Raw genomic sequence first — 56054 nt, forward strand, 5'->3', positions numbered from 1 at the left:
GCCGGCTTCGCCGGCACCTCCCCACTTCGTAGGGAGGAGGGAGCTTGGCACTCCTATATGCGATTGCCCCAATCGAGATGGTGAGACGTTACAAGCCCTCCGTGAACAAGCGCTGTCGCGTTATGGGTGACGGGTTCTTGGACCCTTCCCGCCGGAGGCCTATTGTACGCCGGCTTCCTTGAAGACTTCCGAGAGCTTCTGGAAGTCCATGTTCTGGTTAAGCCCGCCCATGCCCTGCAGTACTTCCGGCGCAGTGAATAGGCCTTGCGAAGCAACCTGCCCCAGCACGGTAAAGCTGACCTGCAGCGCCTGCTGGCCGTCATTCTTGACGGCAGCGACGGTTTGCGCGCGGCAGTCGACCGTCAGCAACCGCATGAACAATTGGGCGGCGTTCTTGTCGAAGGTGTCACGTTGCTGCGGGGTGATGTTGGAATAGGCCTTGATGTCCGGGTGCAGGGCCAAGGCCGAGAAAACCCAGAGCATAAGCTGTTTCTTGTCGTCGGCGCTGGTCGATTGGACCAGGCATTGGCTTAGCTTGTCGGTATCGGCGCCGGCGTGTGCCGGTGCAGATCCCAAAAGTCCGGCTGCGATGGCAAGCCCTGCAAGTTTCAGCCTCATGGTATACCCCTCCGTTGTTTCCCGCAGGCTATATCAACCTGACAGGTTCAGGCAATCCCCGGAGTAAGCGCTGTCGCGCAGTCGGAGGGGGATTTCTTGGCGTCAGCGTTGCAGAATATAGGCGGAGATGACGAAAGCACCTGCGGGCCAAATCCCCCACCGTCTCATTTGCTTTCAGCAAATGATCCACCTCCCCGTATAACGGGGAGGGATTAAGTTATTTATATTGTTTGATTTTTCAAAGCTCTGATCAAGATGAGGAGGAGGCGTTGCAAGCCGTAGCGGAATGGGCGCTGTCGGGTTATGGGTGAAGGGTCCTTGGACCCTTCCCGCCGGAGGCTCTTTTGTTTTGGCCTTTCCCTTGCGGGAAGGCCAAAACAAAAGATCATCAATGCCCCGGGGGCGGGCCGACCAGGATGTCGCGTTTGCCGACATGGTTGGCCGGGCTGACCACGCCTTCGCGTTCCATCTTTTCCATCAGCGACGCGGCGCGGTTGTAGCCGATCTGCAGCTTGCGCTGAATGTACGACGTCGAAGCCTTGCGGTCGAAGGTCACGAAATAGACCGCCTTGTCGTACAGGTCGTCGCCCGAGCCGCCACCCTCGCCGCCGTCCGAACCACCATCGGAGCCGCCGTCGTCCTCGCCGCCATAGGTGACGTCGTCGAGATAGTTGGGCTGGCCCTGTTCGCGCAGGAACTGGGCGACGGCTTCGACTTCCTGGTCGGAGACGAAGGGGCCGTGCAGACGGGTGATGCGCCCGCCACCGGCCATGTAGAGCATGTCGCCCTGGCCGAGAAGCTGTTCGGCGCCCTGTTCCCCCAGGATGGTGCGGCTGTCGATTTTCGACGTGACCTGGAAGGAGATCCGGGTCGGGAAGTTGGCCTTGATGGTGCCGGTGATGACGTCGACCGACGGGCGTTGGGTGGCCATGATCAGGTGGATACCGGCGGCGCGGGCCATCTGGGCCAGGCGCTGGACGGCGCCTTCGATGTCCTTGCCCGCGACCATCATCAGGTCGGCGACCTCGTCGACCACTACGACCAGGTAGGGCATGGGCTCGGGCACCATTTCGTCGAACTCGTAGACGGGCTGACCGGTTTCGTCGAAGCCGGTCTGGACCTTGCGGACGAAGTTCTTGCCCTCGGCGGCGGTGGCGCGGGCGCGTTCATTGAAGGAGGCGATGTTGCGCACGCCGATCTTGGACATGCGGCGGTAGCGATCCTCCATCTCCTTGACGGTCCACTTCAGCGCCACGACGGCCTTTTTCGGGTCGGTGACGACAGGGGCCAGCAGGTGCGGAATGCCGTCATAGACCGACAGTTCCAGCATCTTGGGGTCGATCATGATGAACTTGCACTGTTCCGGATCCAGCCGGTACAGGATGGACAGGATCATGGCGTTGACGCCGACCGACTTACCGGAACCGGTGGTACCGGCGATCAGGAGGTGGGGCATCTTGGCCAGGTCGGTGATGTAGGGCTCGCCGCCGATCGATTCGCCCAGCGCCATAGGCAGGGTATGGCTGGCGCGCTCGAACTCCGCCGAGGCCAGCAGGTCGCGGAGGTAGACGGTTTCGCGCACCTGGTTGGGCAGTTCGATACCGATGGCGTTGCGGCCCTGGACCACCGAAACGCGGCAGGAGCGGGCGGACATGTTGCGAGCGATGTCGTCGGCCAAGGCCACGACGCGCGCACCCTTGACGCCGGCGGCGGGGGCCAGTTCATACAGGGTGACGACGGGGCCCGGACGGATCTGGTCGATCACGCCGCGGACGCCGAATTCGGACAGGACACTTTCCAGCATCCGGGCATTCTGGCGCAGGCTGTCTTCGTCGAAAGCGTTGCTGCGTGGCTTGGGCTTGGACAGGATGCTCAGTTCGGGCAGGCGGAAATTGCCGGGACGCAGGAATTCGAAGACCGGTTGTTTCTCGGCCTCGACGCGGGGCGACGGCTTGACGGGTTTGGGGCCTTCGAAGTGGATGCCGGGCTCCAGAGGCAGGTCGTCGTCCATGTCATCATCATCGAGCGGAATTTCGCGCTCGATCGTCGGGCGGATAACGGGTTCGGGTGCCTTGCGTTCGGCGGGTTTGACGCGGGCGGGAACAGGGTTCAGCGAGTCGACGGTTTCGAAATCTTCTTCATCGACAAAAGTCTCGACCGGTTTGGCCTTCGGCGTCTTGATCTTGGCCGGGCGGACGGCCTTGGCGGCGACTTCGATGGCCTGTCGGTTGAGGCCCATGGCTTCCAGGGCGCGCCCGGTCACGCCGCTTAAGGCGCTGCCGATGCCGGCATAGTGGTTGATCTTCAGGGCAAAGGTCTGGTTGAAGGCGTAGACGGCGAGCCCGGCGAAAATCAGGCTGGCCATCACGGTGCCCAGGGTTTCGGGTATGCGCATGAAATCGAACAGAGATTGCAGCAGATCGCTGATTCCGGAGCCCCAGAAGCCTCCGAGGCTTTGTTGCAGGACCGGGTCGGCCGAGTTCATGACCGGGCCAATAGCGGCGCTGAGGCCCAGGACGAACAGCGTCGCCCACAGGGCGTGCAGGCGCAGTTTCATGCGCGTCTGATCGGGGTCGTGGTGGAAGGTGCGCTGCAGGCCGAACCACACCATCAGGGCGGCGGCCGGCCAGGCGGCCAGGCCGATCGACTGGACGCCCAGATCGGCAATCATCGCGCCGAAACCGCCCAGGGCGTTGTGGACCTCCTCGTGACCGACCGAGTTTAGGCTGGGGTCGGCGGGGTTGTAGGTGGCCAGGGCGACAAAGCCGGCCAGGCCGGTCAGGGCAACGAAAGCACCGCGCAGGCGCGCTATGATCGCCGAACGCCAGACGGCGCTCATGTGCGTTTCAAAGGCGTTCCACACGGTCATGGTAAGGCTGGACATAGGTAAGGCGTTTCTGCGTGGGGAGGTTTCTCGATCCAGATGCCACGAAAATGGTTAAGACCCTATTTACCAGGGTGCGAAGCACCCTGGACCCGGAATCGCGACAGCGCTGAATTATGGGCTTTGTGGTAAGGGACGGGTTGCGCTTACTTTCACCTCTCCCCGGCCTGCGGGGAGAGGACGAGAGCGGAACGAAGTGAACGCGACGGCGCGGGGCGGCGAGCCTGAGGGGCCTCCGGAAGAGGTTTGTGCACCGGACAGTTTAAGAGGCCCCTCACCCTAACCTCTCCCCGTAAAGAACGGGGAGAGGGGTTTTTAGGGCGCGTCCGTCCGCCGCATTGCGCTTTGAACGGCCAGGTTTATGATGGCGGCCATGGAAACCTATGACGTCATCATCGTCGGCGCCGGCATGGCCGGTTTGACCCTGGCCCTGGCTCTGGAAAAGGGCGGACTCGATGTCGCCCTCGTCGAGAAACAGCCTTTCGACCAGATGCTCGACGCCGGCTATGACGGCCGGGCGTCGGCCATCGCCTATGCCTGTTTCCGGCAATGGAAGGCGCTGGGGGTTGGCGACCAACTGGAACAGCATGCCTGCCGGATGGATGAAATCTTCGTGACCGATGGCCACCTGCCCGGCGCCGCTAGTCCGAAGCCCCTGCCGTTCTTCCTCCATTTCGCCGCCGATGAGATTTCCGACCGGACCGGCAATGAGCCTTTGGGCTATATGGTGGAAAACCGTATTACGCGTCAGGTCCTGCATAGCGCTGTGACGGAACGGGGCATTGCCTTGAAGGTGCCGGCGGCGGTGGTCGAACACCGTGAAACGGGATCGTTCGCCGAGGTTGAGTTGGATACCGGTGAGACGTTGCGTGCACCATTGGTGGTGTCGGCGGAGGGCCGCAAATCGTCCCTGCGCGACAAGGCCGGGATCGGTCATGTTTCGTGGGACTATCCGCAGAGCGCGGTGGTCTGCACCGTGAAGATGGAACGGCCGCACAATCACGTCGCCTATGAGCATTTCCTGCCGTCGGGGCCGTTCGCCATCCTGCCGCTGACCGAAAATCGCGCCTGCATCGTCTGGTCGGAGACCCATGCCAAGGCCAAGGCTTTGATGCAGGCGAGCGATGGTTTTTTCTATGACCATCTGCTGGCGCGGTTCGGGGAGTTCCTGGGCGAGATCGAACTGGTCGGGCCGCGGTTTATCTATCCCCTGGGTCTGGGTCTGGCTGAAGAGATGCACAAGGGACGGTTGGCCTTGTTGGGGGACGCCGCCCACGGCATTCATCCGATCGCCGGCCAGGGTTTGAACCTCGGCCTGAAGGACGTGGCTGCCCTGGCCGAGGTGCTGATCGAGGCGGCGCGGCTGGGCGAGGATATCGGTACCGAGCTGGTGCTGGAGCGCTACGCCAAGTGGCGGCGGTTCGACAATGTCTCGACCTCGGTGGTGATGGACGGTTTTGTCCATCTGTTTTCCAACGGCAATCCGCTGCTGCGGGCTGTACGTGATGTTGGGATTGGGATGTTCAACCGCGTGCCGGCTTTGCGCAAGTTCGTCATGGAAGATGCGGGTGCTGCGACGGGGGAATTGCCGAAGCTGCTGCGCGGCGAACTGGTTTAATTTCAGCGACCGTAAGGCCCCTCCCACCGCTTCGCGGTCCCCCCTCCCCGTAAACGGGGCGGGAGAAGAATGTCAAACCCTTCCGGTGGTTTAGCCCTTTAGAGGTTCGAATTTGCGGGCCTGGTCGACCAGCATGATCGGCACGCCCGAGCGGATCGGGAAGGCCAGGCCCGCGGTCGGGGAGACCAGTTCCTGGGCCGCTTTGTCATAGGTCAAAGGCCGGCGAGTCACCGGGCAGACCAAAGCTTCCAGCAGGCGCGGATCGACTTCGAGGATAGGCTTGGGGGCGGCGCTGATATCGTTCATGTGAGCGGCTCTTACGAAAACAGCATCGACGACAGGCGACGGCGGCCGGCCTTGGCCAGCTCCGACCCGTTGCCGACAGCCGCGAAAATCTTGAACAGGTACTGACGCGCCGCCTGATCGTTCCATTCCGGATCGTACTTGACGATTTCGAGCAGTTGATTAACGGCGTCGACCATCTCGCCCTGTCCCGCCAGGGCGCGACCCAGGTCGTACATGGCGTCGAAGTCACGCGGATCACCGGCCAGGCGGGCACGCAGTTCACCTACGTTGGTCGGTGCGCCCTCGGCCAGTTCCAGCGCGGCGCGCAGACCCTGGATGTCACCGTCCTTGGTATCGGCCGGGACCATGTCGAGGAACTGTTTGGCGCGATCGGGTTGCTGAACCTTCAGGTACAGGCGGGCGACGCCGGCAATCGCCTTGGTGTTTTCAGGTTCCTGCTCCAGGATGAAGCTGTAGGCTTCCAGGGCGCTGGTGACGTCGCCGTCATCGGCCGACTGTTGCGCCAGGGCCAGGGTTTCCTCGATGGTCGGACCGGATTCATTGATCCCCAGCTTTTCGACAAAGGTGCGGACTTCGGTTTCGGACTTGGCGCCCATGAAGCCGTCGACCGGCCGGCCGTTGACGAAGGCATAGACGGTCGGGATCGACTGAATGCGGAGCTGGCCGGCGATGCCCTGGTTCTTGTCGACATCGATCTTGACCAGCTTGACCTTGCCCTTGGCCTCGGCAACGACCTTTTCCAGCGCCGGACCCAGCTGACGGCACGGCCCGCACCACTCGGCCCAGAAATCGACAATCACCGGAGTCTGCATCGAGGTTTCGATGACGTCCTTCATGAAGTTCTGTTCGGTACCGTCGATGATGTTGGGGTCGGTGCTGGGCATGGGTCCCTCGTTCTGGGTTCGTTTGACCTGAGATGGCCCCGACCGTGTAAGGAGTCAAGCGGTTCCGCCAAACTGCGCCGTGGCGTTGTGAGCGCCCTTCAGGATTCATCCCCGGAGCGCCAGCGCCAGCCGCCCTGCGTCTTACGGGCGCAGATAACACCCAGAATCAGGGACGCAACGATGGTAACCGCAAAGATCGCGCTGGTGAAGATTTCCGGTCTGGGGAACAGGCGCGGCAGGACAAAAGCGGCGCCAACCGTGACGAGCAGATAGAGCGCCAGAACCACCCATCCTTGCCAGGCCATGGGAAGGCCAGAACCATAGCCGTAGCGCTTGGCGCGAAACCAGGGATTTGAAGGTTTTGCGGTCATGATGCACCTCCGCTGAGTCTTGCGATTATCGCAAACATGCCGATCCGCGGCAAGCTTAGAGCGCGTTTCGATCCGGAAGAATCGGATCGGCGCTCTAAGTTTTTGCTTTTACGCGCATCTTTGTCCGAAAAGTGCGTCACACTTTTCGGGACGCGCTCTAAGCGGCGCCCAGGGCGGCGAAATCCACCACCACCAAGTCACGTCCCAACCAGTCGATAAACCGGCGGAAATCGGTCTGGCTCAGGGCTGTGGTGGCCGTGTTGGTCAGCGGATGGAAGTTGACGATCTCGGCATCGTACAGTGCCTTGTCCAGGATGAACTTCACCTTGCGGTCCGGGTCGTTGACCAGACCCAGCGCCGTCACCGATCCCGGCCGCACGCCCAAGGCATTATAAAGACGTTCCTCGGAACCGAAGCTCAGGCGTCCCGATCCGATCGTCTTCGGCAGGGTCTTGAGCTGGATCTGGGTCGTCTGTTCGGCCGAGATCAGCCACAACTGGCCCTTGTCGTCCTTCAGGAACAGGTTCTTGGTATGGGCACCGGGCAGCGCGGCCTTGATCTCGTCGCCCTCGCCGACGCGGAATACCGCTTCGTGCCATAGCGTGCTTGTTTTCAGGCCCAAATCGTCTAAGGCTTTGAGCAGTTTATCAGGCGTGTACAGCGGTTCGGTCATGGAGCCGCCATAACGCAAAGACCAGGACAGATGCAATGGAATTAGAGTGCTTCGTCATGACCACCTATCCGCCGGAAATCGTGCCGGGACGGCCCGATCGCGATTGGATGGATGAGTTCCAGGCCCGCTTCCCCTATCGCTGCCTGCCGCTGGTCATGGCCAATACCACCGGATGGGAAATCCTGTGTCCGGTCGATTTCACCGCGGTGTGGAACGGCGGCCCGGCCAAGTCCGACCTGGTCATCACCTGCGACGAAAACCCTGGCTACAGTATGGAGCATGTCTGCACGTCGCACTTTACCCACGGCGTGCTGACCTTCCATACCGGCTACATGTTCCGCACCCCGCCAGGCTTTGCCGTGTGGGCCGGTGGCGCGCCCAACTTCATCAAGGACGGCGTCCAGCCCCTGACCGGCCTGGTTGAAACCGACTGGCTGCCGTTCCCCTTCACCATGAACTGGCGCATGACGCGTCCCGGCATGGTGACGTTCAAGCGGGGGGAGCCCTTCTGCTTCATCCAGGTGATCGAGCATAAGAAGATGGACGAGGTCCAGCCGGTCATCAAGTCGCTGGAAAGCGACCCCGACCTGAAGAAGCAGTACGAGACCTGGGCGCGGACGCGGGATGAGTTCAATGCCTCGCTGACCGCGCGCGATCCGGAAGCGATCAAGCAGGGTTGGCAGAAGTTCTACTTCAAGGGCGAAAAGCCGACGCCCAGGGGTGAGATGGTCCAGCACGACGGCGATCATATGAACCGCCGCCGGCTGAAGACGCCGCGGGTCCAGCGCAAAAAATAACGGGCGCCTCTCAGCGCCCGCTATAGCGTCGGAATTCGTGATCCTTACCGCCGGGTGTCGACCGGGCGAACGATGCGCGATTCCAGGTTGCTCTGGATTGAACGCGCGTCGTAGGCGTTGGGGTCGTCCGAAGGCTTGGCGCCCTTGTGCATGACGATTTCGGCGCGGGCTTCGTAACGGGTATATTCCTGAGCGTCCCAGGAATCGTAACCCATGCCCCAGCCGGTCCAGCGGCTGCGGCCGTAGTAGCGCCAGGACAGGCCGCCATAGAGGCCGGGGAACGGGTCGCTGTAGACCGTGCGCCTGCGGCTGTCGGTGTCGCGGTTGACGACCTCGAACCAGTCATAGCCTTCCTGCAGGGTCAGCTCGGCGGCGCGGTACAACAGATAGGTTTCGACCGTGTCACGCGGGGTCAGGTCGTTGCCGGCGAAGGTCAGGCGGAAACGGCCTTCCTCCAGCTTGGATTCTGTGAAGCCCGGGCGATAGCTGCGCGATGACGTCAGGTCCGCCGGGGCATAGGGCGTCGCGGTGGCGCAGGCCGACAAAAGGGTCAGGCCGGCCAGGGCTGCGGCGGTCAGAAGAAGTTTCTTGTTCATGATATGTGCTTCCCACCTGTGCGGATATGTAAAAGTTAATAGTCTTAGGAAAATAGTTAAACGTCAATGTGGTCAAAATAGGTCTTTGGCGGCGTGACCTAATATCATCACTGCAATCAGGACCAGGACCGAGCCGGCGGCGATATCGAAGGTCCGGCGGTGGCGGGGCTGTTGCAGCAGGTGGGACAGGGTCACCGCCAGCAGGCCATAGGTGGTCATGGAGATCACATCCATGCCGATGGCTGTGGCGGCGAAGACCGACATCTGGGCCGGCATCGGCCGGGCGATGTCGAGAAACGGCGGGAGCACGACCGAAAAGAACAGCAAAACCTTGGGGTTCAACATCTGGACCATGAAGCCTTCGCGCAGGGTGCGGGTCAGGGTTCCGGGTGTGGCAGGAGCGATGAACTGCAGGTCGATGCGTTCATTGTCGATTTTCAGGGCGTGGCGAACGGTGGAGACGCCCAGCCATATGAGATAGAGCCCGCCGGCGATGGTCATAGCCTTGAACAGCAGGGGCAGGGCGATCATCAGGGCCTGAAGGCCCAAGGCCGCGGCGACGAACCAGACCAGGGTGGCAGTGTTGACGCCGATGACGCCGGTGAAGACGTTGCGTTTCCTGCCCGACAGGCCGGTGCGGATGAAGAACAGGTTGGCCGGGCCCGGTGAAATGGCCATCAACGCCATGGCGGCCAGAAAGGCGGAGTATTTGGCGGGATCGACGGGGGACATGACCCGCTCATATCATGCCGGCTCAGATCTTGGCCAGATCAGACCTTGGCCAGATCAGACCTTAGTGTGCGTGACGGCTTCGATGATGCGAAAGGTTTCACCGTCCAGGTCCAGCCGGTCGATGCGCACCGCCTTGTCGGTAAAGGTCAGCATGTTGAAACCGTTGGGTTGGCGGCGGAGGCGCAGGCTGGTCGTGGTCGAGGCGTTGACGAAGATGGTGGTGTGACCGCCTGTCAGCCGGTTTTCGACATAGGCATGGTGTTGATGCCCCGCCAGGACGATGTCGACGCGGGTGTCGTCCAGGCACTTCAACAGGCGGCGGCGGTTGAACAGCGCGACCTGCAGCGGCATTTCCGACGCATTCATGACCGGATGGTGCATAACGAAGACCCGCCACGGCGCCGTCGCGTCGGCATAGGCGTGGCGGATGTCGCGGCACTGGCGCCGGCTGACCGAACCATTGGCCCAGTTCCAGTGGGCCAGAACGCGGCGGGCGGTGTTGATGCCTTTCAGGTGGACCAGGTCGGTCCTCAGTTCAGGTTCCAGGTCCTGGCTGATGAAGCGGCGGTAGCGGCCCCACGGATCGTAGAACCGCTCCAGGTCCATGCCGGGCAGGTCGTGATTGCCGGGAATGCAGAAGACCGGCATTGGCAGCAGATCGAAAAAGGCCTTGGCCTCCTCGAACTCGGAGCAGGTGGCGTCCTGGGTGATGTCGCCGCTGACCACGACCAGGTCGGGTTTGTCGTCATCGAAATGGCGCATCAGGATTTCTGTGACGGGTCGCGACAGCGAACCGAAATGCAGGTCGGAAATATGGGCGATCTTCACGACGACGGCTCCGGTGCGACGGCATAGCGCGTCATATCGGTGGCGTGATTGGCCGCGATATTCAAGCCGCCGGCGAGGATCAATGCGGATGCGACCACGATCAGGAGTTTTACCGGATCGACCTTGCCGGCCGGACGCCACATGTAGAACAGCCCCAGCAAGGCCAGCCAGGCGGAACCGAAGGCCAGGCCGCCGGCGACATCGGAAAACCAGTGGGCGCCGAGATAAAGGCGCGAAATGGCAATCACCCCGACCAGGCCGACGCAGGCGATGACGATGGGGATGCGCCACTTGAAAGGCACTTCGCGCGCCAGGATGATCAGCAGAAAGCCGTAGAGGACGGCATTGGTAGTGCTGTGGCCGCTGGGGAAGGAGAAGACGCTGACCCCGTCATAGTTCAGGTCGCCGGGACGTGCCCTTTGCATGGCCAGCTTGATGGCGGAGTTGATCAGCGATCCACCGCCGATCGCGATCAGCCAGTAGATAAGCACGCGCCACAGGTTCTGGTGAACAAGCCAGACGGCGACCGCGGCCGTTATGGCGACGATAACCCAGGTGTCGCCCAGTTCGGTGACGGCGACCATCAGGTTGTCGAGGGCGGGTGTGCGCAGGCTTTGCAGGCCGTGGAAGGTGGTGGTGTCGATCGCCAGGAAAGGGTCGCCTTCCCAGAAGACCTCTTCCATGACTTCGAAAAACACGCCGGCCATGATAATCAGGATGGCGCCGAAGAAGGCCAGGGCCCGCCATTCCTGTTTCAGGCGTTCGGGTAGGCGTTGCAGAAGATATGTCTTCATTTTGGCACCGAAGGTTCGGCCGGCACCAGCAGCTTGATGGATTTTGGTTTGATGACGAAATCGAGGGGGGTACGCATTTCCTCGACCTCGCCGTCGATGGAGACCAGGTCCTTCTTGTGTTTGCTCCACAAGGTCATGTGTTTGCCGGTCAGCTCTTCGAGGTCGGGGTCCTGCTTCCAGTTGCCGATCAGCAGGCGGGTGAGGAAGCGCAGATGGGCCAGGCGGGTCTTGGTGGTCTGGATGTAGGCCGCCAGTTTGCCGCCGGTCAGGGTGGCGCGCTTGAAGTTGCTTTCGGTGAGCTTGGTGGTGGTCTTGAAGCGGTTGTTGGAGACGACGACGGCGGGCGTGCGGAACTTGCGCATCTTGCCGTCGATCTGGAGGACGACGCGTTCCTGTTTGTGGCGGTCCAGGCTTTCGAAGACGAACCAGAACATGCGCGGCATCAGCAGCAGGCTGCCCTGTTCGCGGTTTTGCTCACGGAAGACCGAGGCTTCGGGCATGGTGCCGACCGAGGCGCAGCACAGGAACAGCTCGCCATTGACATAGCCGGCGTCGACATCCTCTTCGCGGACGCCGGCGGCATAGGCGGCCAGGGCGCTTTGCAGGGTGGTGATGTCGAGATCCTGGGCCAGCAGGTTCATGGTGCCGAAGGGCAGGACGCCGAACGGTTTCTTGCTGTGGGTGCTCAGGTATTTGGCGGTTTCGCGGATGGTGCCGTCACCGCCGCCGATCAGCAGGGGGTCTTTGGCCTTGCTGAACCGTTCGAGATGGGTCTGCATGTCTTCCGGATCGCTGAAACAGAGTTCGGCGACCGGGAGGTTGCTGGTTTCGATGGCGCTTTCGATCGCGGCCTGGCCCATGTTGAGGACCGTGCCCGATTTGGCGTTGATGAGGATGTTGAAGGGGTTTTCCGCCGGCATGATCTTTCGCTAGCCCGCGGCACCGTAAAGATTCAATGGGAGGTGGGCGGCGGATTGAGGCCTGCGGAAAGGGTGCACCATTGTTCTTCCGACAGTTCGTCGATATCGCGCAGGTCGTTTTGCGGAACGGTGAAGATGATCTGTGAATGGCGGGTTTCGAAAGCTGCCTTCAGGGCGGGATATTGGAAGAGCTTTTCGCAATATGCCGTCAGGTCTTCGTTCCAGGCGCGTTCGATGCTGCCCAAGAGGAGGTGGCCGTCACGTTGCAGACGGTTAAGGACATCCGCCTTTTTGCTGGAGTTTTCCAACCGCACAGGATCCACCTCCCGCAGCGAACGAGCGGAAGACAGCTTTATGGCGATAAAGGGTATGCCGGCCACGGATTTTTGCATGGCATTTCCGCTCGTCCCACGCAGCATGACGCCCGACAGGCTGAGGTTGAACTCGGTCTCACTAACGTAGAAGCTGACGCAACGGAACGATGAGAAACCTGCTGCTTCCTCGTGCTGACGCGACATCATGGAAAAATAGTATCGTATTGATCCTAAGCCGGCGCCTTCATACATGAACCGGCGTTCCGGCTGTCTATAGGAATAAAAGTAGGTTTTGAAGCCCGCTCCGTCCCGCGCGATTTCCATGGCTTCCAGAACGTATCGGCCATTTCGGGCACAGTGGGGGCGGATGACCTGATAAATCCCGACAAAGCTCTCGACGTTGCAACCTTTTGCCTGACCTGGAAGGTCCAGGGCGTCCCGAAATTGCTCCAGAGAACAGCGGGTGAGATAGCCGTCGAATTTCCGACCTAACTTGTCCAGAAAATAGGCGTAGAACTTGGTTGCGGTGTCGCCGCGTAGTCCAAGATCTTCCTTTTCCACCCAGTGAGCGACGACCCGGTATTCAATCCCTGCGTCTTGAGCCAGCTGACGCAGGTAGATTTCAATGTCACTGTCACCGAAGCCCAGCTTTTCGGCCATCGCTTTCAGTTTTCCCGGAAAGTTCTTGATCGACATGAACCGGCGTAACCCCGCATTAATGTAAGTTAATGCTATTTAACATTAACCTGTTATTAATGCGCATTTAGCCTGCATTTCGCCCTCACGCAACCGTTAATCATAATCTGTAACTATCCGGGCGCGGATGATCGCCATCCCTTCCCTTACGACCTCTGATCGCGCTTGGCCGCCACGCGAAGACGCAGCGCATTCAGCTTGATGAAACCGGCGGCATCGCGGTGATCGTAGGCCACCTTGCCTTCTTCGAACGTCACAAGGTCCTGGTCGTACAGCGAATAGGGGCTCTCGCGGCCGGTGATGGTCACATTGCCCTTGTACAGCTTCACCGTGACGCGGCCGGTGACCTTGTCCTGCGACCAGTCGATCGCTGCCTGCAGCATCTGACGCTCCGGCGAGAACCAGAAACCGTTATAGACCAGCGAGGCATATTTCGGCATCAGCTCGTCCTTCAGGTGCATGGCGCCGCGGTCCAGCGTGATCGACTCGATGCCGCGGTGCGCCGCCAGAAGGATGGTGCCGCCCGGAGTCTCGTAGACACCGCGCGACTTCATGCCGACGAAGCGGTTTTCGACCAGGTCGAGACGGCCGACGCCGTTGTCGTGACCCAGCTGGTTCAGCTTGGTCAGCAGTTCGGCCGGGGACAGGGCGACGCCGTCGATGGCGACAGGATCACCGCGTTCGAAGTCCATGGTGAAGACAGCCGGGGTGTCCGGCGCAGCTTCCGGCGAAATCGTGCGCTGATAGACAAACTCCGGCGCTTCGACGGCCGGATCTTCCAGCACCTTGCCCTCGGACGACGAGTGGAGCAGGTTGGCGTCGACGCTGAACGGCGCATCGCCGCGCTTGTCCTTGGCGATGGGGATTTGATGCTGTTCGGCGAAACTGATCAGGGCTTCACGCGAGGCGAAGTCCCACTCACGCCACGGCGCGATGACGCGGATGTCGGGCTCCAGGCCGTAATAGCCGAGCTCGAAACGGACCTGGTCGTTGCCCTTGCCGGTGGCGCCGTGGCAGACGGCATCGGCGCCGACCTTGCGGGCGATCTCGATCTGCTTCTTGGCGATCAGCGGACGGGCGATCGAGGTGCCCAGCAGGTACTGGCCTTCATAGACGGTGTTGGCGCGGAACATCGGGAAGACATAGTCGCGGACGAACTCTTCGCGCAGGTCTTCGATGAAGATGTTGTCCGGCTTGATGCCCAGCAGCTCGGCCTTCTTGCGGGCCGGCTCCAATTCCTCGCCCTGGCCCAGGTCGGCGGTGAAGGTGACAACCTCGGCCTGGTACTCGGTCTGCAGCCACTTCAGGATGATCGAGGTGTCGAGACCGCCGGAATAGGCGAGGACGACTTTCTTGACGGGCTTTTCAACGGGAGCGGACATGGGCGGCGTGACCTTAGGTTAAAACGGGCACGCGCGCTTTACGGTCTAAGGTCCGCCATGGCAACCTTAAATGTGACCTAAACGTCGTCACCGACGTCGCACCAGTTCAACCCATCGACCGGGATATTCATAGAGCTGCCGCGATAGGTCACGCGGATGTCGCCGATGAACTTCAGATAGCCGAGGTCGGGTACCCGGCCATCCCGCCGGAGGTGAGGTTCCAGGCGAACACCGGCCTGTTCGTTGATATATACGGGCCACCCGGACGATGTCTCTTCGTCCGTTTCTGTCAGTCGGATCGGTTGGCCGTCGATGCGAATCTCGGCGTGGCTTAAGATGACAACGATAGCTGGTTTGTAGCCACGAGAATCCGGTCTGGCGTTGGCACGATGAAGACTGATGTAACAGTCGCATTCGCAGTGCTGTTCATCCGAAACATCGTAAAGCCGAAACGGTGCCGCCTGGACCGACGACGCCGTCATCAGGAAAACCGCGATACCCGCAAATACCCGTTTCATGGCCACCCCTCCATTGTGTTAACGGAAGATTAGCCTGAAACGGGAATTTGGCAAGGCTCAGACGGTCACCTGGGTCCCCAGCTCGACCACGCGGCCCGGCGGGATGTGGAAGAACTCGGTCGGGTTGGCGGCGTTCTTCATCAGGAAGATGAACAGCTTGTCCTGCCACAGCGGCATGCCCGAATTGGCCGATGGCACGACATTGCGTTTGCCCAGGAAGAAGCTGGTCGCCATGATGTCGAACTTCAGGCCCAGCTTGCGGCACAGGCCCAGGGCGCGCGGCAGGTTAGGGCTTTCCATGAAGCCGTAGCTGAGCGTCACCTTCTTGAAGTCCTCATTGATGACTTCGATGGTGATGCGGTCGCCTTCGGGAACGCGCGGCGACTGGGCCGTCCTGACGGTCAGGATGATGTTCTTCTCATGCAGCACCTTGTTGTGCTTGAGATTGTGCATCAGGGCGACCGGCGCGATATCGGCATCCGAGGTCAGGAAGATGGCGGTGCCGGCGACACGGTGCGGCGGGCGCTTTTTCAGCATCTCGACCAGGTCCATCAACAGGACGCTGTCGCGGCGGGCCTTTTCGGTCAGGGTGCGCGTGCCGGCGGCCCAGGTCAGCATGATCAGCACCAGGACGGCGCCGAAGGCCAGCGGCAGCCACGCGCCGTCGGGAATCTTCAGCAGGTTCGAGGCGATAAAGACCATGTCGATCAGGCCCAGCGGAACCAGCAGCAGGCAGGTCTGGCCCAGGTTCCACTTCCAGATATGGCGGCAGACGAACCAGGCCAGCAGGGTGTCGACGAACATGGCGCCGGTCACCGCGATGCCGTAGGCCGAGGCAAGGACCGACGAGCCCAGGGCGTCAGCGTCTTCTGCGAGTCTCGCCTGAGCGATCAGGCTGGCGCCCATCAACAAGATAAGAACACCGATCAGCAGGAAGGTGTTGACTGACGGGACATAGATCTGGCCGGCCTGGGTTTCGGAGGTGCGCCGAATCTCGATACGCGGCAGCAGACCAAGCTGAACGGCCTGCTGCGTCAGGGAGAAGGCGCCGGTGATCACCGCTTGCGAGGCGATGACGGTGGCGATGGTCGCCAGGACCAGGATCGGCCAGTAGGCCATTTCCGGCACCATGTTCCAGAACGGATTTTCGCCCGTCGTGTGATCATTCAGGATCATGGCGCCCTGGCCGAGATAATTCAGCGCCAGGCAGGGGAAGACCAGGATCACCCACGACATCTGGATCGGCTTCTTGCCGAAATGGCCCATGTCGGCATACAGCGCCTCGGCGCCGGTGACGCACAGGAAAACACTGCCCAGGATGATGAAGCCGGCGAGTTGTTCTTCCATCAGGAAGCGGATACCGTACCAGGGGTTAATGGCGTAAAAGATGCGCAGATCATCAGCCAGATGGACTGCACCCAAACCGCCCAGGGCCAGGAACCATACTACGGTGATCGGACCGAAGAACTTGGCGACCTTACCCGTGCCCTTGGCCTGCACCATGAACAGGGCAACCAGGATGCCGGCGGCGATGGGCAGCAGGTAGGGGTCCAGACGGCCGGCCAGGCCCGGCGCATCCTTCAGGCCCTCGACGGCCGAAAGCACAGAGATGGCCGGGGTGATGATGCCGTCGCCGTAGAACAGGGCGGCGCCGCAGATACCCAGGAAATAGACCAGCGGCGAATAGCGGCCCAGGGCCTTCTGGGCCAGGGCCATCAGGGCCAGGGTGCCGCCTTCGCCCTTGTTGTCGGCGCGCATGAAGAAGGTGACGTACTTGATCGTCACGAACAGCGTCATGGTCCACAGCACCAGCGACACGACGCCCAGGACGGCGTGTTCCGGATTCACATCCCCGCGGGCATGGTGCAGGGCTTCGCGCATGGCGTACAGCGGCGAGGTGCCGATATCGCCGAAGACGACGCCGATCGAGCCGACGGCCAGGGCGATAAAGCCTTCCTTGCCGTGGCCATGGCTGGCGACCGCTTCGGTTTCGCTGGTTGTATGGAGGGTGGCGGATGTCGCGCCACTGGTGTCCGCATTTGCGGACGTGGCTGAAGACGGCGAGGAGGCCGTGGATTCAGCAGGGGTGTCCCCAGTCATTCATACTCTCCTGAGGGCAATAAACACACACGTCACAGGTGGCGGCCCTCGTTTGAACGTCGGGCTCTTACGCCTATTTATTGTCACATTCAATGGGATTCGGCGGGTCTATCTTGCACTGCACCGTAAGTTTGCGGCAAAGTGCATGACAACATGGTATTTTTATTTTCAGAGGCTCAGAAGGTAGTCCCAGAGGGCGAGTGGGCTGAGACTATGAACCGGGCGGATTTTCGCGTATCAAAGTGCTGACATGTCCGATAGCCAAAGATTTCCCGTAGCTGCCCACACCCTGGCCTACCTGGCCCACCGGAACGCCTTTTCGCGTGACGCCGCCGTGTCGTCGTCGGTGCTGGCCGCCTCGATTCCGACCAATCCGGTGGTCATCCGCCGCATGACGACTCAGTTGGCCAAGGCCGGACTGGTCGCCACCTGCTCCGGCGTGGCCGGCGGCGCCTGGCTGCTGAAACGGCCGGAGGACATCCGCCTGGATGAGGTTTTGCGCGCGGTCAATGGGTGCGCTCACCTCGGCAGCGCGCCGATCGGCGCCGAAGGCTGTCCGGTCAGCCAGGCCATCCCCAAGGCGGTCAACAGCGCCATGCAACTGGCCAATCAGGCGGCCTGCGAAGCGTTGGCGACAGTGACCGTGGCCGATCTGCTGCGCCATGTCGGCCAGACCGCGCCCCAGGGCGAAAAGATACCGGCCTGATCTGCTTGATTTGTTAGCAATTATCGTGTTTCCCTCCGGCTAATATCAGCCGTCATGAAGAATGACGGGTGATAATGGTCGCGAGGTTTCTTTTGGCACGCCGTCTGGTTCTGATCACGGGAGCGTCTTCGGGCATCGGCCTGGCGTTTGCGCGCACCTATGCCGCTAACGGCTGGGACGTGGCAGTGACCGCGCGCCGGGCGGAACGGCTCGAAAAGCTGGTCGAAGAGATCCGTTTGCGTTTCGGTGTCGAGGCCTATGGGTTGCCCGCCGATTTGTCGGACCCGGCCGCCCCGGGCGTGCTGCAGGAAGGTATCCTGGCGCTGGGCCGGACCGTCGACGGCCTGGTCAATAATGCCGGCTATGGCCAGCCGGGCGGCTTTGTCGGCAATCCGTGGGAAGCGCACCGCGCCTTCATGCAGGTGATGATGCTGGCGCCGATGGAACTGACCCATCGCTTTCTGCCGGGGATGATCGAGCAGAAGTTTGGCCGGGTGGTCAATGTCTCGTCCCTGGCCGGTTTCCTGCCGGCCTCGCCGGGCGATACCGTCTATGGGCCGGTCAAGACCTTCCTGACGCGGTTCTCGCAAAGCCTGCACCTGGAGGTGCGCGATCATGGGGTGCATGTCTCCGCCCTGTGCCCGGGCTGGACCTGGTCGGAATTCCACGACGTCATCGGCACGCGGTCGAAATTGTCGAAGTCGATTCCGGAATGGTGGTGGATGGGCGCCGATGAGGTTGCGCGCGAAGGCTATCAGGCTTGCGAGGCCAATCGCGCGGCCTGCGTGCCGGGGGCGCCGAACAAGACGGTGTCGGCTCTGCTGAAGGTTTTGCCTGACGACTGGGTGATGGAGGTGGTTTCGGGTCATCTCAGCAAGATTCACCGCTAAGAAATGGGTGATGCTGGCCTGCAAAGTGCCGTTTTCTGCGCTTCCGGTGCTCACGTACTTGAGTACGCTCCGCTCCGGTTCTCGAAACCAGCCCTTTTCGGCTCAGCCTGACCCATTTCAACCGCGCCAAGGCGTTTTCAGCAAGTGCTCACAGCGCCCTCATGCCGCTCAGCGTTGAGCGTGCCAAGGTGAAGCCTCATTTTAAGGAGGCAAGACCATGACCGAGATCAAAACGACGAAACGCGCAAACCGCTGGAGTTTCGCCATGTGGGGCGGGGCGGGGGCATTGCTGCTGCTGCCCCTTATCGCCATGCAGTTCACCCGCGAAGTCCAATGGACCGTGTCCGACTTCGCCTTTATGGGGGCACTGCTGGCCACGGCCTGCGGGATTTATGAACTGGCGGCGCGGTTGCAGGGCAACGGGTCTTATAAGGCCGGCGTTGCTGTGGCGGTGGTCGGCGCCTTCCTGTTGATCTGGGTCAATCTGGCGGTCGGTATTTTGGGGTCGGAAAACAATCCGGCCAACCTGATGTTCGGCGGCGTTCTGCTGGTGGCGATGGTTGGTTCGCTTCTTGTCTGGTTTCGCCCTGTCGGTATGGCGGTGGTCATGGGACTGACGGCGCTGGCCCAGACGGTGGTCGTGGTGATCGGCCTGGCCCAGGGCTATTCCGATGTCTTGCTGACCGGGTTCTGGATCGTGCTGTGGTTGGTTGCGGCGGGGCTGTTCGCCCAGGCGGCGCGCCAACGGAAGGTCGTTCAGAGCCAGGCTTGAGACGGCTACGCGTGGGGAAGGGATCGTAAAGGGGTTGTCCACAGATAAGCCAGATAAGTCAGATGGACAGCGTTTGAGGTCGTGGACCGCGCTCAAACCCGAGGCGGATAATGACGCGCAAAGCGCGTCGGAAGATAGACCCACCGCGCAGTCCTTTGCCGACTTGCCACCGTTCTTCGCGTCTTCGCGTCTTCGCGTGAAATTTCTTACCAGCGTTGCCCGCCACTTCGCACGAGGAAGAATTGTTTCACGCGAAGACGCGAAGACGCGAAGAAAAGGAAGCCTGCAATGGCTCGGTAACGCTATCCATCTGGCTTATCTGGCTTATCTGTGGACAACCCTTTGCGGAGATTTCCGTCGAACGCAGGCGGGTCAGAACAACTTCTGAACCGGCAGCAGGAACAGGTTGGCCGTCAGCCGGCCTGTCGCCGGGTCTTCGCTCAGCGGCACACCGTCGATCAGGGCCGAATGCAGGGCGTTGCTGCGGTACAGGACCAGCCGGTTGAAGGCTGCCGGCACCCAGTCGATCAACTCGAAATACGGCGTGTCCGCCGAGACGTGGCGGGTCAGGCCGCTACCGCCGGCTTCCAGTTCTTCGGAGACCGTAGCGACATAGTGGGTGCGTTGTTCCGGGGTCACCGCTTCGTAACCTGTGGCGCGATGACGGAAGAAACCCGTACCGCCGCCGGGCTCACACAGGTAATGCACGCTGGCCAGGCGATTGTGCTCCGGCGTGTCCTGGTGCGGAATCTTCTGGACGGGCTCCAGGGCTTCCGGCCCCAGGGTGGCCAGGGCCAGGAAGCCGAACTGGGTCATGCGCAGTTTCTCGGGTATCTCGAACACCGTGGTCATCAGGTGGCGCAGGGCCGGGACCACGGTTGCGGCGTAGGTGTCTGGCAGGGGGGCATTCAGCCCGGGATAGCGGGTATGTTTCGGCCGTTCGAACACTGACGTCCGGGCCGCTTCGACCAGGACCTCGGGGTTGGTGAAGACGTCGTCGATGATCACCACCGGCTGCTGTTCGCGGCCGATGCGGCGGATTTCCAGGCGCGCGGCGGTGTTCAGGTTCAGGGTCATATCGGCCATGACCCCGTCTTAACCCAAGGCCGGCCGCTTAGGAAGGCGACCGCACCGTGAAGGTCGCGACCGCCGGTTTCAGTCCATCCGATACAGCCTTCAAGGTCGCCTGACCCGGTTCGCCGGTCGATTGGACAATCACCTGGGCCCAGCCGTTGAAGACGCTTCGCTGCCAGGGCGCGGCCGGCGTGGTGATGCGCAGGGTGCCCCATTTGGTGGCGCCGACCGACCGGTCGTACATACCCTGGACCCCGCCCTGGGGTGTCGTGAAGACATAGGTCAGGCTGTTGCTGTCTTTCAGAGTTGCCGCATCGAGTTCGACCACCAGCGCACCGTCGATCGTTTTCGGCGTCACGGCCTGGCCGTTGACATAGACGGTCTGGCCGTCGGCCAGGGCGTCGATGAACAGCACGGCAACGTCACCCGGCGCCATGTCAGGTCTGGCGAACTGGCCGCGCAGCACCAGGCCTTTGGTCGCCGGTGGCTGGGCCTCGGGCGGCAGCCACTGGGTCGGGTCGCGCCATGTCGACGTATCGGCGGTGGCGGAGACCGCTGGGCCACCGTCAAGGCTGTCCAGGGCCAGGGACCGCCATTCGGACAGGGCGTGGAAGGCATGGCGCTCGGCCGGCCGGTCGGCTTCGTGCGAGCCGGGATCGCCATTGCCGACACCGATGATGCGGATCGGGCCAGTGGTTTCGAAGCTCACACCGTTGCGGGCGATAGGAATGATGCGCCCGGCCTTGTCGGTGACATTGACCCAGACGACGGAGATATCCGTGCCGTCGGCCTTCAGGGCGGTGGTGTCGGGTGTCAGGGTGAGGGTGGCGGGTGCGCCGGTGGTGACGACCTCGTTCGAGGCGACCAGCTTGCCGTCCAGGTAGGATTTGGCGGTCAGCTTGCCCGGCTTGTACGGCACGCTCCATTGCAGGTGCGAGTCCTTGACCAGGGTCTGGCGGCCCAGCGACTTGCCGTCCTGGAACAGTTCGACGGCGTCGCCGTTGCTGTAGACCCGGACATCGATCGCCACGCCTTCGCGCCCGGCCCAGTTCCAGTGCGGCAGGATATGGACCATGGGTTGCTGCGTCCACACGGATTTGAGGTAGTAAGCGGTGTCCTTGAGCACGCCGGTGGTGTCGGTCATGCCGAACTGCGACGAAACCGCCGGCCAGCCGAAGGGCGTGGTCTCGCCGCGATAGTCGAAACCGGTCCAGATCACCATGCCCGACATCCACGGCCGGTCCTGGACCCGGCGCCAGCCTTCCTCGATGCTGAGGCTGTTGCCCGGCCGGCCCTGGCGGTCATAGGCATTGAGATGCGAGGCGGCGCGGTCGTCGACATAGATGCCGCGCGTGGTCAGGGTCGAACCTTCTTCGGACATCAGGGCCGGTTTTTCAGGATGGGCGCGATGGAAGCCATCGACATCGTGCTGGGCGCCGTAGTTGAAGCCGATGACATCCGCCGCCAGCGACACGCCCTGGCCTGAGCCGCTGGTCGCCACGGTGGTGCGACGGGTGGGGTCCAGCCGCCTGACGTCGTCCTGCATCTCGGTGGCCAGGTGCGTGCCCAGCGGGCTCCATTCCAGCGCCCATTCCTCATTGCCGACCGACCACAGGATGACGCTGGGGTGGTTGCGGTCGCGGCGGATCATCCGTTCCATCTGGCCGCGGATCTCGGGCGTGGTGCCCATCATGCGGTGCTCGTCGATGACCAGCATGCCCTGGCGGTCGGCTTCGTCCAGCAGTTCCGGCGTCGGCGGATGGTGTGAGGCGCGGTAGGTGTTGACGCCGTAGGATTTGAGCTGTTTTACGCGCCAGGCCTGAAGGCCGTCGGGCAGGGCGACGCCGACCCCGGCATGGTCCTGGTGGTTGTTGGTGCCTTGCAGTTTCAGGTTCTTGCCGTTGAGGAAGAAGCCCTTGTCCGGATCGAAGACGACGGTGCGGATGCCAAAGGTCGTGTCATAGCTGTCGCGGACCACGCCGTTTTTTATGATCGTCGTCCGCAAACGATAGAGGTGCGGCGTTTCCAGCGACCACAGTTGCGCCTGGTCGACGGCGAGGGTTGAGGTGAAGTCGCCGTCAGTGACCGCCTTGACCGTCAGGTTGGCGGTTTCGCCTTCCGCAACTTTGCGGCCGTCGGGGGCAAAGACCTCCTGGCGGATCGCAAAGGTCTCGCCGGTCTTGCCGTCGTTCTGTACCGTGACATCGATGTCGAGCCTGGCCTTGGCGCCGTCGACCGTGGTGCGGACGAAGGTGCCCCACTGGGCGACGTGCAGAGGGTCTGTCCGGGTCAGCCAGACGTGGCGATAGATGCCGGCGCCTTCGTAAAACCAGCCCTCTTCGGTGGTGGCGTCGGCGCGGACGGCGATGACATTGCGGCCGCCATAGTTGAGATAGTCGGTGATGTCGTAGCGGAAGCCAGAATAGCCGCTGGGTTCGGTGCCGATATAGTGGCCGTTCACCCAGACGACGCTGTCGCGATAGACGCCGTCAAATTCCAGGGCGATGCGCCGGCCTTTGTCGGCGGCCGGGATGTCGATGACCTTGCGGTACCAGCCGACGCTGTTTTCGGGGAAGGGATGGCCAATGGCCTTGGAGCCGTGATTGGTGTTGCCGCGGCCGTCGAAGGGCAGTTCGACCGCCCAGTCGTGCGGCAGATCGACCTGGCGCCAGGCGGTGTCGCTGAAATCGGGGTTGGCCGGGCCGTCGCCAAAGCCGGCCTTGGCAAAGAAGAAGGGGCGCAGGCCGTGGCGGAAGTCCTTTTCGGCGTCATCGGCGTGGCCGTAGGCAAAACGCCAGTCCTTGTCGATATTGACCCGTTCGCGTGTTGCGGTGGGGGAGGTCTGGACCGTTTCGGCGGCGATGGCCTGTGGGGCCGTCAGGTTGGCAGCCAGGATCAGGGCGGCGGCTGCCGCCATTAGCAAAGGTTTCACGCCGTATCTCCTCTTTTTGCCGATTTTGTATGATAATTTGAAGCGGTGGGCAAGGCGGTTTGGCGGCACTTATTTAAGACGGCTGCGGTGGGGTGAGGCGATCCTGGGCGTTGGCCAAACTAGACCCGTCGCGGCGTCTATGACGCGCACGCAGTTTTCAAATCTGACCATTTTGTCCTGATGCAAGACTCGCGAGACAGTCTAGACTGACATGGTCGCGACATCCGCGTCGTCGAAAATGATCGCCGCAGCACCCGGGATTCCCACCATTCGGAATTTTTGCGGCACAAAAAGCCCTGTTACCGGAAAACACCGGGTCGTTGCGATTTTTGATAGGGATCAAGGCGCCAACGACAAAATTCTTGACATTTTTTGACCGCCTTGCCAAAGGTTGTTCTGTCAGAAAATGACAACCTTGTCATACTGTGAGGGCAGGTCAGGGTGGTGGCCTTTCGGGTCACGTAAGACAAAGAAACTCAAGATTCAGGGACGACCATACGTATGACTTCAAGATTTTCAGGAAAGGGCTGCTGACGGGCGCTTAACCCTTAGTACACGCGCGTTGATGACAGCGCTGTCATTGGGAGTGGACTTTGTACGCGGCTCGGCGATTCCGATCTTTGTGACACCACCATTTTTGTCGAGATCACTGCGCCCCCCCTCCACACAGTGCGGACAACATCTCTGTCTATCGCAACGGTTCGAACGTGACCGGAACATCGAAGCCCATCCGTACCCCTTCGGTGATTCCAAGCCTTACGCGTTCCAGAACCCGTTCTACCACGCTCTACCACCGGCATCCGAGCCACCGGGCAAGCGTTTTGACTTCGCATGGTTCAGGCGTCTGGACCAAGCACCCTGAACATGGTTTCGCGACCATGTCTGACGGGGCGTCTTCGTAGTTTCGCACGAAGCCGCGCCCTTCTTCCCCAACTGGCTGTTTCGGCTCAACCGAAACCACGTCTTGTCTCCCTCAAAAACCTGGTTACGGTGTTTGAGGGAGACCTTTTCCTTCATCTGGTTCCTTCATCTGGAAGAGAAAACGGATCGCGGTGCCGGCATGACCGTGCGGTCCGAAGAAGCTGCCCAATCTTGTCGATATTCGGTTCCCGACGGCATAGGCGTGATGCCGCCGCGTGGTAATCTGATGGCGGACAAACTAAAAGTGGATAGCCTCATTCGGCTTTTGGATGAGGTCGGGCCGCCATTGGAACAATTTGTGAAGACCCTTCCGACCCACGGGAATTTCCTGAAATCCTTCTGTCCCGCGCCGGAACCCGTTTAATTTATTCGCAAAAGTATACGGTAACCCTTTGTTGGAGATTTTCCGACACATTGCACCGCGATGAAAAATACTGAAAAGGCGTGGACTTGCTCGCCGAAAAGGTGTGAACTTATTGCGAAACGCTCGCAGATCAGACGGGCGGGCACTGTTGCATAGGGTACTAGCGTAATGATCGACGAGCCGCTTCCGGTCGTCAAACCCAAGGTTCGCCTCAAGATGGCGGACGTGGCGCGCCTCGCCGGCGTGTCCGTCTCCTCCGTCTCGCGCGCCCTGGCTGACAGCCCCCTGATCCCCAAGGAACTGCGCGAACGTATTCAGACGATCGCGCGGGAAAACGGCTATGTCGTCAATCAGGCGGCCCGGAACCTGCGTCTGCAGACGACCCAGACGGTCGGCCTGATCCTGCCCATGGGGCCGCAAACCGACGAACAACTCACCGACTCCTTCCTGCTGGAAATGATCGGCGCCCTGGCCGACGAGGTGGTGCGGCGCGGTTATGACCTGCTGCTGTCCAAGGTGTCCGCCACCTCCGAAGGCTGGCTGTTCGACCTGACCCATTCCCATCGCTTCGACGGCCTGCTGGTGCTGGGCCAGAGCGATCAGCACGCCGCCATGCAGGCGGTCGGCGCCGAATACCCCTCCATGGTGGTGTGGGGCGAAAAGATGCCCGGCCAGACCTATGCCTCGGTCGGTGTCGACAACGTTCTGGGCGGGCGGCTGGCGTCGCGTCACATGGTAGCCGGCGGTTGCCGCGATATCCTGTTTGTCGGCCCGTCGGGCGTCCCCGAAGCCGATGCCCGCTATTCCGGCTATGCCCAGGGCCTGGCCAGCACGACCTGCAAGGCCGGCCCGGGGGTGCGGATCGATTGCCAGTACAGCTTCGACTCTGCCCTGACCGCGGTGCGCGAGGTGATTTCGCGCAAGCAGGCTTTCGACGGTCTGTTCTGCGCCTCGGACATCATTGCCCAGGGGGCGCTGGCCGCGCTGGCCGAAGCCGGCCTGAAGGTGCCGGACGATGTGGCGGTGTGCGGCTTCGACGATATCGGCCTGGCGCGCAGCCTGTCGCCCGGCCTGACCACGGTGCGCCAGGACCGGATGGCCGGTGCCCGGCACATGGTGGATATCCTGTTCCGGCGGCTGAACGGCGAAATGGCGCCGTCGGTGCAGATCGGCGCCGAACTGGTGGTGCGAGGCTCGACGCGGAAGGTCTGAGGCCTGCGCGAAACGCCGTCACGCTTCCCCCGCGACGATATGTCCGGCGCGCCGCCACCCCTTTTACCGTTTTTTGTTTCGCCAAATTAAGACCTTCGCGCTAGAACCGATCGCATGAGCGAGACAGCCACTTCACCGTTCGGTTTCAAGGACGTCGATGCCCGCGATAAGGTGTCGATGGTTCACGGCGTGTTCAAAAGCGTCGCCTCCAGCTATGACCTGATGAACGACGTCATGTCCGGCGGCATCCACCACCTGTGGAAGGACGCGGCCTGCGCCCGTCTCAACCCGCAACCGGGCGAAGTCATCCTGGACGTGGCCGGCGGCACCGGCGACATCGCCCGCCGCCTGGCCAAGCTGGCCCGCGCCGCCAAGACCCGCCGCGCCGCCCGCGGCAATCCGGCGACCGACGCCGATATCCGCATCATCGACTATAACGATGCCATGATCATGGCCGGGCGTGAAAAGTCCGAACGCCTGAAGCTCCACGAACCGGAAATCTCGTGGTCGGTCGGCGACGCCATGCACCTGGCCCTGCCCGACGACGCGGCCGACGCCTATATCATCAGCTTCGGCATCCGCAACGTGGCCGACGTCCAGGCCGCCCTCTTTGAGGCCAAGCGCGTGCTGAAACCCGGCGGGCGCTTCTTCTGCCTCGAATTCTCGCACCCGAAATCGTCGGTGATCAACAAGGTCTACGAGACCTACAGCTTCAAGGTCATTCCCTTCATGGGCCAGATGATCGCCCATGACCGCGACAGCTACCAATACCTGGTCGAAAGCATCAAACGCTTCCCCGACCAGGAGACCTTCAGACAGATGATGGTCCGCGCCGGTTTCGACCGCGTCAGCTATTCCAACTTCTCCGGCGGCATCTGCGCCCTGCATGAAGGCCGCGCCTGACCGTGGCTTCGCTGGACTCCTGGGCACGTCTGATCCGGACCGGCATGATCCTGCTGCGCCACGACGCGTTGCTGCCCAGGGAAACCGAACACCTCCTGCCGCCGATCCCGCGCTTCCTGGCCGGTGTTCTGCGCGCCATCTTCGCCAAGAAAACAAAAGAACGCGCCGGCGAACGCTACGCCAAGGCCTTTCACGACCTGGGCCCGGCCTTCATCAAGCTGGGCCAGATTCTGTCAACGCGCGGCGATATTTTCGGCGAACGCTTCACCCGCGACCTGGCCCATCTGAAGGACCGCCTGCCGCCCTTCCCCAAGGCCGTCGCCGAAGCCACCATTCTTGAGTCCCTCGGCGCACCGCCCCAGGAAATCTTCGCCGAGTTCGGCGATGTCATCGGCTCGGCCTCGATCGCCCAGGCGCACGAGGCCGTGATGAAGGACGGCCGCAAGGTCGCGGTCAAGATCCTGCGGCCGAACATCGAACGCATCATCGCCGCCGATGTCGCCATGCTGACCCTGGGCGCCGGGATTATCGCCTTCTTCTTCCCGTCGGCCAAGCGTCTGGAACCGGAGGCCTTCGTCGCCACCGTGGCAACCTCGCTGCTGCTGGAGCTGGACCTGCGTCTGGAGGCCTCGGCCGCCGATGAACTGGGCCAGATCATCAACGCCGAACCGTGGATGAAGGCGCCCAAGATCGTGTGGCACCACGTCTCACGCCGCGTCCTGGTCATCGAATGGGCCGACGGCATCCCCTTGAGCCGCCCGGAAGCCCTGGAACTGCCCGGGCTCGACAAGAAAGAAACGGCCGACAACCTGATCCGCGCCTTCTTGAGCCAGGCCCTGGACCACGGCGTCTTCCATGCCGACCTGCACGAGGGCAACCTGTTCGTCGCTGCGCCGGCCAAGCTGACCGCCATCGATTTCGGCATTATCGGCCGGCTGCGCCCCAAGGAGCGGCGCTATCTGGCCGAAATGCTGTGGGGCTTCCTGCGCCGCGACTACAAGCGTGTCGCCGAGGTCCATTTCGAGGCCGGCTACGTTCCGGCGCACCAGAATGTCGACAGCTTCGCCCAGGCCCTGCGCGCCGTTGGCGAGCCCGTCCTGGGCCGCCAGGCGACCGAAGTCTCCATGGGCCGCCTGCTGTCGCAATTGTTCGAAATTACCGCCCAGTTCGAGATGCACCTGCGCCCCGAACTGGTGCTGCTGCAAAAAACCATGGTCAGCGTCGAAGGCGTGGCCCGCCGCATCTATCCCGAACATAACCTGTGGGAAGCTGCCCGTCCGGTCGTCCGCGCCTGGATCTCGCGCGAACTGTCGCCGGTGGTCGAGGCCCGCCGCCTGTTCGAGCGCATCGTCCACAAGCTGCGCCTGGATGACGAGGGCGAACGGCCAAACACCGCAGCCCTCGAACTGGCGCAACTGCGCCTGGTCGCCCAGCAAGGCCGCACCTTCGGCCTGATCGCCCTGATCGTCTCGGTGATTTCGCTGGGCGTGATTATCTGGATGGCGGTGCGTTAGCCGATTCCGGCCGCGGCTTCGATGTCCGCCTTGACCCGCTCCGCCGTGGTCCTGAGCCGTTTCGCGGGCAACTCCAGCACCTTGCCCGACCGCAGGACCAGGTCCAGGCCATATCGGGTATCGCCAAACTCCAGCAAGATCCGTCGCAGCCTGACCTGAGCGATCTCACGAATGGACCAGGCTTCGCGGCGGCGACCGTTCAGGGATACGATATCGCAGGTGACCGAGTCCTCGCTCACGGTCCAGGTCGTGTCCATCTTAAACAGCGAGCGCAGCATCAGCCAAACGCCGGCAATCGGGATAAAAAGAAAAAAGGAAAAAATCCGGGTCCGGAAATAGGGGTTATAGTGGAACTCACCCGGGATATTATGGGGCCAGAACAGGACTTCAAAATCCCCTGCCAGCACGTGCGACAGAAAGTAATCCACCCGTCCGGGATAGACCATGTTGTAGATGAACGGCGCGGCAAAACACAGCACCGCAAAACCTGCATCCGTCAGGCGCTGCTGCGTCATGTATTTGGTCCGCTCGACATTAGGCAGTTCACTCATCATTGCCCCCCTTAGGATCGCGGCCCAGCTTGCGGTCGGACTCGATCTGTTTCTGTTTCTGCCAGTAGGCGGCGCCATTGTCCGGCCGGAACATGGTCCGCGGCGCGCCCTGTTTGGTCATCACCGCAAAGACATTGCCCTTCGGATCGTAGAACAAGGTGTCGCCGTTGTTGCGTTTCAGGGTCTGGGTGCCCTTGGGCGGACTGTGAATAAAGCCGTGCACCTTGCCCACCCAGTCCTGGTAAGAGGCGGCAGCGAACTCGGCGCCGTGCTTTTCATAATGATAGGTGGCGTTTTCATAGGCCGAGTATTTGCGGTTCTTCGACCACAGCGGCCAGTCGCCATAGCGGGTTTCGGTAATGGCGACTTTACCGGCCTTGGTCGTTTCCGCTTCGGCCACCGGCTGATCGATCACCGCCATCGACGCCTGGGCAACAGCCTCCGGTTCGGCTTTTTGCTCAGCCCAGACCGGTGCCTTCTTCTCCTTGACGACCACGGTCTCGCCGCCGCCATCGGGCAGCACCGCTGACGGCCCGGCATCGCAGCCCGCCGTCACAGCCATGACAACCAAAGCCAGTAATGTGCGCCCGAACCAGTGCATGCCTTGCCCCCTTGCCTCGTCCTTCCCAACTATGGCACAAGGCGCCGCGCCAGAAAAGGAGCTACCCGTGAGCGAACCCCGAGTCCTCCTGATCATCGGCGGCGGCATAGCCGCCTACAAATCACTTGAACTGATCCGGCTGCTGCGCAAGGGCGGCATCCAGGTCCGCGTCGTCCTGACCAAAGCCGCCGAACAGTTCGTCACGCCGCTGACTGTCGGTGCCCTCAGCAACGACAAGGTCCACCAGGACCTGTTCGACCTGACCACCGAAGCCGAGATGGGTCACATCACCCTGTCGCGCCAGGCCAACCTGGTCGTCGTCGCACCGGCGACCGCCGACCTGATGGCGAAACTGGCCCACGGCCAGGCCAACGACCTGGCCTCGACGCTGTTGCTGGCCACCGACAAGAAGGTGCTGATGGCGCCGGCGATGAATGTCCGCATGTGGCACCATCCGGCAACCCAGCGTAATCTCGAGACCCTGAAAAGCGACGGCGTCGAATTCATCGGCCCCGATGAAGGTGACATGGCCTGTGGCGAGTTCGGCCTGGGCCGGATGAGCGAACCCGACGCCATCTACGCCGCCATCCGGTCGCAGCTGGGTCCGCGCGAAGGGCCGCTGAACGGCCGCAGGATCGTCGTCACCGCCGGCCCGACCTTTGAGCCGCTGGACCCCGTGCGCGGTCTGACCAACCGCAGCTCCGGCCGCCAGGGTTATGCCATCGCCGAAGCCCTGGCCCGTCAAGGGGCAGATGTCACGCTGATTTCCGGCCCGGTCGCCTTGCCTGCGCCCGGTGGTGTCCGCCGCATCGATGTCGAAACCGCAGAGCAGATGCTGGAGGCCTCGCTCAACGCCTTGCCGTGCGACGTGTTTGTCGCGGTGGCCGCCGTCGCCGACTGGCGTCCCAAGCACGCCGCCAGCGAAAAGCAGAAAAAGGGCCCTGATGCCGAGCTCAGCGTCACCTTCGTCAAGAACCCCGACATCCTGGAAACCGTGTCGAAACATCTCGACCTGCGGCCCAAGCTGGTGATCGGTTTCGCTGCCGAAACCAATGATCTTCAGGCCTATGCCAAGGCCAAGCTGGCCTCGAAGGGCTGTGACGCCATCCTGGCCAATGACGTGTCGGACGATGTCTTCGGCTCGGCGAAGAACCAGGTCAGCCTGGCCGATCTGGACGGTTTCAACACCATTCCGGGCACCACCAAGGCCGATGTCGCCAACTTCCTGGCGCAATATATCCACAAGCGTCTGGGCTGACGGTCTGTAGCGCGCGGCGGATTCGTGCAAATGAACGGGTGAAAAGGAGCCGTCATGACCGCTGAAACCACCGCTTTCGTCCAGCAACTGGCGCACGCCGCCGATCTGCCGCTGCCGGCCTATGAGACCGAAGGTTCGGCCGGCCTGGACCTGCGCGCCGCCATTCCGGCCGATGCGTCGGTGACCCTGAAGCCGCTGGGCCGCGCGCTGATCCCGACGGGCCTGAAGGTCGCCGTGCCGCAGGGCTATGAGGTCCAGGTCCGCCCGCGTTCCGGCCTGGCTTTGAAGTTCGGCATTACCTGCCTGAATTCGCCGGGCACGATCGACAGCGATTATCGCGGCGAGGTCGGGGTGATCCTGGTCAATCTCGGCAGCGAAGACTTTGTCATCAACCGTGGTGACCGTATCGCCCAGATGGTGGTGGCCCAGCACGCCCGCATCGTGTGGGATGTGCAGGCGTCGCTTGACGCCACGGCACGCGGCGAGGGCGGTTTTGGCTCCACCGGTCGAGGATAATTCGTCCAAAAGGCGAAATTGTAATCGCCCGCTGACACGCAAGTGTGATCACATAACCACATTATGTCACTAGGCTGTTGCATCGAAGCAGGTCAGCCTGGCTTGGCGCGTTTAACGTATCGAATCTTGATGCGGCCACACGCCAGATGCCAGAACGCACGCTGAACCGGCCCGAAGGCTTTTCAGATTTGGTGGCCGCTATTGAAGGCGGCAGGAGGGCATACGGTTATGAGTGATAATCTCGGCGGTGACGCTATTCAGTTCGGCTTCGCCCTTTGGGATGCCGCCAAGGCCAGCGTGATTGGCCTCAACCCCATCCCCGTCCTGATCACCAGCGCCTTTTTCGGCATCGTCCAGCCCCAGCGCGGCTGGTACATCGTCAAGGCCCTGATCGCCCTGGTTCCCGCCGTGCTCATCACCGCCTTGTGGCCGGTGACATCGGGCTATACGCCGATCTGGCCGGACGTCACGCAAATGGAAACCCAGATTCAGCTCTTTACGATGCTGATCATTGCCTGGCTGGTCATTCGGCTGCTGTATCTGGTCAAGGCCACGCTTTCGCTCGGCGCCCGCGAACCCGAAGCCCGCACCAACGGCCATTGATTCTTTTTGACAATTTTCGCAAATCGGCCGTTTCTGTCGCCTAAGGCGCTAAAACGTATCGCTTCTTTACGCCCCGCAGCCGCTTTTTTGCCGAATTCGACCTGAATATAGTTAACGGCGCGTACCCTCCTGCCCAATTCTCCTGCCATGTGTTTTTGAGACCAGACAAGGGACCAGCTCAATGAACGATATCTGGAATTTCTTCCTAGACCTCAGCGACGGCCTGAACGCGGCGCTCAACGGCGTCAATCCGCTGCCGGTTCTGATCATTGCCATCCTGATTGGCTTCTTCCAGCCCAAGCCCGACCGTTACCTGCTCAAGGCCACCCTGGCTGTGGTTGCTGCCTTCGCCATCCAGGCCGTGTGGCCGGCGCTGCTGGGCCGCCCGATGAACTTCCCGGACTTCCGCCGGCTGCAATCCATCGTCCAGCTCTTTATCCTGCTGGTCATTGGCTACGGCACGATCGGCCTGCTGGGCTCTTTGAAAACAGCCCTCAAGTTCGAAGGCAAAAAGGCCTGAAGCCTTTAACCATCAACGAAAAGGCCCGCCGGTGAGGCGGGCCTTTTTTGTTTTTGCTTACCGCCCCAGCACCTGGTTCTGCAGGGCAAACAGCTCGCTCGTCCCTTTCAGCGCCAGATCGTACAGCGTATCGAACTCCTGACGGCTGAATCCGCGCTTTTCGCCGGTGGCCTGGATCTCGACGGCATGACCCGTACCGGTAATGACGAAGTTGGCATCGGTCTCGGCGTTGGAATCTTCGTCATAATCCAGATCCAGCACCGGGACGGCTTCGAAGATGCCGCACGAAATGGCAGCCACCTGATCGAGGATCGGCGATTTCTCGATAACCTTGTCCGCCACCAGCTTGTCACAGGCGGCCGCCAGGGCCACCCAGGCGCCGGTGATCGATGCCGTCCGCGTCCCGCCATCGGCCTGCAAGACGTCGCAATCCAGGGTAATCTGACGCTCCCCCAGAGCCTTCAAATCGATGACGGCGCGCATCGAACGGCCGATCAAGCGCTGGATTTCCTGGGTCCGGCCCGACTGCTTGCCGGCGGCAGCTTCACGGCGCGACCGCGTATGGGTCGAACGCGGCAGCATGCCGTATTCCGCCGTCACCCAGCCCTGGCCCTTACCCTTCAGGAAGGACGGCACGCCGGTCTCGACCGAGGCCGTCACCAGCACGCGCGTATGACCGAAGGTCACCAGGCAGGAGCCCTCGGCATAGCGCGTCACACCCGTTTCCAGGGTGACATTACGCATCTGGTCGGGCTTGCGGTTGGACGGACGGATGGTCTTGAGCGCAACCAGCGCATCGAACTGGGACATGGAATAACCTCGTGAAAGCGCGCCTGCCCTAACAGGTCGCAGGCCCCATGCAAACTCTTTTTAGAACTGACGCGGCTTGTCCTGGGCGTTGGGCGGCGGAGAACTGCGTTCGCGTTGCGCCACCGTGCATTCCGGATTGGCGCATACCCAACTCTCGCTGCCGCGTTTGCCGGTCCGTTCGCCGTTGTCGATAACCTTGTCGGCGGGCACATAGACCATGCCGTCGATCCCGGTGCCGCGCGCAGGCGACTCCTGCTCAGCCAGAACCGGCATGGGCGCCGTCGCCTCGTTATAGGCCAGGTCGGCACAGGAACAGACTCCCAGACTGGAAACCACAACAAACAAAGCGATTAATTTTTTGCCGTTCATACCCATGTATCCGGAAAAGCCATGGCAGCTATAAACGCCGCCTCCAGGGCAAAGCTCATACAGAAGGCAATCAGCGGAACCCCAACCCAGATCTTGGCCTTCAGCGGCTTGAGGCGGAAAGCCAGATAAGCCGAAACCATAAGTTGCACGACCAAGAATCCGATCCAGATCGCTTGAGGACCGCTCAACTTCCCGCGCATTAAACCGGCAACGCCAACAAAAAGTTCGCACGCAAGAACGGGCACAAGAAACCATAGTGCACCGACTTTACGCAACACGGCGGCGGCAAGGCAACCCACCACAAGGGCAATAACCCCAATGGCCGGAACCAGCAGCAACAGCTGGGCATCCAACCGGGATAGTCCCTGCCATGCCTGACCGAAGAACCAGGTTGGTAAGGCCAACATAAGCCAGACAGCGTTTCCCATGGTTAGTCCCCCCTAAGATAAGTCTCAGCTGCCCCCCAGGCGGCCCTGTTCCTGATTCAGCGGCGTACGCGTCGTATAGACCGGCGTCGTGGTTTTGCACTTGGCGTCGGCGCAGGCAAAGCCACGATGTTCATCGTCGCGCTCTATGGTTTGCGCCACGCGCGACGCCGGCCGGATCAACCCGGCGCGGGTGTCGTAAACCTGCTTCCCGTCCGAAGTCTGTAACGGCTGATAGGCCGCCGCCTGCGACGGCTGCGGGCCATAGGGTTGTTCCGGTGCGTCGCTATTCAGAGCGGCGGCAAGCAAGGCGGCTTCCAGCATGATCTTCCCTCCCAAGGTGATCCTATCAACTTCCAACTTTATGGCGAATTAAAGGGCATCCCGAAAAGTGTAACGCACTTTTCGGATAAAGATGCCCGTCAGAAAAATTTAGAGCGCCGATCCGACCCTATCGGATCGAAACGCGCTCTAAAGACTCTTGGCGTTACACACAGACCTTTGTAGACTAAGCGATATGAAGACCTATCCGCCGCCCACCCTGTCCGGCCTGCTGACGTCCGGCGCATCCTTAAGCGAGCTGGATTCCCGCGCCCGCGATATCTTCCGCCATGTCGTCGAAGCCTATCTCGAAACCGGCGAGCCGGTCGGGTCACGCACCCTGTCCAAGGGTGGGGTCCACCTGTCGCCGGCCTCGATCCGCAACACCATGCAGGACCTGAGCGCGCTGGGCCTGCTGTCGGCGCCGCACACCAGCAGCGGCCGGATGCCGACCCACCAGGGCCTGCGTCTGTTCGTCGACGGCCTGCTCGAAGTCGGCGACATCAGCGACGACGACAAACGTGAGATCGAAGCGCGCCTGACCGCCGGCGGACGCACCTTCGACGCCGCCCTGCGCGAAGCCTCCAATCTTCTGTCGGGCCTGGCCGGCGGCGCCGGTCTGGTCACCACACCGTCGCTGGAAGCCGGCGTCAAGCACGTCGAATTCGTCGCCCTCAGCACCGAACAGACCCTGGCCGTCCTGGTCTTCGACGACGGCCGGGTCGAAAACCGCCTGATGCCGGTCCAGGCCGGCATGACGCCGTCGGTGCTGTCGGAAGCTTCGAATTATCTCAATACTCGTCTGAAGGGGCGCTCCCTCAGCGAAGCGCGACTTCAGCTCAAGACCGAACTGGACCAGGAACGCCTGCGCCTGAACGAAACCGCGGCGACTTTGATCGAGGCCGGCCTGGCCGCCTGGTCGGGCGGCGCCGATGAAAAACGGGCCCTGATCGTCCGCGGCCAGGCCAATCTGCTTCAGGCTTCGGCGCTCGAAGACCTGGAACGCGTGCGGTCCCTGTTCGAGGATCTGGAGCAGAAGGAAGAGCTGATCGACCTGCTGGACGACGTGCGCCAGGCCCAGGGGGTGAGAATTTTCATCGGATCGGAATCGAAACTGTTTTCTTTGTCGGGTTCGGCTGTTATTGCAGCGCCGTACATGGTGTCGCCCCGGGCGGGAGGACCCAAGGTCATGGGTGCGATCGGCGTGATCGGCCCGGCCCGGTTGAATTACGCCCGGATCATCCCACTTGTGGACTACACCGCGAAATTGCTGGGCCGCATGCTCGACTGAGCGCGCCCGTTTTGTAACGAGAGAGCTATGACTGACGAAACCGAAGTTCCCGAAGGCGCCGCCGAGGGCGATATCCCAGAGAACTTGAATCCGTCGCTGAAGGCGGCCTTTGACAAGCTGAGCGAAGAAAACGCCGCGCTGAAGGAACAGGCGCTGCGTTACGCCGCCGAAGCCGAGAACACCAAGCGCCGCGCCGAGCGTGAGGCCAATGACGCCCGCGCCTTCGGCATCCAGCGCTTCGCCACCAGCCTGCTGGGCGTCGCCGACGTGCTGCAACGCGCCCTGTCGTCGGTACCGGGCGAGATCGCCGATCCGGCGTTCAAGAACTTCGTCGACGGCATCGCCATGACCGAGCGTGAGCTGGCCGGCGCCTTCGACAAGAACGGCATCAAGAAGATCAGCCCGCTGAAGGGCGACAAGTTCGATCCGCACCTGCACCAGGCGGTGATGGAGCAGCCCTCGACCGAGGTCGAAGGCGGCGCTGTCCTGTTCGTCATGCAGGCGGGTTATGAGCTGTTCGGCCGGGTGATTCGTCCGGCGATGGTGGCGGTGGCGGCCAAGACGGCGGCGGCGCCTGCTCAGAAGAACGGCTACGACTCCGGCGCCGGCGAGGCCACCGGCGAAGCGGTCAACACCCAGGCCGAATAAGATCGGTTGACGCTGCAACTTTCCGTTTCTAACACTGGGCGCTTCAATATCTGTTGAGGCGCCCATGTTTTATCGTACCCTGCTGTCCGTATCCGCTGCCCTGGCGGTCGTCTCCGCACCCGCGTTCGCAGCGGAACCCTGGGTGGTCAAGCAGGAGTGGGTCAGCGCCCATGAGAACTTCCTGGCTTCCGAAGCGCTTGAGGGCCGCACCTCGGCCACCCGCGACGAGGCCATCGCCGCCGCCTATATTGCTGCGCAGTTCGAGAGCTTCGGCCTGAAGCCTGCCCCCGGCATGACCTCCTATATCCAGACCGCGGCCATCGATCATCCCGAACTGGATGGCAAGGCGCGCCTGACGGCCGGCGGGGTCGACGTCACACAAGACCAGGGCCTGACGCTGTACTATTCCCATGGCCAGACCATCACCGGCAAGATCGCCGTCGCCAAAAGCAGCGACCCGGCCCAGATGCCTGACGGCGATATCCTGGTCATCACGCCCGACGCCAAGTTCACCCTGGGCGCCTGGTGGCGGGCCGCGATGCAAAAGGGTGTGAAGCTGCTGATCGTGCGCGAAAGCGACGACACCAAAAAGCGCATGGAAGGCATCGGCGGCGAGACCATAGTGCCGGCGCGCCTGGTCGAACAGCCGGTCGAAAAGCCCCGAGCCGATGTCGCCTTCGTGGCAGCAGACGCCTTCGACAAGCTGGCCAAGGCGAACGGCCAGGATGTGACCTTCGCGGTCGGTCAGGTCAAGAAACCGCAACAGATCACCAGCAATGCCATCGGCTGGCTGCAGGGGTCGGACCCTTCCGCCGGCGTGATCCTGATTTCGGCCCACCTGGACGCGATCGGCGCCCATGACGGCAAGGTGGTGCTGGGCGCCAATGACGACGCCTCAGGCGTGACGGCGGTGCTGGAACTGGCACGGGCGCTGTCGGCCGGCGGTCAGCCGAAACGCAGCGTGATGTTCGTGGCTTACGGGTCGGAAGAGATCGGCCTGCTGGGCTCGCAGTATTTCGCCATGAAGCCGCCGGTACCGCTGGAGAGCATCATCTCCAATCTGGAAATCGAGATGATCGGCCAGCAGGATCCGAAAATGCCGGCCGGAGTGATGATGATGACGGGCTTCGACCGTTCGGACTTCGGCGAATCCCTGAAAGCCAAGGGCGCGCTGATTGCACCGGACATCTATCCGGAACAGAACTTCTTCGAGCGTTCGGACAATTACCAGCTGGCCCTGCAAGGGATCGTGGCGCACACGGTGTCGGGCTGGGCGGTGACACCGACCTACCACTCACCGGACGACAATGTCGCCAACCTGAACCTGCCCTTTATGACCCAGGCCATCCAGTCGCTGGTTGAGCCGGTGAAATGGTTGGCCAATGGCGACTATACGCCGAAGTGGAAAGAGGGCGGACGACCGAAGTAAGCGCCGACGACTAATGGGGTGAAGGGGCCTGAGGCCCCTTCGTCTTCTCTTCACAAACAAAAAGGCGCTCCCCGAAGTGGGGGCGCCCTTTTTGTTTGTAAGGAAAGGCGAGGTGTCGCGGACCCCTCGACCCCATTGCACGACAGCGCTTACTCGGCCACCAACTCCCTCCGCGTCTTCAGCAACTCCCGGGTAAAATCCGAACTCTTGTTCAGTGCCGCCTCGAGATTCGCCCGTTCCTCTGCTGTCAGATACCGGTAATGTTCCGACGCTTTCAACCGGAAGATCTCGGCCTGGGTGTCGTCGAACTTCTTGATGGCTACATTGAGCAGCCGCACCAGTTCCTTTGTGCTGTTCTCATAGGTAATCGCCTCGCCGCGATCAGCGGCCGCCTGCATGAAATCCTTGGCCGCCTGCCAGGCATCGCCGGCGTCGTTAAAGCTGCGCACCGTCGACTGGTAGGCCTGGCGCGCCGCCTGGCGGGCGGCGTCCTCGTTTTTCTGCGCCCGTGCTGCGTCGGCCTGAGCCGTCACCGCGCCACTTCCGGCACGGCTGGCCAGATAAGCATTGCCCTTCGCGCCCGCCGGATCGTCGACCAAAAGCTGCTTATGCTTGGCGTCGGCCTCCGCCGTCCGCCCTTCAAAGTCGAGCATGCGGATGATATCGGCCCGCACCGTCGTATTTCCCGGTTCGACGGCAATGATCCGCTCCAGGTCGGCCCGCGCCAGAGCCCATTGCTTCTGCACGTAATACAGCCTGGCGCGTCCGCTCAGCGCGTCGGTATTATTCGGTTGATATTGCAGGACGAAATTGAAGTCTTTCAAGGCCGCATCGGGTTTATCCAAATTCACCAGCAGGTCGCCGCGCACGACGTAGAAACGCATATCGTTGGGTGTTAAGGCGATGGCGGCGTTATATTCCGCCAGCGCTTCGACCCTGAGCTTGGCCCGTACAAACAGCTGTCCGCGGACATGGTGGATCGTCGCCCGGTCCAGATCCGATGGCCCGGAGGCAACATCGGCCTTGCTCACCTCTTCCCACGCCAAAGGATACAGCCGCGGGTCGGTAAAATTGAGCAGGCTGCGGGCGCGGAACAGGTGCGCTTCCCAATTGCCGGGCTCCAGCGCCAGGGCGCGCGTCGCCAGATAGCTAACCATGGCCACATTGCGCCGCGACCCGGCCATATCCAGCATGCCGGCATCTTTCAGAAGCTGATCCGCATTGCGCGGCTTCAAGACCGCGCCGTCACGGGCATCGGTCTGGCCGCCATCGCGCAGGTTCTGCAACTGACGCCGGTGGGCATTGAACTGGCCACGCAGATTGCCGTCGGCCTCCTCGATCGTCAGGCGCAGCTCCAGCGCCGGAATATAGGCCGGGTCGCATTGCAGGGCGGCATGGACGTCGCGATAAGCCTCATAGGCCTTGCCCTTCTCGAACTGCTTACGTGCCGCCTCCGTCTTTCCAGCCGCCGAGCCCTTGCAACCGCCGAAAACGCCGTCCTTGAACATCCGCGCGCCGTAGCCCCAGGCGGTATTGGCGTCCTGACTGGCGGCGGCCTTGAAATCCGAGGCGGCCTGGTCGCTATGGCCCAAAAAGGCGTGGCACTCGCCCCGCTTGACGTAGGACTCCGCCCCGAAGGCATAAGGGTGATTGATCCGGCGTTCGCGATCGTAAAAGGTGACGCAGGCCGCGTAATCGCCGGCGAGATAGGCGTTCAACCCAGCCTTCGACTGAGTCGAATAGCTGTCGGGATAGGCCTTTGACGCGATCTCGAAATACGGCACGGCCAGGGTGAAATAGCCTTGGCCAGACAGCTTTTCCGCCAAGGCCCAGGCGGCCATGCCGTTGTCCGGCACGACCGTCAGGATATCGACCATAAAGCTGTAGTCGCGCGCCGTACCGGCGTAGTTCGACAGGGCGTTGACATTCGCGACGACGTTCGGCTCGAACGACAGCAGGGTCAGCAGGACGGTTTCCGGGTCCTGAGCGCCGTTGTAACTTTTGACCTGGTCCTGGATAAAGGCGATACGGCCGGCTTCGATCTTGTCGGCGCTGTACACATCCGGTGTCGAGGCGGCCTTCGCCGGCAAGCTGCCGGCCACGGCCAGTGCCGTCAGGCACGCCAGGATAAATTTGCGCATGAAAGCTCCCGCCCGGATAACGGCGATAGCTTAGAGCCTCCGGTTACCGGCGGCAAGGCGCCATGCGTTACAAATCCTGTCATAGGTACTTCGTGAACCACGCCACCGCCTTCGCCCACCCGGCCTTGGCCTGCTCGGCGTTATAACTCGGCCGGTAATCGGCGTGGAAACCGTTGCTCGTTCCCGGCAGCACCTCGATATGCGACGGCGTCATCCGTGCCGCGGCCAGGGCATCGTTCATCCGCTGGATCGAAGCCGGCGGAATATTGCCGTCATGCTCGGCATAGAGCCCCAGCACAGGCCGGTTCAGCGATCCGGAGATATCGACCGGCCAGGGCCGATCGTCCCCACCCATGAACTGTTCCGGTGCCGGTTTTTCCAGACGCCCGTACCAGGCGACGCCAGCCTTGATCACCGGCATGGTCGCCGCCGCCATCCACACCACCGCGCCGCCCCACGCAAATCCCGTGATTCCGACGGCGTCCATATCGGCAAAGCCCTTGTCGCCTAACACTTTCTTTGCCTGGCCGATATCCGGCCGACTATCCAACCACATGGTTGCGGCCTTCAGGTCGCCCATCACCTGCTTGTAACTGGCCGCCTCCACCAAAGCCTTGACCGTCTCGAACTCCTGGGCCGTGGCGGCATTGCCCTTACGTGCAAACAGGTCGAGGGCCAGGGCGCAATAGCCTTCGCGCGCCCATCGCCGGCAGATATCGCGGATATGGTCGTGCAGTCCGAACACTTCGGACACGACCAGGATGACCTTATATTGACCCTTCTTCGCCGGCATGGCGATATAGCCGGGAATTCGGTAACCGCCGTCGTCCCCCAGCGGCGGGATCTGCACATCCTTGATAAACAAGCCATCACTAGGCGTCGCAATAGCCTGTGCTCGGGCCCCACCCAGCGCATACGGCGCCAAAACCAGACCGGACACGCCCATCGCCACCAGGCTTCGGCGGTTGACACGGAGGTCGGCCATGGTCATCTCCTGAACAGCTTGTCCCTGTTGCGCCTTGTACGCTTTTACACGTCCAAGGCAAGTTTGGTCTTGGCGGCACAACCAATGCCCCTAAAAAAATTGCGTCATCCCTTGAAGGACCCACAGCCTTCACCATATCGGCTACAGCTTTCGAGCACCTGGCCACAACCGGGGACTTGAAATTTCGTTTGTATTCATCTTAACGGGGATGGACAAACGCGGCGCTTGATTTCAAAAGGCCGCAACGACCATTCGCCTCAACGGAGCAGATTTAACACCCATGGCTAAAATCATCGGTATCGATTTAGGGACGACCAATTCCTGTGTGGCCGTCATGGACGGCAAAAACCCCAAGGTCATCGAAAACGCCGAAGGCGTCCGCACGACCCCGTCGGTGGTCGCCATTGTCGATGACAGCGAGCGCCTGGTCGGTCAGCCTGCCAAGCGTCAGGCCGTCACCAACCCCGGCAACACCTTCTTCGCCATCAAGCGCCTGATCGGCCGCGCCTACACGGATCCGATGGTCCAGAAGGACAAGGGCATGGTGCCCTACGAAATCACCAAGGGTCCCAATGGCGACGCCTGGGTCCGCGCCCACGGCAAGGACTACAGCCCGCAGCAGATCTCGGCCTTCATCCTGCAAAAGATGAAGGAAGACGCCGAAGCCTATCTGGGCGAAACCGTCACGCAAGCCGTCATCACCGTCCCGGCCTACTTCAACGACGCCCAGCGTCAGGCCACCAAGGACGCCGGCAAGATCGCCGGCCTGGAAGTGCTGCGCATCATCAACGAGCCGACCGCGGCCGCCCTGGCCTACGGTCTCGACAAGGACACCAACAAGAAGATCGCCGTCTACGACCTGGGTGGCGGTACCTTCGACGTCTCGATCCTGGAAATCGGCGACGGCGTCTTCGAAGTGAAGTCGACCAACGGCGACACCTTCCTGGGCGGTGAAGACTTCGACATGCGTATCGTCGATTACCTGGCCGACGAGTTCAAGAAAGAGAACGGCGTCGATCTGCGTTCCGACAAGCTGGCCCTGCAACGCCTCAAGGAAGAGGCGGAAAAGGCCAAGAAGGAACTGTCGACGGTCGCCCAGTACGACCTGAACCTGCCGTTCATCTCGATGAACGCCTCGGGCCCGCTGCACCTGAACCTGAAGATGACCCGCGCCAAGCTGGAAAGCCTGGTCGAGGACCTGATCACCAAGACGATCGGGCCCTGTCAGCAGGCCCTCAAGGACGCCGGCCTGAAGGCTTCGGACATCGACGAAGTGGTCCTGGTCGGCGGCATGACCCGCATGCCCAAGGTCCAGGACGCCGTGAAGACCTTCTTCGGCCGCGAGCCGCACAAGGGCGTCAACCCGGATGAAGTCGTCGCCCTGGGCGCCGCCATCCAGGCCGGCGTTCTGCAAGGCGACGTCAAGGACGTCCTGCTGCTCGACGTCACCCCGCTGACGCTCGGCATCGAGACCCTGGGTGGTGTCTTCACCCCGCTGATCGAACGCAACACCACCATCCCGACCAAGAAGTCCCAGGTCTTCTCGACCGCCGACGACAACCAGTCGGCCGTGACGATCCGCTGCTTCCAGGGCGAACGCCCGATGGCCGGCGACAACAAGCTGCTGGGTCAGTTCGACCTGACCGGTATCCCGCCCGCACCGCGCGGCGTGCCGCAGATCGAAGTCACCTTCGACATCGACGCCAATGGCATCGTCCACGTCAATGCCAAGGACAAGGCGACCAACAAGGAGCACTCGATCCGTATCCAGGCCAATGGCGGCCTGTCGGATAACGACATCGAGGACATGATCAAGCAAGCCGAGGCCAACAAGGGCGAAGACGAGAAGCGCAAGGCGCTGATCGAAGCCCGCAACCACGCCGACGCTCTGATCCACTCGACCGAAAAATCGCTGAAGGAATTCGGCGACAAGGTCGGCGCTCCGGAGAAGACGGCGATCGAAACCGCCCTGGCCGACCTTAAGGCGGCCAAGGACGGCGAAGACGCCGAAGACATCCGCACCAAGACCAATGCTCTGGCCCAGGCGTCGATGAAGCTGGGCGAGGCCATGTACGGCCAGTCCGGTGGTGACGACGACGGCGATGGCCCCGGCGCCCGCGCCGAGGATGACGGCGTCGTCGACGCCGACTTCGAGGAAGTCGACGACTCCAAGAAGAGCGCCTAAGGCAAAAGAATGGACGCCCCGCTTACCCTTTCGGATGTAAACGGGGCGTCCACTTCCCTGCCCTGGCCGGCGAGTGGATTTGACTCCCTGCCGTCCCTGCATCACAAGATCACATCAACAAGTCGACATCAGGCCGTAAAGCCGGTAACGCGCGTGAAAGCACTTTCGCGTAGCGTCTGGCTGACATCGGGGCGTTAAGCATGAGCAAGCGTTGTTATTACGAGGTTCTGGGTGTTGAGCGCACCGCCGATGAGGCGTCGCTCAAGGCCGCCTTCCGCAAGAAGGCGATGGAACACCATCCCGACCGCAACCAGGGTGACGCCGGCGCTGAAACGCGCTTCAAAGAGGTCAACGAGGCCTATGGCGTCCTGTCCGACGGCCAGAAGCGCGCCGCCTACGACCGCTACGGCCATGCCGGCATGAACGGCCAGTCCGCAGGTGGCGGCGGCTTCCACGGCAATTCCCAGGGCTTCTCCAATGTCGAGGACATCTTCTCCGAGATGTTCGGCGATATCTTCGGCCAGCAGCGCCGCCCATCCGGTCCGCAGCGCGGCTCCGACGTCCGTTTCGACTACGAGATTTCCCTCGAGCAGGCCTATAAGGGCGCCGAGGTCGAGATCACCGTCCCCACCACCTTTACCTGCGAGTCGTGCAAGGGCTCGGGCGCCAAGGCCGGCACCAAGCCGTCGACCTGCATGACCTGCGGCGGCCAGGGCCGCGTGCGCACCTCCAACGGTTTCTTCGCGGTCGAACGCAGTTGCCCGGCCTGTAACGGCCAGGGCAGCGTGATCAAGGACCCGTGCCCGGATTGCCGCGGCCACGGCCAGGTCCGCCAGAACAAGACCATGAAGGTCAACATCCCGGCCGGCGTCGATGACGGCGCACGCATCCTGCTGCGCGGCGAAGGCCAGGCCGGTGGCAAGGGCGGCCCCAAGGGCGACCTGTATATCTTCCTGAGCGTCGCCGATCACGAAATTTTCGAGCGCGACGGCCTGGACCTGCATTGCTCGATCCCGGTGCCGATGACGACGGCCATCCTGGGCGGCGTGCTGGAAGTGCCGTGCCTGATGGGCGGCCAGAACTGCGACGGTCAGTGCAAGCTGGAGGTTACGGTTCCGGAAGGCGCCCAGACCAACCATAAGGTCAAGCTGAAGGGCCGCGGCATGCCGGGCCTGAATTCGAAGCAGAAGGGCGATCTGATCGTCGAGCTGTTCGTCGAGACGCCGAAGCACCTGAATCCGCGCCAGAAGGAGCTGATGAAGGAGTTCGCGGCGATTTCGGAGGCGCAGTCCTATGCGCAATCCCAGGGCTTCATGCACAAGGCCCGCCGTTTCTGGGACGACATCACCGGCGCGGCAGCCCAATAAGGGCCGGATTGGAAAATAAAAAAGCAGGTTCGGAGATTCGTCTTGACCTGACGGTGACTTGCCCTATCGGTCGAAACCCGGATTTCGAGGAGACTTCGATCATGGCCGCACCCGTCACCCGTTTTGCCATTAACGGCTACAAGGGCCGCATGGGCGTGGCCGTGGCAAAAGTGCTGGATCAGGCCAAACATCCAGTTTCCGCGAAGTATGAAAAGGGCGACATGTTCGACCTGACGCGCACCGACGCGGTGATCGACTTTTCGTCCCCCGAAGCGTCTCTGTCCCTGCTCGAAGCCTGCGCCGGCGAAGGCCTGGCGCGTCCGCGTCCCCTGGTCCATGTTATCGGCTCCACTGGCTTTACGCCGGAACAGCGCGACGAACTGATTCGCTTTGCCGACGAGGTGGTGATCATCCAGTCGGGAAATTTTTCCTTAGGCGTCAATCTGTTAATGGGCCTGCTGAAGCAGGCCGCCGCCCGCTTGGCCGCCGAAGATTGGGACATCGAGATCGTCGAGGCCCACCACAGGCGAAAGGTCGACGCCCCGTCAGGCACGGCCCTGATGCTGGGCGAGGCGGCGGCCTACGGCCGTAACGTCCGCCTGGACGAGGTCAAGGTGGCAGCGCGTGACGGAATTACCGCCGCGCGGCGGGCGGGCGATATCGGCTTTTCGGTGATCCGTGGCGGCGGCATTGTCGGTGAACACAGCGCCGTGCTGGCGTCGGAGGACGAGATCCTGACTTTGTCGCACTCGGCGCGGGACCGTACGCTGTTTGCCCGCGGCGCTATCCAGGCCGCTTTGTGGGGCCGCACCCAAAAAGCCGGCTTCTACGACATGCAGGATGTGCTGGGGCTTTAAGCCTATTCGACGTCGCTGCCGTCACCATACTCGATCAAATCCGCCGGCTCGCAATGCAGCGCTCGGCACAGCGCATCCAAGGTCTTCAACCGCAACGCCATGGCCTTCTGGTCGCGTAATATCTCCAGGTCCCGCACGGAAATCCCCGTCCGGTCCGACAGTTCCACGATCGACAACCGCCGCCGCGCCAGTATCTCAGCAATTTTAATCCGAATGGCCATGGTCAGATCGTCAAATCCGCTTCGCGGCGCAACCGGGCGCCTTCCTTGAACACCTCGGCCAGCACGAACACCACCAGCACCGAGAACCAGGTCGTCACCGCCCGCAAGCCATAGACCGGCTCAAAATGGAGCTGGAACATGCCCTCGGCGAACAGCCGCACGACATAGCCGAACACTTCCAGTCCCCCCAAGCCGAACCCGATCCAGCGCAAACGGCGGGTGTTGTCGCGATGGAAGACATCGCCCTCGGCCAGGGTCTGGAACACCTGGCGCGTCCAGCGCATGATCATCAGATACCCAGTCAGCGACAAGGCCACGGCGAGGAACATCGCCGCCTGGGAACCGGCGCTCAGGGCCGTGTTGATGTTCATCTGGCGGACGACTTCGGCGGCGATATTGGGCACCACCAGCACGCAGATCGCCGCCAGCACGAAGATGAAGATGATGGCGAACAGCCCGAAATAGACGACGTCGAGCGCCGTCTTCAGCAGGCTGGAAATTGACCGCGGCCCGAGAAATCGCATGGACAGACCCTTTTCACGAACTTTCCTTTTCCCAAGTTCCCGGCGAAAAAACAACCTTTTCATTTGAACCCAATGGGATACAAGGCACGCCATGAGCCTCTCCCTGATCCCCGGTCAGAAACTGATCGCCGCCACTCACAATCCCGGCAAGGCGCGGGAGATTTCCGCGCTGCTGGACGGTCGTTTCGAGATCCTGACCGCCGCATCGCTGAACCTGCCGGAACCCGACGAGACCGAGGTCAGCTTTATCGGCAACGCCATCCTGAAAGCCCGCCACGCCGCCACCCGGGCCGGCATGACGGCGCTGGCCGACGATTCCGGCCTGAGCATTGCCGCGCTGAACGGCGATCCCGGCGTCTACAGCGCGCGCTGGGCCGGTCCCGACAAGGACTTTACCCGCGCCGGCGAGGTCATTGGCCATAAGCTGCGCAAGGCGCGCGAAGAGCTGGGCGACGCCTTTACCTTGAAGGCCTGGTTCACCTGCGCCCTGGCTGTGGCCTGGCCGGAAGGCCCGGCGGCGGTCTTTGAAGGCGTGATCCACGGCGAGATCGTTTTGCCCGGCCGTGGCGACAAGGGCTTCGGCTACGACCCGATCTTCCGTCCGGACGGTTACGACGTGACCTTCGGCGAGATGGACCCTGAGGCCAAGGACGCCATCAGCCACCGCCATCTGGCCTTCGAACAACTGCGGGCGGCCCTGTTTTGAGCACCCCGCCGGTCGCGCTTTACGTCCACTGGCCCTACTGTTCGCGTATCTGTCCCTATTGCGATTTCAACGTCACGCGCGATCGCGGCCAGGCTTCCCAGCGCACCCTGTTTGACGCCATCCTGACCGACCTGAAAACCCAGGCAGCCCTCACCGGCCCCCGCCACCTGGTCAGCCTCTTTTTCGGCGGCGGCACCCCGTCCCTTTTGCCACCCGACTGGACCGCCGAGCTGATCACCACAGCGAAACAGCTCTTTCCGTCCACGGACGATATCGAAATTACCCTGGAAGCCAACCCGACCGACGCCGAAATCGCCCGCTATCGCGGTTTCCGCGACGCAGGCATCAACCGGCTGTCCCTTGGCGTCCAATCCCTCAATGACGAAGCGCTGAAATTCCTCGGCCGCAACCATTCCGCCCGCGAAGCCATCACCGGCATCGAAGTCGCCCAATCCGTATTCGGACGGGTCTCACTCGACCTGATCTATGCCCGCCCCGGCCAAGCCACGACAGACTGGCGCGACGAACTGACCCGTGCAGCCGCACTCGGCATCGAACATATCTCGCCCTATCAACTGACGATCGAACAGACCACCACTTTCGGCCGGGCTGTGCGCCGTGGCCTGTGGTCACCGCCCGATCAGGACTTGGCCGAAGCCTTCTATTTCGAAACCCAGGACACCCTGGAAGGCCTCGGCTTCGAAGCCTACGAAGTCTCCAACCACGCCCGCGGACCCAGGGCCCAGGCGATGCACAATATCCATATCTGGCGCGGTGTCGACTATATCGGTATCGGCCCCGGCGCCCACGGCCGCCTGACCCTGAACGGCGTGCGCCACGCCACTACCGCCCTGTCAGACTTGAAAGCCTACACCGCCCGCGTCTACGACAACGGCATCGGCCACGACAGCGAGGACTTCACACCCCTCGAAACCGAAGAAGAAGCCGCCATGCTAGGACTGCGCATGGCTGAGGGCGTGGCGCTGAACCGCTTCATCCTCCTGGATTTGCCGGCCAAAGCCGTCCCTTTGATCGAGGATGGATTCATGGACCTGACCCCGACCCACCTGCGCGCCACGCCGAAAGGTCGCGTCCTGCTTGACAGACTATTGCTTGAGCTTTTGTCCTAAGAGATTATTAGTTTGCTTACTTCTCCCGCCCCGTTTACGGGGAGGGGGGACCGCGAAGCGGTGGGAGGGGCTTACCGTCAGTGGAATTACCCCTTCCGTCTCATGGCTTCGCCATGATCCACCTCCCCCGTAAACAGGGGAGGAGAAGTATTTCACATCTTCTCAATCGGCCCATGGAATCCCTGTTCGCTCCACCGCCCAAACCCGTCAGCCCCGGCCTCTACATCGTGGCCACGCCGATCGGGAACCTGCGCGACATCACCCTGCGCGCGCTGGACGTGCTGCGCGCCGCCGATGTTGTCCTGGCCGAGGACACGCGCGTCGCCGCCAAACTGCTCTCCGCCTACGACCTGAAAAAAAAGCTGATCCGCTACGACGACCACGCTGGTCCGCAGGTCGTACCCGAAATCCTCGATCGCCTGCGCAGCGGCCAGATCATCGCCCAGATTTCCGACGCCGGCACGCCGCTGATCTCCGACCCCGGCTTCCGCCTGGTCGAAGCCGCCCGCGACGCCGGCGCCGCCATCCACCCGATCCCAGGCGCCAGCAGCGTCCTGGCGGCTTTATGTCTAGCCGGACTACCGACCGATCGCTTCATGTTCGCCGGCTTCATGCCGGTCAAATCGGGCGCCCGCCAGACTTTCTTAAGCGAGTTCGTCAGCCTACGGACGACCCTGGTTTTCTTCGAAACCGGCCCCAGAGTCCACGATGCCCTGACCGACATGGCGGCCGTGCTCGGCGACCGTGACGCCTGCGTCTGCCGCGAACTGACCAAGCTCTACGAGACCGGACACCGCGGCACGCTCTCTAACCTGGCCGCCGACCCCAAGCTTCAGGAACCCAAGGGCGAGATCGTCATCGTCGTCGCCCCTCCGGCCGAAGAAAAACCATCGGCCGAGTCGCTTGAAGACGCCCTGAAACTGGCCTTGGAGCACTACTCACCGTCGGATGCCGCCAAACAACTGGCCGATGTCTTTGGCCTGCCGCGCAAGGTGATCTACCAGAAGGCCCTGGAGCTGAAAGGCAAATGAACCGCAGTCTCCGGGGTCTCAAGGCACGTAAATCCGGCCGCCTGGCCGAATATGTCGCCATGATCCACCTGATGCTGAAAGGCTACCGCATCCTCGGTTTCCGTCTGAAAACCCCGCAAGGCGAGATCGACATCCTGGCGCGCAAGGGCAGCCGCTTGGCCGTCATCGAGGTCAAGCAGCGCCAACTGCACGAGGACGCCGCCATCGCCGTCTCCTCGCTCCAGCAGCACCGCCTGTGGCAGGCCGGCCTGGCCCTGCAGCAGACCCGGCCGTCGTTGCGCCATCTCGACCTCAGCATCGACCTCTACACGGTGGCGCCGGGCCGATGGCCGGTGCACATCATCAACGCTTTCGAGACCATCGAACGCTTTTGAGCTTGCGCTGCCGCACCTCACGCCACATATCACGGCGGAACAGCACAGGAAGCCGCCATGACCCTACGCGTTGCCGTCCAGATGGATCCGATCGAGAAGATCAACATCGCCTCGGACACCACCTTCCTGCTGATGATGGCGGCCCAGGATCGCGGCCATGAACTCTGGGTCTACGAACCGCAGCACCTGACCCTGGAAGACGGCCGTGTCTCGGCCCGCGGGCGCAAGGTCACCCTGCGTCCCGTCAAGGGCAACCACGTCACGGCCGGCGATTATCAAAAGCTCGATCTCCTCGACGATATCGACGTCGTCCTGATGCGCCAGGATCCGCCCTTTGACATCGCCTACATCACCGCCACCTATTTTCTCGAAACCATCCACCCGAAGACCCTGGTGGTCAACAACCCGACCTCGGTCCGCGATGCGCCGGAGAAGCTGCTGGCCACCCGTTTCGAAGGCCTGCAACCGCCTACCATCGTCTCGTCGGACTTCGAAGCGCTGAACGAGTTTTTCGAGCGCCACGGCGATTGTATCCTGAAACCCCTGCACGGCGCCGCCGGCAACGGCATCATCAAGCTGAAGGCTGGTGACCGCAACCTCGACTCCCTGGTTGAGCTGTTCGGAAATATCAGCCGCGAACCGGTCATCCTGCAGAAGTTCATCCCGGCGGTCAGCGCCGGCGACAAGCGCATCATCCTGATCGACGGTGAAATCGCCGGCGGCATCAACCGCGTCCCGGCCGAAGGCGGCATCCGCTCGAACCTGCGCGTCGGCGGCCGTGCCGAGCCCCTGGTCCTGACCGACCGCGATCGCGAAATCTGCGAACGGCTGAAACCCGTCCTGAAAGAGAAGGAACTTATGTTCGTCGGCATCGACGTCATCGGCGACTACTTGACCGAAATCAACGTCACCTCACCCACGGGCGCGGTACAGCTCAAGGCCTTCGAGGGCATCGATGTCGGGGTGACGCTTTGGGAACGGATTGAGGCCAAACGGGCCTCGTGAAGACCGGCGTTACCGTCGCAAAAGTGTTAATAATCCGTATCTTGCGGAAATTTGACGAACGCTAAAAACCGTGTTTTCGGTTTTGTTTGCATTTTGTTCTTGATTTGTCTCAAACTCTGCCTTAGCTTGTGGATAATTTCGCATGCGTACCCTAGGTCTAGAGTTTTTCCCCCATCAGGAACACAAGATATGCCCGCCAGGATCACCACCGTCGCTTTCGAAGGGGCAGAAGCGCGACGGGTTGAAGCCGAGGTGGTGCTGACCAAGGGACCGGTCGCCTTCTCGGTCGTTGGCCTCGGTGACAAGGCCGTAGCCGAAAGCCGCGAACGCGTCCGCGGCGCCTTTGCCGGTGTCGGCCTTTCGCTGCCCGGCGGCAAACGCATCGTCGCCAACCTGTCGCCGGCCGATCTGCCCAAGGAAGGCACCCATTTCGACTTGCCCATCGCCTTGGCCATGTTGATCGTCATGGGCGTCCTTCCGGAGGATGCGCTCAACGACTATGTCGTCATCGGCGAACTGAAGCTGGACGGCAGCATCGCACCGGTGGCTGGCGCCTTGCCCGCCGCGATCGCCGCCTCCGGTTTCGGCATGGGCCTGATCTGTCCCCACGACAACGGCCCCGAAGCCGCCTGGGCCGGCGATTGCAAAATCCTTGCGCCGCGCTCCATCATCGCCCTGATCAACCACTTCAAGGGCCATTTTGTGCTGGAAGCCCCGGTGCGCGGCGAACGCGCCGCGCCTGCCAAGGTCAAGGATCTGAACGAGGTCAAGGGCCAGGAGGTGCCGAAACGCGCTCTGGAAATCGCTGCGGCCGGCGGTCACAACCTGCTCTTCGTCGGTCCGCCGGGTTCCGGCAAGTCGATGCTGGCCCAGCGCCTGCCGGGTATCCTGCCATCTATGTCGAACCTCGAACTGCTGGAAACCTCGCAGGTCTGGTCGATGGCCGGGCTGATCGCGCGCGGCGAACTGACCAATGAGCGACCGTTTCGGGCGCCGCACCATTCCGCGTCCATGGCCGCCCTGACCGGCGGCGGTACGCGGGCAAAACCAGGAGAAATGTCACTGGCGCACAATGGCGTGCTGTTCCTGGACGAACTGCCCGAATTCTCGCCACAAGCCCTCGACTCGCTGCGCCAACCGCTGGAAACCAACGAGATCGTCGTCGCCCGCGCCAATCACCACATCAAGTACCCGGCCCGGGTCCAGTTGGTGGCTGCGATGAATCCGTGCAAATGCGGCCATGGTGGTGTCGGCCGGGGCTCCTGCGGCAAGGCGCCGCGCTGCCTCAAGGACTATCAGGGCCGAGTGTCGGGACCGTTGATGGATCGCATCGACCTGCAGATCGACGTTCCGGCGGTCACCGCCATGGATATGGCCTTGCCGGCACCGGCCGAAGGCACCCGTGAAGTCCGCGCCCGCGTCGAAGCCGCCCGCCAGCTTCAGGCGCAGCGCGCCCACCGCCTGGACCTCGCGCCCGGCAATGCGCTGAACGCCACCGCCCACGGTGCGGGCCTTGAACAGATCTGTGATCTGGACCCCACCGCCAAGGCGTTGATGACCCAGGCGGCGCAGCAGACTGGCCTTTCGGCGCGCGGCTGGACGCGCACCCTGCGGCTGGCGCGGACCATTGCCGATCTGGAATTGTCGGGATCCGTTTTGCGCCGCCATGTCGCCGAAGCCCTGGTCTATCGCCGGACGGGGCCGATGAATGAGGATGCCGCCAGGACGACATTCGCTGCCACCTGATGCGAGGTTGTCCGGCGGGTAAGTCTCGCCCGCCGGACAACCGTCATGCCTGAGGCCTCAGAGCAGGAAGTCGCTGGCGTTCAGCACGGCGACGTTCATGACATTCAACGAGAAGTCGGCGGTGCCGTCTCCGTTGACATCGGCATAGACCGTGACGTGTTCGGCCGTGGTGTTGGTCGCATCGACATGCTGACCCCACAGGCGGCCGGAACCGTTGGAATCTGGCTGGCTCATGCCCAGCCAGTCGAAGACCTGATTTCCGGCCAGTCCGGCATTGGCATCGATCGCTGACAGGTCGATCCGGTCCACACCTACGGTAAAATCGGCAATCGTATCGACGCCGGTCATCACGAAACTGTCGGACAGCGCCGTGAAGATGAACAGGTCGCTGCCCGTCCCGCCGGTCAACTTGTCGCCCCCGCCATCGCCATAAAGGCGATCGTTGCCGGCGCCGCCGTCGATCTGGTCCGACATGGATCCGCCCCGTATCAGGTCGTTGCCGGCATCGCCGCTGACGCTATCGAAGCCCGAGCCGCCGTTCATCACGTCGTCGCCGTTGCCGCCGCTGAGCGTGTCACTGTCCAGGCCGCCGTCCATGAAATCAGCGCCATCCTGTCCCATCATATAGTCATTGGCGTCACCACCATACATCATGTCCATGCCCTCACCGCCATAGACACTGTCGGCGCCGGCATCACCGCTCATCCAGTCATTTCCCGAATTGCCAAAGAGCACGTCATTCTGGTCGTCGCCGTTGACACGGTCGTCGCCCGCGCCGGCATAGACGGTGTCCCCGCCCTTGCCGCCCTCAATCACATTGGCATAGGCATTTCCCGTGATCGTATTGGCAAGGTCATTGCCAAAACCATTCTGGGCATAGTCGGCGGCCAGCTCCAGGTTTTCGACGTTGGCGGAAAGGGTAAACGCCACGCCTCCGATCACCTTGACAGTATCAACGCCTTCATTGGCCGCTTCAATCACCACGTCGGGACGATCCGCGATATAGACGTCGTTGCCGGCGCCGCCCGACATGGTATCCACCGATGATCCGCCATCCAGCAGGTCGTTGCCGGTTCCGCCATACAATTGGTCGGCCCCATTGCCACCGATCAGCGTGTCGTTTCCGGAGTCGCCATACAGCTTGTCGTCTCCGCTGCCACCATCCAGGCTATCGTGGCCGGCGCCACCGTAGATGGCTTCATCATACTTGCTGCCGAACATCTGATTGGCCAGGCCATTACCGTAGAAGACGCCGCCATTTCCAATCGACGTGGCACGCAGGTTTTCGACATTTGCGGTGAGCGTATAGGCCATCTTGGTTGTGACGACCATGTCGATGCCTTCACCGGCATATTCGATAACGGTTGAGTCGCCTTCGTCGGCAACAAAATAGGTATCGTTCCCGATCCCACCCCTGGCGATATTGCCACCCTGCACCGACATCCGGTCATTGCCGGCGCCGCCGTAAAGGTGGTCTTCGACGCCGTACAGGCCGTGTAGTTCGTCGTCGCCCTCGCCGCCATACATGGCAACGGCCGACGGAAACAGGTCGTCGGTGGTGTGCATCACCGTGTCATTACCCAGGCCGCCATAGACAACCGCGTCACCTGAGCCCTTTAGCCGAACATAGTCGTCGCCGTCGCCTGCATCCAGTTTGACGCTGCCGCTGACATAGAGGGTTATATCGTCATTGCCGCCAAACGTGCTGATCAAATAGTCGTCGCCGCCCTCCCAGTAGGGGCTGCCCACAGTCACGGTGTCGTTAAATTGCGTACCAGCAATCTTTGTAGTCATGGATCTCATCTCATATAGGTGTGTGATGAGTGCTGATTATCGGACGCACGTTTCTGTCCTATGCCGCAGGGCTGATTTTCATGTTTCAATTGTTACAGCTGGACCGAAACGCGTCATTCGCCGGAATAATTTTGCGCCCTGGTCCGCGCATGAGTCTTCAAGTCTTTGAGCTAACTTAATCTTTCTGTCCTAGGATGGCGGCATCAGAACGATGGATGTACTGACCGAATGTCGCCCCTGCGTACCGATTCCGAAAGCCACTCGCCTTCGCCCGAAGAAAAACTGAAGGCGCGCGAGGACTTCTTCCGGCTGATGAGCCACGAGATCCGCACGCCCCTCAACGGTTTGATGGGCATGCTGGACCTGATGGCCAAGACACCGCTCAGCCCCGATCAGAACTCCTACCTCACCACCGCCCGCCATTCGGGCGAGCACCTGCTGACCCTAGTCAACGACCTGCTGGACTATGCCCGCATCGATGCCGGCCGCATCGAGCTGGAAACCGGCGAGGTCCATCTCGAACCCTTGCTGCAAAGCGTCGCCGAGCTGTTGTCGCCGCGCGCCCACGCCAATGGCATCGAAATCGTCTGGAGTCTGGACCCCCGGCTCGACTATATCCATGCCGACGAAGGCCGGCTGCGCCAGATCCTGTTCAACCTGGCCGGCAACGCCATCAAGTTCACCACGACCGGCGGGGTCCTGATCCAGGTCGGGCTGACCGATGAGGATTTGATCCGGTTCAGCATCCGCGACACCGGCCCGGGCATCCCACCCGAAGCCCGCGAACGCATCTTCGAGGAATACGGTCAGGTCCACCCGACCCATGCCACCCGTTATGGCGGCGCCGGCCTCGGCCTCGTGGTCGTGAAAAAGCTGGTCGAAGTCATGGACGGCACGCTCAGCCTCGAGTCCGAAATGGGCAAGGGCTCGACCTTCAGCGTCGAGTTCCGCGCCTCCTATGGCCTGCGCCTGCGCGGTCCGGCGCCGAAGCATCCGCGCACCGTCACCCTGATCAGCGCCAACCCGGCCCTGGTTGACGGCGCGCGCAGCCACCTGGCGGCCCACGATGTCCGCCTGCGCGATGTCCCTGGGGTGGAGGACTGCTATGCCTCGCAGGGCTTGATCCTGGCCGACCGCGCCGCCTTTGCGGGCCCGGTCATGGCGCCGTCGCCGCGCAGCCTGGTCCTGCTGACGCCGGAACAACGCGACGAGATCACCACCTGGCGCGAACACGGCTGGGCCGGATACCTGATCAAGCCGCTGCGCCGCGCCTCGCTGATCGAGCGCCTGGAAGCCTTGCAGGGCCAGGGTGTTACCCCGGCGCACAATGACGATGACCGGATCATTACCGAATCCGGCCAGGACAAAGCCGTGCTGCTGGTCGAGGACAATCCGGTCAATGCTCTCCTGGCGCAGATCCTGCTCCAACGCGAAGGCTGTCGCGTGGAACGGGCCTCCTCGGGCGAGGAAGCCATCGAAATACTGAAAGACCACAAGTTCGACCTTATCTTCATGGATCTGGGTTTGCCGGGCCTGGACGGACTGGGGACCACCCGCGAAGTCCGCGCCCTGGGCGTGCGAACTCCGATCATCGCCCTGACGGCCAATGCCTATGAGGAAGATCGCCGCGCCTGTCTGGCGGCCGGGATGAACGATTTCCTGACCAAGCCGATCGAACTGGTGGCGTTGAAAGCCCGCCTTCAGACCTGGACGGGCGTGCGGTCGCAGGTCAAAACTGCGTAGAGCTTGCCGTTTCGGTAAACTGGTCTAGGCTCTCCCCGAAATCGACCGGGAGGCCCAGATGTCCGAATCACCAGCGGCGGAAAAGAAGACGTTTTTCCAGAGCGTGAAACCCTTCTTCACCCGGCCGGCACTGGTGATGATCCTGCTGGGCTTTTCGTCTGGCCTGCCCTTGTCGCTGATCTTCGACACCCTGTCCGTGTGGCTGCGCACGGCGGACCTGTCGCTGACCACCATAAGCTATTTTTCGCTGGTCACCTTTGTCTACAGCCTGAAATTCGTCTGGGCGCCGGTTCTGGACCGCGTCGGATTGCCGGGCTTGACCCGCATGCTGGGCCACCGCCGCAGCTGGATTCTGCTGAGCCAGGCCGTGATCATGCTGGGTCTGTGGGCGATTTCGACAATGAACCCGCAAACCCAACTGGGGTTGATGGCGGTCGCCGCCATCGTCATCGGTTTCGCCGGCGCCACCCAGGACATTGTCATCGACGCCTGGCGGATCGAGACTGCCGGGGAATCCGACGACCGTCAGGCCGTTATGGCAACCGCAACGGCGTGGGGTGCGCGGATCGCACCGTTTGTGTCGG

The 56054-nt window shown here is 62.1% G+C and carries 55 protein-coding genes (1 of these 55 only partly in view); 27 read left to right on the forward strand and 28 right to left on the reverse strand.

Annotated elements, in window-relative coordinates:
* Window positions 1–159: 159 nt before the first annotated feature.
* Together ABAC460_RS33780 and ABAC460_RS33785 are read right to left on the reverse strand one after the other, a co-directional pair.
* Window positions 160–618 (reverse strand): hypothetical protein, encoded by a 459-nt coding sequence (locus ABAC460_RS33780; protein ID WP_023453089.1) that lies wholly within the window; start codon window positions 616–618, stop codon window positions 160–162.
* Between the two features lie 388 nt (window positions 619–1006).
* Window positions 1007–3502 (reverse strand): DNA translocase FtsK, encoded by a 2496-nt coding sequence (locus tag ABAC460_RS33785; protein WP_023453090.1) that lies wholly within the window; start codon window positions 3500–3502, stop codon window positions 1007–1009.
* A 373-nt stretch (window positions 3503–3875) separates the two neighbouring features.
* On the opposite strand from ABAC460_RS33785, the gene ABAC460_RS33790 reads away from it, so the two are divergent.
* Window positions 3876–5120 (forward strand): UbiH/UbiF/VisC/COQ6 family ubiquinone biosynthesis hydroxylase, encoded by a 1245-nt coding sequence (locus tag ABAC460_RS33790; RefSeq protein ID WP_031236668.1) that lies wholly within the window; start codon window positions 3876–3878, stop codon window positions 5118–5120.
* A gap of 90 nt (window positions 5121–5210) precedes the next feature.
* On the opposite strand, the gene ABAC460_RS33795 is transcribed toward ABAC460_RS33790, so the two are convergent.
* The 4 genes from ABAC460_RS33795 to ABAC460_RS33810 all read right to left on the reverse strand — a co-directional run bounded on the left by ABAC460_RS33795 (window position 5211) and on the right by ABAC460_RS33810 (window position 7354).
* Window positions 5211–5417 carry a Trm112 family protein gene (locus ABAC460_RS33795; RefSeq protein ID WP_235075792.1) on the reverse strand — a complete coding sequence of 69 codons (207 nt, stop codon included), beginning with the start codon at window positions 5415–5417 and terminating at the stop codon, window positions 5211–5213.
* 20 nt (window positions 5418–5437) lie between these two features.
* Window positions 5438–6310 carry a thioredoxin gene (gene trxA, locus ABAC460_RS33800; RefSeq protein ID WP_023453093.1) on the reverse strand — a complete coding sequence of 291 codons (873 nt, stop codon included), beginning with the start codon at window positions 6308–6310 and terminating at the stop codon, window positions 5438–5440.
* Between the two features lie 98 nt (window positions 6311–6408).
* Entirely contained in the window at window positions 6409–6681 is a 273-nt protein-coding gene (locus ABAC460_RS33805) for a hypothetical protein (RefSeq protein ID WP_023453094.1), read from the reverse strand.
* Between the two features lie 157 nt (window positions 6682–6838).
* Entirely contained in the window at window positions 6839–7354 is a 516-nt protein-coding gene (locus ABAC460_RS33810) for a prolyl-tRNA synthetase associated domain-containing protein (RefSeq protein WP_023453095.1), read from the reverse strand.
* Between the two features lie 35 nt (window positions 7355–7389).
* Here ABAC460_RS33810 and ABAC460_RS33815 point away from each other — a divergent pair, with 35 nt between their 5' ends.
* Window positions 7390–8151 (forward strand): DUF6065 family protein, encoded by a 762-nt coding sequence (locus tag ABAC460_RS33815; protein WP_023453096.1) that lies wholly within the window; start codon window positions 7390–7392, stop codon window positions 8149–8151.
* Window positions 8152–8195: 44 nt separating this feature from the next.
* Here the strand turns inward: ABAC460_RS33815 and ABAC460_RS33820 are convergent, their stop codons facing one another.
* From ABAC460_RS33820 to ABAC460_RS33860, 9 genes are all read right to left on the reverse strand, one after another.
* Window positions 8196–8747, reverse strand: a complete 552-nt coding sequence (locus tag ABAC460_RS33820) for a CC0125/CC1285 family lipoprotein (RefSeq protein ID WP_023453097.1) — start codon at window positions 8745–8747, stop codon at window positions 8196–8198.
* A gap of 72 nt (window positions 8748–8819) precedes the next feature.
* Entirely contained in the window at window positions 8820–9479 is a 660-nt protein-coding gene (locus ABAC460_RS33825) for a LysE family translocator (RefSeq protein ID WP_023453098.1), read from the reverse strand.
* Between the two features lie 54 nt (window positions 9480–9533).
* Window positions 9534–10307 (reverse strand): metallophosphoesterase family protein, encoded by a 774-nt coding sequence (locus ABAC460_RS33830; RefSeq protein WP_023453099.1) that lies wholly within the window; start codon window positions 10305–10307, stop codon window positions 9534–9536.
* A complete protein-coding gene (locus ABAC460_RS33835; protein ID WP_023453100.1) occupies window positions 10304–11101 on the reverse strand; it encodes a phosphatase PAP2 family protein in 798 nt (265 codons plus the stop codon). The genes ABAC460_RS33830 and ABAC460_RS33835 overlap by 4 nt, the downstream gene beginning before the upstream one ends.
* Window positions 11098–12021, reverse strand: coding sequence for a diacylglycerol/lipid kinase family protein (locus ABAC460_RS33840; RefSeq protein ID WP_023453101.1), 924 nt, complete (start codon window positions 12019–12021; stop codon window positions 11098–11100). Before ABAC460_RS33840 ends, ABAC460_RS33835 begins: the two co-directional genes overlap by 4 nt.
* 32 nt (window positions 12022–12053) lie before the next feature.
* On the reverse strand, window positions 12054–13031 hold the full coding sequence (locus ABAC460_RS33845; RefSeq protein WP_023453102.1) for a hypothetical protein: 978 nt from the start codon (window positions 13029–13031) through the stop codon (window positions 12054–12056).
* A 146-nt stretch (window positions 13032–13177) separates the two neighbouring features.
* A complete protein-coding gene (locus ABAC460_RS33850) occupies window positions 13178–14413 on the reverse strand; it encodes an argininosuccinate synthase (RefSeq protein WP_023453103.1) in 1236 nt (411 codons plus the stop codon).
* 77 nt (window positions 14414–14490) lie between these two features.
* Complete coding sequence (locus tag ABAC460_RS33855; protein WP_023453104.1) at window positions 14491–14931, reverse strand: hypothetical protein; 441 nt, start codon at window positions 14929–14931, stop codon at window positions 14491–14493.
* Between the two features lie 57 nt (window positions 14932–14988).
* The gene (locus tag ABAC460_RS33860; RefSeq protein WP_023453105.1) at window positions 14989–17031 is read right to left on the reverse strand and encodes a potassium transporter Kup; all 2043 of its coding nucleotides are present in this window, start codon (window positions 17029–17031) and stop codon (window positions 14989–14991) included.
* Between the two features lie 250 nt (window positions 17032–17281).
* Here ABAC460_RS33860 and ABAC460_RS33865 point away from each other — a divergent pair, with 250 nt between their 5' ends.
* From ABAC460_RS33865 to ABAC460_RS33875, 3 genes are all read left to right on the forward strand, one after another.
* Window positions 17282–17737: an Rrf2 family transcriptional regulator gene (locus ABAC460_RS33865; protein WP_023453106.1), complete on the forward strand. Its 456-nt coding sequence runs from the start codon at window positions 17282–17284 to the stop codon at window positions 17735–17737.
* Between the two features lie 92 nt (window positions 17738–17829).
* Window positions 17830–18627 (forward strand): SDR family NAD(P)-dependent oxidoreductase, encoded by a 798-nt coding sequence (locus ABAC460_RS33870; protein WP_031236670.1) that lies wholly within the window; start codon window positions 17830–17832, stop codon window positions 18625–18627.
* Between the two features lie 217 nt (window positions 18628–18844).
* The gene (locus ABAC460_RS33875; protein ID WP_023453108.1) at window positions 18845–19399 is read left to right on the forward strand and encodes a hypothetical protein; all 555 of its coding nucleotides are present in this window, start codon (window positions 18845–18847) and stop codon (window positions 19397–19399) included.
* A gap of 372 nt (window positions 19400–19771) precedes the next feature.
* Here ABAC460_RS33875 and ABAC460_RS33880 read toward each other — a convergent pair whose 3' ends face one another.
* Together ABAC460_RS33880 and galA are read right to left on the reverse strand one after the other, a co-directional pair.
* On the reverse strand, window positions 19772–20485 hold the full coding sequence (locus tag ABAC460_RS33880; protein WP_023453109.1) for a DUF6445 family protein: 714 nt from the start codon (window positions 20483–20485) through the stop codon (window positions 19772–19774).
* 28 nt (window positions 20486–20513) lie between these two features.
* Window positions 20514–23405, reverse strand: a complete 2892-nt coding sequence (gene galA, locus ABAC460_RS33885) for a beta-galactosidase GalA (protein WP_031236672.1) — start codon at window positions 23403–23405, stop codon at window positions 20514–20516.
* A gap of 994 nt (window positions 23406–24399) precedes the next feature.
* Here galA and ABAC460_RS0124415 point away from each other — a divergent pair.
* From ABAC460_RS0124415 to ubiB, 4 genes are all read left to right on the forward strand, one after another.
* Entirely contained in the window at window positions 24400–24690 is a 291-nt protein-coding gene (locus ABAC460_RS0124415; RefSeq protein ID WP_031236673.1) for a hypothetical protein, read from the forward strand.
* A gap of 168 nt (window positions 24691–24858) precedes the next feature.
* Window positions 24859–25902, forward strand: coding sequence for a LacI family DNA-binding transcriptional regulator (locus tag ABAC460_RS33890; protein ID WP_023453111.1), 1044 nt, complete (start codon window positions 24859–24861; stop codon window positions 25900–25902).
* A gap of 114 nt (window positions 25903–26016) precedes the next feature.
* Window positions 26017–26805 carry a class I SAM-dependent methyltransferase gene (locus tag ABAC460_RS33895; protein ID WP_023453112.1) on the forward strand — a complete coding sequence of 263 codons (789 nt, stop codon included), beginning with the start codon at window positions 26017–26019 and terminating at the stop codon, window positions 26803–26805.
* A 2-nt stretch (window positions 26806–26807) separates the two neighbouring features.
* Window positions 26808–28319, forward strand: coding sequence for a 2-polyprenylphenol 6-hydroxylase (gene ubiB, locus ABAC460_RS33900; protein WP_023453113.1), 1512 nt, complete (start codon window positions 26808–26810; stop codon window positions 28317–28319).
* Here ubiB and ABAC460_RS33905 read toward each other — a convergent pair.
* Entirely contained in the window at window positions 28316–28873 is a 558-nt protein-coding gene (locus ABAC460_RS33905; RefSeq protein WP_155914614.1) for a hypothetical protein, read from the reverse strand. The genes ubiB and ABAC460_RS33905 overlap by 4 nt on opposite strands.
* The gene (locus ABAC460_RS33910; RefSeq protein WP_023453115.1) at window positions 28863–29471 is read right to left on the reverse strand and encodes a hypothetical protein; all 609 of its coding nucleotides are present in this window, start codon (window positions 29469–29471) and stop codon (window positions 28863–28865) included. The genes ABAC460_RS33905 and ABAC460_RS33910 overlap by 11 nt, the downstream gene beginning before the upstream one ends.
* A 67-nt stretch (window positions 29472–29538) precedes the next feature.
* Here ABAC460_RS33910 and coaBC point away from each other — a divergent pair, with 67 nt between their 5' ends.
* From coaBC to ABAC460_RS33930, 4 genes are all read left to right on the forward strand, one after another.
* Window positions 29539–30729, forward strand: coding sequence for a bifunctional phosphopantothenoylcysteine decarboxylase/phosphopantothenate--cysteine ligase CoaBC (gene coaBC, locus ABAC460_RS33915; protein WP_023453116.1), 1191 nt, complete (start codon window positions 29539–29541; stop codon window positions 30727–30729).
* 54 nt (window positions 30730–30783) lie between these two features.
* On the forward strand, window positions 30784–31245 hold the full coding sequence (gene dut, locus ABAC460_RS33920; RefSeq protein ID WP_023453117.1) for a dUTP diphosphatase: 462 nt from the start codon (window positions 30784–30786) through the stop codon (window positions 31243–31245).
* 228 nt (window positions 31246–31473) lie between these two features.
* The gene (locus tag ABAC460_RS33925; RefSeq protein ID WP_023453118.1) at window positions 31474–31848 is read left to right on the forward strand and encodes a hypothetical protein; all 375 of its coding nucleotides are present in this window, start codon (window positions 31474–31476) and stop codon (window positions 31846–31848) included.
* A gap of 181 nt (window positions 31849–32029) precedes the next feature.
* Window positions 32030–32368 carry a hypothetical protein gene (locus tag ABAC460_RS33930; protein WP_023453119.1) on the forward strand — a complete coding sequence of 113 codons (339 nt, stop codon included), beginning with the start codon at window positions 32030–32032 and terminating at the stop codon, window positions 32366–32368.
* 57 nt (window positions 32369–32425) lie between these two features.
* Here the strand turns inward: ABAC460_RS33930 and rph are convergent, their stop codons facing one another.
* From rph to ABAC460_RS33950, 4 genes are all read right to left on the reverse strand, one after another.
* Window positions 32426–33142 (reverse strand): ribonuclease PH, encoded by a 717-nt coding sequence (gene rph, locus ABAC460_RS33935; protein ID WP_031236675.1) that lies wholly within the window; start codon window positions 33140–33142, stop codon window positions 32426–32428.
* Window positions 33143–33238: 96 nt separating this feature from the next.
* Window positions 33239–33547 carry a hypothetical protein gene (locus ABAC460_RS33940; protein ID WP_023453121.1) on the reverse strand — a complete coding sequence of 103 codons (309 nt, stop codon included), beginning with the start codon at window positions 33545–33547 and terminating at the stop codon, window positions 33239–33241.
* Window positions 33544–33975 (reverse strand): hypothetical protein, encoded by a 432-nt coding sequence (locus ABAC460_RS33945; protein WP_023453122.1) that lies wholly within the window; start codon window positions 33973–33975, stop codon window positions 33544–33546. The genes ABAC460_RS33940 and ABAC460_RS33945 overlap by 4 nt, the downstream gene beginning before the upstream one ends.
* Window positions 33976–33999: 24 nt before the next feature.
* Window positions 34000–34296, reverse strand: coding sequence for a hypothetical protein (locus tag ABAC460_RS33950; RefSeq protein ID WP_023453123.1), 297 nt, complete (start codon window positions 34294–34296; stop codon window positions 34000–34002).
* 193 nt (window positions 34297–34489) lie between these two features.
* On the opposite strand from ABAC460_RS33950, the gene hrcA reads away from it, so the two are divergent.
* The 3 genes from hrcA to ABAC460_RS33965 all read left to right on the forward strand — a co-directional run bounded on the left by hrcA (window position 34490) and on the right by ABAC460_RS33965 (window position 37661).
* A complete protein-coding gene (gene hrcA / locus ABAC460_RS33955; protein ID WP_023453124.1) occupies window positions 34490–35584 on the forward strand; it encodes a heat-inducible transcriptional repressor HrcA in 1095 nt (364 codons plus the stop codon).
* 27 nt (window positions 35585–35611) lie between these two features.
* Complete coding sequence (gene grpE, locus ABAC460_RS33960) at window positions 35612–36232, forward strand: nucleotide exchange factor GrpE (RefSeq protein WP_023453125.1); 621 nt, start codon at window positions 35612–35614, stop codon at window positions 36230–36232.
* A 64-nt stretch (window positions 36233–36296) separates the two neighbouring features.
* Window positions 36297–37661, forward strand: coding sequence for a M28 family metallopeptidase (locus ABAC460_RS33965; RefSeq protein WP_023453126.1), 1365 nt, complete (start codon window positions 36297–36299; stop codon window positions 37659–37661).
* Between the two features lie 149 nt (window positions 37662–37810).
* Here ABAC460_RS33965 and ABAC460_RS33970 read toward each other — a convergent pair whose 3' ends face one another.
* Window positions 37811–39802 carry a tetratricopeptide repeat protein gene (locus ABAC460_RS33970; RefSeq protein ID WP_023453127.1) on the reverse strand — a complete coding sequence of 664 codons (1992 nt, stop codon included), beginning with the start codon at window positions 39800–39802 and terminating at the stop codon, window positions 37811–37813.
* Window positions 39803–39881: 79 nt separating this feature from the next.
* Complete coding sequence (locus ABAC460_RS33975; RefSeq protein ID WP_023453128.1) at window positions 39882–40787, reverse strand: dienelactone hydrolase family protein; 906 nt, start codon at window positions 40785–40787, stop codon at window positions 39882–39884.
* Window positions 40788–41067: 280 nt separating this feature from the next.
* Between ABAC460_RS33975 and dnaK the strand changes: the two genes are divergently transcribed.
* From dnaK to dapB, 3 genes are all read left to right on the forward strand, one after another.
* Window positions 41068–42972 (forward strand): molecular chaperone DnaK, encoded by a 1905-nt coding sequence (gene dnaK / locus ABAC460_RS33980; protein WP_023453129.1) that lies wholly within the window; start codon window positions 41068–41070, stop codon window positions 42970–42972.
* A 200-nt stretch (window positions 42973–43172) separates the two neighbouring features.
* Window positions 43173–44339: a molecular chaperone DnaJ gene (gene dnaJ, locus ABAC460_RS33985; RefSeq protein WP_023453130.1), complete on the forward strand. Its 1167-nt coding sequence runs from the start codon at window positions 43173–43175 to the stop codon at window positions 44337–44339.
* Window positions 44340–44440: 101 nt separating this feature from the next.
* Complete coding sequence (dapB, locus tag ABAC460_RS33990) at window positions 44441–45196, forward strand: 4-hydroxy-tetrahydrodipicolinate reductase (RefSeq protein WP_023453131.1); 756 nt, start codon at window positions 44441–44443, stop codon at window positions 45194–45196.
* Between the two features lie 2 nt (window positions 45197–45198).
* On the opposite strand, the gene ABAC460_RS33995 is transcribed toward dapB, so the two are convergent.
* A complete protein-coding gene (locus ABAC460_RS33995) occupies window positions 45199–45417 on the reverse strand; it encodes a helix-turn-helix domain-containing protein (RefSeq protein WP_023453132.1) in 219 nt (72 codons plus the stop codon).
* 2 nt (window positions 45418–45419) lie between these two features.
* Complete coding sequence (locus ABAC460_RS34000) at window positions 45420–45941, reverse strand: DUF2975 domain-containing protein (protein ID WP_023453133.1); 522 nt, start codon at window positions 45939–45941, stop codon at window positions 45420–45422.
* 91 nt (window positions 45942–46032) lie between these two features.
* Here ABAC460_RS34000 and rdgB point away from each other — a divergent pair, with 91 nt between their 5' ends.
* The 6 genes from rdgB (at window position 46033) to ABAC460_RS34030 (ending at window position 51933) form a co-directional block, all read left to right on the forward strand.
* Window positions 46033–46647, forward strand: a complete 615-nt coding sequence (gene rdgB, locus ABAC460_RS34005) for an RdgB/HAM1 family non-canonical purine NTP pyrophosphatase (protein WP_023453134.1) — start codon at window positions 46033–46035, stop codon at window positions 46645–46647.
* On the forward strand, window positions 46644–47777 hold the full coding sequence (hemW, locus tag ABAC460_RS34010; RefSeq protein WP_023453135.1) for a radical SAM family heme chaperone HemW: 1134 nt from the start codon (window positions 46644–46646) through the stop codon (window positions 47775–47777). Before rdgB ends, hemW begins: the two co-directional genes overlap by 4 nt.
* Before the next feature lie 173 nt (window positions 47778–47950).
* A complete protein-coding gene (gene rsmI, locus ABAC460_RS34015; protein ID WP_023453136.1) occupies window positions 47951–48808 on the forward strand; it encodes a 16S rRNA (cytidine(1402)-2'-O)-methyltransferase in 858 nt (285 codons plus the stop codon).
* A complete protein-coding gene (locus ABAC460_RS34020; protein ID WP_023453137.1) occupies window positions 48805–49182 on the forward strand; it encodes a YraN family protein in 378 nt (125 codons plus the stop codon). Before rsmI ends, ABAC460_RS34020 begins: the two co-directional genes overlap by 4 nt.
* A gap of 57 nt (window positions 49183–49239) precedes the next feature.
* Window positions 49240–50187: a glutathione synthase gene (gene gshB / locus ABAC460_RS34025; protein WP_023453138.1), complete on the forward strand. Its 948-nt coding sequence runs from the start codon at window positions 49240–49242 to the stop codon at window positions 50185–50187.
* 189 nt (window positions 50188–50376) lie between these two features.
* Complete coding sequence (locus ABAC460_RS34030; protein WP_023453139.1) at window positions 50377–51933, forward strand: YifB family Mg chelatase-like AAA ATPase; 1557 nt, start codon at window positions 50377–50379, stop codon at window positions 51931–51933.
* Window positions 51934–51990: 57 nt separating this feature from the next.
* Here the strand turns inward: ABAC460_RS34030 and ABAC460_RS51125 are convergent, their stop codons facing one another.
* Complete coding sequence (locus tag ABAC460_RS51125) at window positions 51991–53727, reverse strand: calcium-binding protein (protein WP_162150306.1); 1737 nt, start codon at window positions 53725–53727, stop codon at window positions 51991–51993.
* A 228-nt stretch (window positions 53728–53955) separates the two neighbouring features.
* Here ABAC460_RS51125 and ABAC460_RS34040 point away from each other — a divergent pair, with 228 nt between their 5' ends.
* Both ABAC460_RS34040 and ABAC460_RS34045 read left to right on the forward strand, forming a co-directional pair.
* Window positions 53956–55470: a response regulator gene (locus ABAC460_RS34040; RefSeq protein WP_023453141.1), complete on the forward strand. Its 1515-nt coding sequence runs from the start codon at window positions 53956–53958 to the stop codon at window positions 55468–55470.
* Window positions 55471–55528: 58 nt separating this feature from the next.
* Window positions 55529–56054 carry the start of an AmpG family muropeptide MFS transporter gene (locus tag ABAC460_RS34045; protein WP_023453142.1) on the forward strand. The gene runs 1193 nt beyond the window's last position, so only the first 526 of its 1719 coding nucleotides appear in the window; its start codon is at window positions 55529–55531; its stop codon lies beyond the right edge, outside the window.

The sequence above is a fragment of the Asticcacaulis sp. AC460 genome, assembly GCF_000495795.1.
Classification (GTDB): domain Bacteria; phylum Pseudomonadota; class Alphaproteobacteria; order Caulobacterales; family Caulobacteraceae; genus Asticcacaulis.

What these genes read in the sequence shown, in the direction of transcription:
- ABAC460_RS33780 (WP_023453089.1), bottom strand. Translation starts at nt 618, where the DNA reads ATGAGGCTGAAACTTGCAGGGCTTGCCATCGCAGCCGGACTTTTGGGA.
- ABAC460_RS33785 (WP_023453090.1), bottom strand. Translation starts at nt 3,502, where the DNA reads ATGTCCAGCCTTACCATGACCGTGTGGAACGCCTTTGAAACGCACATG.
- ABAC460_RS33790 (WP_031236668.1), top strand. Translation starts at nt 3,876, where the DNA reads ATGGAAACCTATGACGTCATCATCGTCGGCGCCGGCATGGCCGGTTTG.
- trxA (WP_023453093.1), bottom strand. Translation starts at nt 6,310, where the DNA reads ATGCCCAGCACCGACCCCAACATCATCGACGGTACCGAACAGAACTTC.
- ABAC460_RS33805 (WP_023453094.1), bottom strand. Translation starts at nt 6,681, where the DNA reads ATGACCGCAAAACCTTCAAATCCCTGGTTTCGCGCCAAGCGCTACGGC.
- ABAC460_RS33810 (WP_023453095.1), bottom strand. Translation starts at nt 7,354, where the DNA reads ATGACCGAACCGCTGTACACGCCTGATAAACTGCTCAAAGCCTTAGAC.
- ABAC460_RS33815 (WP_023453096.1), top strand. Translation starts at nt 7,390, where the DNA reads ATGGAATTAGAGTGCTTCGTCATGACCACCTATCCGCCGGAAATCGTG.
- ABAC460_RS33820 (WP_023453097.1), bottom strand. Translation starts at nt 8,747, where the DNA reads ATGAACAAGAAACTTCTTCTGACCGCCGCAGCCCTGGCCGGCCTGACC.
- ABAC460_RS33825 (WP_023453098.1), bottom strand. Translation starts at nt 9,479, where the DNA reads ATGTCCCCCGTCGATCCCGCCAAATACTCCGCCTTTCTGGCCGCCATG.
- ABAC460_RS33835 (WP_023453100.1), bottom strand. Translation starts at nt 11,101, where the DNA reads ATGAAGACATATCTTCTGCAACGCCTACCCGAACGCCTGAAACAGGAA.
- ABAC460_RS33840 (WP_023453101.1), bottom strand. Translation starts at nt 12,021, where the DNA reads ATGCCGGCGGAAAACCCCTTCAACATCCTCATCAACGCCAAATCGGGC.
- ABAC460_RS33845 (WP_023453102.1), bottom strand. Translation starts at nt 13,031, where the DNA reads ATGTCGATCAAGAACTTTCCGGGAAAACTGAAAGCGATGGCCGAAAAG.
- ABAC460_RS33850 (WP_023453103.1), bottom strand. Translation starts at nt 14,413, where the DNA reads ATGTCCGCTCCCGTTGAAAAGCCCGTCAAGAAAGTCGTCCTCGCCTAT.
- ABAC460_RS33855 (WP_023453104.1), bottom strand. Translation starts at nt 14,931, where the DNA reads ATGAAACGGGTATTTGCGGGTATCGCGGTTTTCCTGATGACGGCGTCG.
- ABAC460_RS33860 (WP_023453105.1), bottom strand. Translation starts at nt 17,031, where the DNA reads ATGACTGGGGACACCCCTGCTGAATCCACGGCCTCCTCGCCGTCTTCA.
- ABAC460_RS33865 (WP_023453106.1), top strand. Translation starts at nt 17,282, where the DNA reads ATGTCCGATAGCCAAAGATTTCCCGTAGCTGCCCACACCCTGGCCTAC.
- ABAC460_RS33875 (WP_023453108.1), top strand. Translation starts at nt 18,845, where the DNA reads ATGACCGAGATCAAAACGACGAAACGCGCAAACCGCTGGAGTTTCGCC.
- ABAC460_RS33880 (WP_023453109.1), bottom strand. Translation starts at nt 20,485, where the DNA reads ATGGCCGATATGACCCTGAACCTGAACACCGCCGCGCGCCTGGAAATC.
- ABAC460_RS33890 (WP_023453111.1), top strand. Translation starts at nt 24,859, where the DNA reads ATGATCGACGAGCCGCTTCCGGTCGTCAAACCCAAGGTTCGCCTCAAG.
- ABAC460_RS33895 (WP_023453112.1), top strand. Translation starts at nt 26,017, where the DNA reads ATGAGCGAGACAGCCACTTCACCGTTCGGTTTCAAGGACGTCGATGCC.
- ABAC460_RS33905 (WP_155914614.1), bottom strand. Translation starts at nt 28,873, where the DNA reads ATGATGAGTGAACTGCCTAATGTCGAGCGGACCAAATACATGACGCAG.
- ABAC460_RS33910 (WP_023453115.1), bottom strand. Translation starts at nt 29,471, where the DNA reads ATGCACTGGTTCGGGCGCACATTACTGGCTTTGGTTGTCATGGCTGTG.
- dut (WP_023453117.1), top strand. Translation starts at nt 30,784, where the DNA reads ATGACCGCTGAAACCACCGCTTTCGTCCAGCAACTGGCGCACGCCGCC.
- ABAC460_RS33925 (WP_023453118.1), top strand. Translation starts at nt 31,474, where the DNA reads ATGAGTGATAATCTCGGCGGTGACGCTATTCAGTTCGGCTTCGCCCTT.
- ABAC460_RS33930 (WP_023453119.1), top strand. Translation starts at nt 32,030, where the DNA reads ATGAACGATATCTGGAATTTCTTCCTAGACCTCAGCGACGGCCTGAAC.
- ABAC460_RS33940 (WP_023453121.1), bottom strand. Translation starts at nt 33,547, where the DNA reads ATGAACGGCAAAAAATTAATCGCTTTGTTTGTTGTGGTTTCCAGTCTG.
- ABAC460_RS33945 (WP_023453122.1), bottom strand. Translation starts at nt 33,975, where the DNA reads ATGGGAAACGCTGTCTGGCTTATGTTGGCCTTACCAACCTGGTTCTTC.
- ABAC460_RS33950 (WP_023453123.1), bottom strand. Translation starts at nt 34,296, where the DNA reads ATGCTGGAAGCCGCCTTGCTTGCCGCCGCTCTGAATAGCGACGCACCG.
- hrcA (WP_023453124.1), top strand. Translation starts at nt 34,490, where the DNA reads ATGAAGACCTATCCGCCGCCCACCCTGTCCGGCCTGCTGACGTCCGGC.
- grpE (WP_023453125.1), top strand. Translation starts at nt 35,612, where the DNA reads ATGACTGACGAAACCGAAGTTCCCGAAGGCGCCGCCGAGGGCGATATC.
- ABAC460_RS33965 (WP_023453126.1), top strand. Translation starts at nt 36,297, where the DNA reads ATGTTTTATCGTACCCTGCTGTCCGTATCCGCTGCCCTGGCGGTCGTC.
- ABAC460_RS33970 (WP_023453127.1), bottom strand. Translation starts at nt 39,802, where the DNA reads ATGCGCAAATTTATCCTGGCGTGCCTGACGGCACTGGCCGTGGCCGGC.
- ABAC460_RS33975 (WP_023453128.1), bottom strand. Translation starts at nt 40,787, where the DNA reads ATGGCCGACCTCCGTGTCAACCGCCGAAGCCTGGTGGCGATGGGCGTG.
- dnaK (WP_023453129.1), top strand. Translation starts at nt 41,068, where the DNA reads ATGGCTAAAATCATCGGTATCGATTTAGGGACGACCAATTCCTGTGTG.
- dnaJ (WP_023453130.1), top strand. Translation starts at nt 43,173, where the DNA reads ATGAGCAAGCGTTGTTATTACGAGGTTCTGGGTGTTGAGCGCACCGCC.
- dapB (WP_023453131.1), top strand. Translation starts at nt 44,441, where the DNA reads ATGGCCGCACCCGTCACCCGTTTTGCCATTAACGGCTACAAGGGCCGC.
- ABAC460_RS33995 (WP_023453132.1), bottom strand. Translation starts at nt 45,417, where the DNA reads ATGGCCATTCGGATTAAAATTGCTGAGATACTGGCGCGGCGGCGGTTG.
- ABAC460_RS34000 (WP_023453133.1), bottom strand. Translation starts at nt 45,941, where the DNA reads ATGCGATTTCTCGGGCCGCGGTCAATTTCCAGCCTGCTGAAGACGGCG.
- rdgB (WP_023453134.1), top strand. Translation starts at nt 46,033, where the DNA reads ATGAGCCTCTCCCTGATCCCCGGTCAGAAACTGATCGCCGCCACTCAC.
- rsmI (WP_023453136.1), top strand. Translation starts at nt 47,951, where the DNA reads ATGGAATCCCTGTTCGCTCCACCGCCCAAACCCGTCAGCCCCGGCCTC.
- ABAC460_RS34020 (WP_023453137.1), top strand. Translation starts at nt 48,805, where the DNA reads ATGAACCGCAGTCTCCGGGGTCTCAAGGCACGTAAATCCGGCCGCCTG.
- gshB (WP_023453138.1), top strand. Translation starts at nt 49,240, where the DNA reads ATGACCCTACGCGTTGCCGTCCAGATGGATCCGATCGAGAAGATCAAC.
- ABAC460_RS34030 (WP_023453139.1), top strand. Translation starts at nt 50,377, where the DNA reads ATGCCCGCCAGGATCACCACCGTCGCTTTCGAAGGGGCAGAAGCGCGA.
- ABAC460_RS51125 (WP_162150306.1), bottom strand. Translation starts at nt 53,727, where the DNA reads ATGACTACAAAGATTGCTGGTACGCAATTTAACGACACCGTGACTGTG.
- ABAC460_RS34040 (WP_023453141.1), top strand. Translation starts at nt 53,956, where the DNA reads ATGTCGCCCCTGCGTACCGATTCCGAAAGCCACTCGCCTTCGCCCGAA.